At 44.5% G+C, this 57,671-nt stretch carries 54 protein-coding genes, 1 tRNA gene and 1 pseudogene (2 of these 56 cut by a window edge); 34 read left to right on the top strand and 22 right to left on the bottom strand.

Going from position 1 to position 57,671, the window contains the following annotated elements; genetic code table 11:
• The 3 genes in view from MUK70_RS23445 to MUK70_RS23435 are tightly spaced (at most 8 nt apart) and all read right to left on the bottom strand, a layout consistent with a single transcriptional unit that may run on beyond the window.
• Positions 1-115 carry the 5' portion of a VWA domain-containing protein gene (locus MUK70_RS23445; RefSeq protein ID WP_234655347.1) on the bottom strand. Its footprint begins 905 nt before the window's first position, so 115 of the gene's 1,020 nt are visible here — the first part of the coding sequence; its start codon is at positions 113-115; its stop codon lies beyond the left edge, outside the window.
• An 8-nt stretch (positions 116-123) separates the two neighbouring features.
• Positions 124-1,038 (bottom strand): hypothetical protein, encoded by a 915-nt coding sequence (locus tag MUK70_RS23440; RefSeq protein ID WP_234655346.1) that lies wholly within the window; start codon positions 1,036-1,038, stop codon positions 124-126.
• Entirely contained in the window at positions 1,038-1,925 is an 888-nt protein-coding gene (locus tag MUK70_RS23435; RefSeq protein ID WP_234603569.1) for a DUF58 domain-containing protein, read from the bottom strand. Before MUK70_RS23435 ends, MUK70_RS23440 begins: the two co-directional genes overlap by 1 nt.
• A 69-nt stretch (positions 1,926-1,994) precedes the next feature.
• On the opposite strand from MUK70_RS23435, the gene MUK70_RS23430 reads away from it, so the two are divergent.
• Complete coding sequence (locus tag MUK70_RS23430; RefSeq protein WP_234603568.1) at positions 1,995-2,369, top strand: DUF4296 domain-containing protein; 375 nt, start codon at positions 1,995-1,997, stop codon at positions 2,367-2,369.
• Between the two features lie 34 nt (positions 2,370-2,403).
• Positions 2,404-3,153 carry a polyprenol monophosphomannose synthase gene (locus tag MUK70_RS23425; RefSeq protein ID WP_234603567.1) on the top strand — a complete coding sequence of 250 codons (750 nt, stop codon included), beginning with the start codon at positions 2,404-2,406 and terminating at the stop codon, positions 3,151-3,153.
• Here the strand turns inward: MUK70_RS23425 and MUK70_RS23420 are convergent.
• Complete coding sequence (locus MUK70_RS23420; protein WP_234655345.1) at positions 3,116-4,324, bottom strand: M20 metallopeptidase family protein; 1,209 nt, start codon at positions 4,322-4,324, stop codon at positions 3,116-3,118. The genes MUK70_RS23425 and MUK70_RS23420 overlap by 38 nt on opposite strands.
• Before the next feature lie 194 nt (positions 4,325-4,518).
• Here MUK70_RS23420 and MUK70_RS23415 point away from each other — a divergent pair, with 194 nt between their 5' ends.
• From MUK70_RS23415 to MUK70_RS23395, 5 genes are all read left to right on the top strand, one after another.
• The gene (locus MUK70_RS23415; RefSeq protein ID WP_234655344.1) at positions 4,519-5,400 is read left to right on the top strand and encodes a class I SAM-dependent methyltransferase; all 882 of its coding nucleotides are present in this window, start codon (positions 4,519-4,521) and stop codon (positions 5,398-5,400) included.
• Positions 5,401-5,419: 19 nt separating this feature from the next.
• The gene (locus tag MUK70_RS23410; protein WP_234603565.1) at positions 5,420-6,355 is read left to right on the top strand and encodes a glycoside hydrolase family protein; all 936 of its coding nucleotides are present in this window, start codon (positions 5,420-5,422) and stop codon (positions 6,353-6,355) included.
• Between the two features lie 137 nt (positions 6,356-6,492).
• Positions 6,493-7,311 carry a phytanoyl-CoA dioxygenase family protein gene (locus MUK70_RS23405; RefSeq protein ID WP_234616239.1) on the top strand — a complete coding sequence of 273 codons (819 nt, stop codon included), beginning with the start codon at positions 6,493-6,495 and terminating at the stop codon, positions 7,309-7,311.
• A gap of 2 nt (positions 7,312-7,313) precedes the next feature.
• Positions 7,314-8,138: a glycosyltransferase family 2 protein gene (locus MUK70_RS23400; RefSeq protein WP_234655343.1), complete on the top strand. Its 825-nt coding sequence runs from the start codon at positions 7,314-7,316 to the stop codon at positions 8,136-8,138.
• A 44-nt stretch (positions 8,139-8,182) separates the two neighbouring features.
• Positions 8,183-8,947, top strand: a complete 765-nt coding sequence (locus tag MUK70_RS23395; RefSeq protein ID WP_234603563.1) for a glycosyltransferase family 2 protein — start codon at positions 8,183-8,185, stop codon at positions 8,945-8,947.
• A gap of 84 nt (positions 8,948-9,031) precedes the next feature.
• Here the strand turns inward: MUK70_RS23395 and MUK70_RS23390 are convergent, their stop codons facing one another.
• From MUK70_RS23390 to MUK70_RS23380, 3 genes are read right to left on the bottom strand one after another with little or no spacing between them, the layout of a single operon-like run.
• A complete protein-coding gene (locus tag MUK70_RS23390) occupies positions 9,032-9,481 on the bottom strand; it encodes a hypothetical protein (protein WP_234603562.1) in 450 nt (149 codons plus the stop codon).
• Positions 9,481-10,641: a 1-deoxy-D-xylulose-5-phosphate reductoisomerase gene (locus MUK70_RS23385; protein WP_234655342.1), complete on the bottom strand. Its 1,161-nt coding sequence runs from the start codon at positions 10,639-10,641 to the stop codon at positions 9,481-9,483. Before MUK70_RS23385 ends, MUK70_RS23390 begins: the two co-directional genes overlap by 1 nt.
• Positions 10,642-10,659: 18 nt before the next feature.
• Positions 10,660-12,162 (bottom strand): GH3 auxin-responsive promoter family protein, encoded by a 1,503-nt coding sequence (locus MUK70_RS23380; protein WP_234655341.1) that lies wholly within the window; start codon positions 12,160-12,162, stop codon positions 10,660-10,662.
• Between the two features lie 175 nt (positions 12,163-12,337).
• Here MUK70_RS23380 and MUK70_RS23375 point away from each other — a divergent pair, with 175 nt between their 5' ends.
• From MUK70_RS23375 to nadD, 7 genes are all read left to right on the top strand, one after another.
• On the top strand, positions 12,338-13,363 hold the full coding sequence (locus MUK70_RS23375) for a rod shape-determining protein (protein WP_019946014.1): 1,026 nt from the start codon (positions 12,338-12,340) through the stop codon (positions 13,361-13,363).
• Positions 13,364-13,397: 34 nt separating this feature from the next.
• A complete protein-coding gene (gene mreC, locus MUK70_RS23370; RefSeq protein WP_234603559.1) occupies positions 13,398-14,237 on the top strand; it encodes a rod shape-determining protein MreC in 840 nt (279 codons plus the stop codon).
• A complete protein-coding gene (locus MUK70_RS23365) occupies positions 14,234-14,737 on the top strand; it encodes a hypothetical protein (protein WP_234603558.1) in 504 nt (167 codons plus the stop codon). Before mreC ends, MUK70_RS23365 begins: the two co-directional genes overlap by 4 nt.
• 222 nt (positions 14,738-14,959) lie before the next feature.
• Positions 14,960-15,559 (top strand): sigma-70 family RNA polymerase sigma factor, encoded by a 600-nt coding sequence (locus tag MUK70_RS23360; protein ID WP_234603557.1) that lies wholly within the window; start codon positions 14,960-14,962, stop codon positions 15,557-15,559.
• 138 nt (positions 15,560-15,697) lie between these two features.
• On the top strand, positions 15,698-15,934 hold the full coding sequence (locus tag MUK70_RS23355) for a phosphohydrolase (RefSeq protein ID WP_234655340.1): 237 nt from the start codon (positions 15,698-15,700) through the stop codon (positions 15,932-15,934).
• A gap of 10 nt (positions 15,935-15,944) precedes the next feature.
• On the top strand, positions 15,945-16,511 hold the full coding sequence (gmk, locus tag MUK70_RS23350) for a guanylate kinase (RefSeq protein WP_234655339.1): 567 nt from the start codon (positions 15,945-15,947) through the stop codon (positions 16,509-16,511).
• Complete coding sequence (gene nadD, locus MUK70_RS23345) at positions 16,508-17,080, top strand: nicotinate (nicotinamide) nucleotide adenylyltransferase (protein ID WP_234655338.1); 573 nt, start codon at positions 16,508-16,510, stop codon at positions 17,078-17,080. The genes gmk and nadD overlap by 4 nt, the downstream gene beginning before the upstream one ends.
• Here the strand turns inward: nadD and MUK70_RS23340 are convergent, their stop codons facing one another.
• The gene (locus tag MUK70_RS23340) at positions 17,081-17,473 is read right to left on the bottom strand and encodes a hypothetical protein (RefSeq protein ID WP_234655337.1); all 393 of its coding nucleotides are present in this window, start codon (positions 17,471-17,473) and stop codon (positions 17,081-17,083) included.
• Between the two features lie 107 nt (positions 17,474-17,580).
• Between MUK70_RS23340 and MUK70_RS23335 the strand changes: the two genes are divergently transcribed.
• Positions 17,581-18,015 carry a nuclear transport factor 2 family protein gene (locus MUK70_RS23335; RefSeq protein WP_234655336.1) on the top strand — a complete coding sequence of 145 codons (435 nt, stop codon included), beginning with the start codon at positions 17,581-17,583 and terminating at the stop codon, positions 18,013-18,015.
• Positions 18,016-18,081: 66 nt separating this feature from the next.
• Here the strand turns inward: MUK70_RS23335 and MUK70_RS23330 are convergent, their stop codons facing one another.
• Positions 18,082-19,011 (bottom strand): helix-turn-helix domain-containing protein, encoded by a 930-nt coding sequence (locus MUK70_RS23330; RefSeq protein WP_082217453.1) that lies wholly within the window; start codon positions 19,009-19,011, stop codon positions 18,082-18,084.
• Between the two features lie 172 nt (positions 19,012-19,183).
• The gene (locus MUK70_RS23325; protein ID WP_234655390.1) at positions 19,184-20,323 is read right to left on the bottom strand and encodes an acyl-CoA dehydrogenase; all 1,140 of its coding nucleotides are present in this window, start codon (positions 20,321-20,323) and stop codon (positions 19,184-19,186) included.
• A 182-nt stretch (positions 20,324-20,505) separates the two neighbouring features.
• Here MUK70_RS23325 and MUK70_RS23320 point away from each other — a divergent pair, with 182 nt between their 5' ends.
• Positions 20,506-21,774 carry a hypothetical protein gene (locus tag MUK70_RS23320; protein WP_234655335.1) on the top strand — a complete coding sequence of 423 codons (1,269 nt, stop codon included), beginning with the start codon at positions 20,506-20,508 and terminating at the stop codon, positions 21,772-21,774.
• A complete protein-coding gene (locus tag MUK70_RS23315; protein WP_234655334.1) occupies positions 21,771-23,030 on the top strand; it encodes a hypothetical protein in 1,260 nt (419 codons plus the stop codon). The genes MUK70_RS23320 and MUK70_RS23315 overlap by 4 nt, the downstream gene beginning before the upstream one ends.
• Before the next feature lie 91 nt (positions 23,031-23,121).
• Here the strand turns inward: MUK70_RS23315 and serS are convergent, their stop codons facing one another.
• The 5 genes from serS to glyA form a co-directional block, all read right to left on the bottom strand.
• Positions 23,122-24,414, bottom strand: a complete 1,293-nt coding sequence (gene serS, locus MUK70_RS23310; protein ID WP_234655333.1) for a serine--tRNA ligase — start codon at positions 24,412-24,414, stop codon at positions 23,122-23,124.
• 1 nt (position 24,415) lies between these two features.
• Positions 24,416-25,774, bottom strand: a complete 1,359-nt coding sequence (locus MUK70_RS23305; RefSeq protein WP_234655332.1) for an aspartate kinase — start codon at positions 25,772-25,774, stop codon at positions 24,416-24,418.
• A 127-nt stretch (positions 25,775-25,901) separates the two neighbouring features.
• On the bottom strand, positions 25,902-26,405 hold the full coding sequence (gene ribH, locus MUK70_RS23300; protein WP_234603544.1) for a 6,7-dimethyl-8-ribityllumazine synthase: 504 nt from the start codon (positions 26,403-26,405) through the stop codon (positions 25,902-25,904).
• A 101-nt stretch (positions 26,406-26,506) separates the two neighbouring features.
• The gene (locus MUK70_RS23295; protein WP_234603542.1) at positions 26,507-27,208 is read right to left on the bottom strand and encodes a tetratricopeptide repeat protein; all 702 of its coding nucleotides are present in this window, start codon (positions 27,206-27,208) and stop codon (positions 26,507-26,509) included.
• A 132-nt stretch (positions 27,209-27,340) separates the two neighbouring features.
• A complete protein-coding gene (gene glyA / locus MUK70_RS23290) occupies positions 27,341-28,645 on the bottom strand; it encodes a serine hydroxymethyltransferase (protein ID WP_234655331.1) in 1,305 nt (434 codons plus the stop codon).
• Between the two features lie 317 nt (positions 28,646-28,962).
• Between glyA and nagB the strand changes: the two are divergent.
• Positions 28,963-30,903, top strand: a pseudogene (gene nagB, locus MUK70_RS23285) (glucosamine-6-phosphate deaminase).
• 68 nt (positions 30,904-30,971) lie between these two features.
• On the opposite strand, the gene MUK70_RS23280 reads toward nagB, so the two are convergent.
• Positions 30,972-31,136, bottom strand: coding sequence for a hypothetical protein (locus tag MUK70_RS23280; protein WP_234603539.1), 165 nt, complete (start codon positions 31,134-31,136; stop codon positions 30,972-30,974).
• Between the two features lie 240 nt (positions 31,137-31,376).
• Between MUK70_RS23280 and mutL the strand changes: the two genes are divergently transcribed.
• The 4 genes from mutL to dxs all read left to right on the top strand — a co-directional run bounded on the left by mutL (position 31,377) and on the right by dxs (position 37,049).
• Complete coding sequence (gene mutL / locus MUK70_RS23275; protein WP_234603538.1) at positions 31,377-33,263, top strand: DNA mismatch repair endonuclease MutL; 1,887 nt, start codon at positions 31,377-31,379, stop codon at positions 33,261-33,263.
• Between the two features lie 55 nt (positions 33,264-33,318).
• Positions 33,319-34,104 carry a rhomboid family intramembrane serine protease gene (locus tag MUK70_RS23270; protein WP_234603537.1) on the top strand — a complete coding sequence of 262 codons (786 nt, stop codon included), beginning with the start codon at positions 33,319-33,321 and terminating at the stop codon, positions 34,102-34,104.
• 3 nt (positions 34,105-34,107) lie between these two features.
• Positions 34,108-35,025 (top strand): rhomboid family intramembrane serine protease, encoded by a 918-nt coding sequence (locus MUK70_RS23265; RefSeq protein ID WP_234603536.1) that lies wholly within the window; start codon positions 34,108-34,110, stop codon positions 35,023-35,025.
• Positions 35,026-35,102: 77 nt separating this feature from the next.
• Positions 35,103-37,049: a 1-deoxy-D-xylulose-5-phosphate synthase gene (dxs, locus tag MUK70_RS23260; RefSeq protein WP_234655330.1), complete on the top strand. Its 1,947-nt coding sequence runs from the start codon at positions 35,103-35,105 to the stop codon at positions 37,047-37,049.
• Between the two features lie 729 nt (positions 37,050-37,778).
• On the opposite strand, the gene MUK70_RS23255 is transcribed toward dxs, so the two are convergent.
• Positions 37,779-37,851 (bottom strand) — tRNA-Met (locus tag MUK70_RS23255).
• A gap of 161 nt (positions 37,852-38,012) precedes the next feature.
• Between MUK70_RS23255 and era the strand changes: the two genes are divergently transcribed.
• The 3 genes from era (at position 38,013) to MUK70_RS23240 (ending at position 41,026) form a co-directional block, all read left to right on the top strand.
• Positions 38,013-38,936, top strand: a complete 924-nt coding sequence (era, locus tag MUK70_RS23250) for a GTPase Era (protein WP_234603533.1) — start codon at positions 38,013-38,015, stop codon at positions 38,934-38,936.
• A gap of 65 nt (positions 38,937-39,001) precedes the next feature.
• On the top strand, positions 39,002-40,312 hold the full coding sequence (der, locus tag MUK70_RS23245) for a ribosome biogenesis GTPase Der (RefSeq protein WP_234603532.1): 1,311 nt from the start codon (positions 39,002-39,004) through the stop codon (positions 40,310-40,312).
• A 330-nt stretch (positions 40,313-40,642) separates the two neighbouring features.
• A complete protein-coding gene (locus tag MUK70_RS23240; protein WP_234655329.1) occupies positions 40,643-41,026 on the top strand; it encodes a hypothetical protein in 384 nt (127 codons plus the stop codon).
• A gap of 60 nt (positions 41,027-41,086) precedes the next feature.
• Here the strand turns inward: MUK70_RS23240 and MUK70_RS23235 are convergent, their stop codons facing one another.
• The 4 genes from MUK70_RS23235 to MUK70_RS23220 form a co-directional block, all read right to left on the bottom strand.
• Positions 41,087-41,923: a fumarylacetoacetate hydrolase family protein gene (locus MUK70_RS23235; RefSeq protein WP_234655328.1), complete on the bottom strand. Its 837-nt coding sequence runs from the start codon at positions 41,921-41,923 to the stop codon at positions 41,087-41,089.
• Positions 41,924-42,014: 91 nt separating this feature from the next.
• Positions 42,015-44,879 (bottom strand): excinuclease ABC subunit UvrA, encoded by a 2,865-nt coding sequence (gene uvrA, locus MUK70_RS23230; protein ID WP_234655327.1) that lies wholly within the window; start codon positions 44,877-44,879, stop codon positions 42,015-42,017.
• A gap of 112 nt (positions 44,880-44,991) precedes the next feature.
• Positions 44,992-45,783, bottom strand: a complete 792-nt coding sequence (locus tag MUK70_RS23225) for a cysteine hydrolase family protein (RefSeq protein ID WP_234655326.1) — start codon at positions 45,781-45,783, stop codon at positions 44,992-44,994.
• Positions 45,784-45,804: 21 nt separating this feature from the next.
• The gene (locus MUK70_RS23220; RefSeq protein ID WP_234603522.1) at positions 45,805-46,356 is read right to left on the bottom strand and encodes a hypothetical protein; all 552 of its coding nucleotides are present in this window, start codon (positions 46,354-46,356) and stop codon (positions 45,805-45,807) included.
• Positions 46,357-46,454: 98 nt separating this feature from the next.
• Here MUK70_RS23220 and MUK70_RS23215 point away from each other — a divergent pair, with 98 nt between their 5' ends.
• The 4 genes from MUK70_RS23215 (at position 46,455) to MUK70_RS23200 (ending at position 50,695) form a co-directional block, all read left to right on the top strand.
• Positions 46,455-47,753 carry a hypothetical protein gene (locus MUK70_RS23215; protein ID WP_234655325.1) on the top strand — a complete coding sequence of 433 codons (1,299 nt, stop codon included), beginning with the start codon at positions 46,455-46,457 and terminating at the stop codon, positions 47,751-47,753.
• A 69-nt stretch (positions 47,754-47,822) separates the two neighbouring features.
• Complete coding sequence (locus tag MUK70_RS23210) at positions 47,823-48,800, top strand: glycosyltransferase family 2 protein (RefSeq protein WP_255716552.1); 978 nt, start codon at positions 47,823-47,825, stop codon at positions 48,798-48,800.
• Between the two features lie 14 nt (positions 48,801-48,814).
• Complete coding sequence (locus MUK70_RS23205; protein ID WP_234655323.1) at positions 48,815-49,573, top strand: DUF5672 family protein; 759 nt, start codon at positions 48,815-48,817, stop codon at positions 49,571-49,573.
• Between the two features lie 87 nt (positions 49,574-49,660).
• Positions 49,661-50,695 (top strand): OmpA family protein, encoded by a 1,035-nt coding sequence (locus tag MUK70_RS23200; protein ID WP_234655322.1) that lies wholly within the window; start codon positions 49,661-49,663, stop codon positions 50,693-50,695.
• 5 nt (positions 50,696-50,700) lie between these two features.
• On the opposite strand, the gene tpiA is transcribed toward MUK70_RS23200, so the two are convergent.
• A complete protein-coding gene (gene tpiA, locus MUK70_RS23195) occupies positions 50,701-51,462 on the bottom strand; it encodes a triose-phosphate isomerase (RefSeq protein ID WP_234603513.1) in 762 nt (253 codons plus the stop codon).
• A gap of 299 nt (positions 51,463-51,761) precedes the next feature.
• Here tpiA and MUK70_RS23190 point away from each other — a divergent pair, with 299 nt between their 5' ends.
• From MUK70_RS23190 to MUK70_RS23170, 5 genes are all read left to right on the top strand, one after another.
• The gene (locus MUK70_RS23190; protein WP_234603511.1) at positions 51,762-53,030 is read left to right on the top strand and encodes a pepsin/retropepsin-like aspartic protease family protein; all 1,269 of its coding nucleotides are present in this window, start codon (positions 51,762-51,764) and stop codon (positions 53,028-53,030) included.
• A 38-nt stretch (positions 53,031-53,068) separates the two neighbouring features.
• Entirely contained in the window at positions 53,069-53,725 is a 657-nt protein-coding gene (gene mnmC2 / locus MUK70_RS23185) for a tRNA (5-methylaminomethyl-2-thiouridine)(34)-methyltransferase MnmC2 (RefSeq protein ID WP_234655321.1), read from the top strand.
• Between the two features lie 13 nt (positions 53,726-53,738).
• The gene (gene lpcA, locus MUK70_RS23180; RefSeq protein ID WP_234603506.1) at positions 53,739-54,323 is read left to right on the top strand and encodes a D-sedoheptulose 7-phosphate isomerase; all 585 of its coding nucleotides are present in this window, start codon (positions 53,739-53,741) and stop codon (positions 54,321-54,323) included.
• A gap of 39 nt (positions 54,324-54,362) precedes the next feature.
• Entirely contained in the window at positions 54,363-54,803 is a 441-nt protein-coding gene (locus tag MUK70_RS23175; RefSeq protein WP_234603503.1) for an NUDIX domain-containing protein, read from the top strand.
• Positions 54,804-54,892: 89 nt separating this feature from the next.
• Positions 54,893-57,671 carry the 5' portion of a DEAD/DEAH box helicase gene (locus MUK70_RS23170; RefSeq protein WP_234655320.1) on the top strand. The gene runs 1,004 nt beyond the window's last position, so 2,779 of the gene's 3,783 nt are visible here — the first part of the coding sequence; its start codon is at positions 54,893-54,895; its stop codon lies beyond the right edge, outside the window.

Here is a 57,671-nt window from a genome sequence, read left to right as displayed (position 1 = left end):
GAAGCAAGAAAAGGATGGGAATGAAGGGTAACAAATACAAAAAATACGGATACACCCATTCGTAAGACCGAAAGACCTCATAACCAAACCATTTCAATGAAAACCATTTTTCCATAAATCAGATTAAGCGACCGGCCTGTCGAGGATGAATTTTCTTTTATTGCGGTAAATCCGCGTTGCACCGCTTTTCAGGACTTCGAGCGATTGGGCCATATTTTTGGAAATCGCTTGACCGTAAATAATGCTGTCCATATTTTTCAATGCTTCGGCAAGGGCTTCGTCGGGCATGTTATCCACGATTTCCCGCGTTGTGTAAGTTGCAAAAGGCTTGTTTTCAAGTCTTTCCAAATAATTTTTCCAAACAATAATCGCCTTTTCCGCGTCCTTAATGTTATTCCTGTCCCGCGCATTCCGCATGAGGCGGTTGAAGGAGCGAATGTATTCCAAATGTCTGCGCTGCAATTTGATCAACTGCCATTGTTTGTAAATATCCTGTCCGAAAACCCAGTAAATGCTGCCGACAACACCGATAATCAGCGCAATGCTGCCCAGCAAAATAGAAAAATTGAATTCGCTGCTCAGCGGTAAAAGTGAAGTTTCGGGTTTTAAACGGGCATTTTTCACTTTTTCGACCACATTGCTTTTGATCAAAAAAACAGAATCCGGTTGTGTGAAAACAGCTGTGCAATCTTTTTTGTGAAAAACATAAACCGGCAAGCGGAGCGTCTGGACGTGCTCGACGTCGAATGACATGAGCTGATAAACTGCACTGTCCAAACTTCCCCGATCATCCGTGCTGGACGCAAATGCCAGTTTTGAAATGATTTCAAAAGGCGAAAAATCGTATAATGTGTCTGGGAAAAAAATTTCTGTATTGGGATTGTGCCGAACGCTGAGCGAGAAATAAACAGGTTTGCCGACTTCAATGCTGTCTGTCAGGAAAAGGCCCAATGGTTTTATTTTTTGTCCAAAACCTTTTGTTTGAAAAAGAATGATGGACAAAAACACAGCAAAAAACGCGGTTAATGATCTGGCCATTACGACGATGAATTGCTTTTCGTGTAACGTCTCACTTTAAACAAATGGATCAGCGCGGGCACATAATCTTCCTGCGTGTTAATTGAAATGTAGTCTGCGCGGTTTTGGTGACAAAGCCTTTCCAATTCTGAGCTTCGTTTGCTGAACCGGCTCGCCATTTCCTCTTTATATTGCTTGGAAGAAGTGTTAACCCAAACAGTGCTTTGCTTTTCGGCATCGTAAAGCGGAATAATGCCCAAGCCGGGCAAATTCACTTCTCTTGAATCATACAGATGAATGACGATCAGGTCGTGCTTGCGGGCTAATGCTTTGAGGTTATGCTGGTAATTATTGTCTATAAAATCGGAGATCAGAAAGATGAGACTTCTTCTTTTAACAACATTTAACGTTACCAAAATCGCCTCGGCAATGTTGGTTTTACTTGATTCGGGAATGAGTTTATAAAGTTCGGAAATGACGCCATAACCGTGTTTCATGCCGTCCGACGGGCGGATATAGCGTTCATTTTTATCCGAAAAACAAAGCAGACCAACTCTGGAAGCTTCCTGGATTGCAGATAGTGTGAGAACACCGCAAATCTCCTTTGCAATGTCAATTTTGAGCCTTTTTAGCTCTCCTACCTGCTGTGACGCGCTTACATCGAGCATGAAAAAGGCTGTTTGCTCTTTATCCTCTTTGAAAATTTTGACAAAAGTCCCGTGGCCTTTCGCAGAAGTGTTCCAGTCAATGGCGCGCACATCGTCGCCATATTGATAAAGCCGCAGGTCGTCGAATTCCAGACCTGAACCTTTGAAAACGGAGTGAAAATTGCCGTAACGCTCGCTGGTCACCGCTTTCCGCATGCGGATTTCATACTTTCTTAGCTTTCCAAGAAACTGTTCAAACATTAGTTTTGCGAAAAAATTATCACCTTTGTCATCCGGCGTATCTAAACAAAGATAGACATTTTGCGTTTTATGAGGTGTCCGACACTCAATTTCCCGAACGGAATAATCCGTTTTTTGCTCCTGACATTGCTGGTAACAAGCTGTGTAGAGGACGAAAAACCGCCCAAAGACACCATGAGCGAAGAGAAAATGGCAACGATCCTCACAGACATTCATTTGGCTGAGTCGCGGGTGAACCGTTTGCAACTACGGTCGCTTGATTCATCGCTGATGATCTTTAACAAGCTCAAAAGCGACATTTGGAAAAAATACAAAGTGGATACCGTGGCTTATCGCAAAAGCTACGATTATTACATGACCCGTCCGGAAACCATGACGCGGATCTATGAAAAAGTGAACAAGAATGTGGAGATCCGGGAGAAAACCAATAATATTAAGCTCTGAAAATCACACATTTAATTTAACCCTATCACCAGTTGTGAATAATAGTATTGTAGTAATTCCCACCTACAACGAGATCGAGAATGTCGAGGCCATCATACGAAAAGTATTTAGCTTAACTCAACCATTTCACGTGCTTATCATCGACGACGGTTCCCCCGACGGCACGGCGGCCATTGTCAAAGGTCTGATGAAAGAATACGAAGGCTCGTTGCATTTGGTTGAAAGAAAGGGGAAGTTGGGTCTCGGAACGGCATACATTCATGGCTTCAAATGGGCGATGGAGCGCGGTTATGAATATATTTTTGAAATGGATGCGGACTTTTCGCACCCGCCGGAAGATCTGATTCGCCTGCATCATGCCTGCGCCGTGGAAGGTCACGACGTGGCGATCGGCTCGCGTTACATTACGGGGGTGAATGTTGTTAACTGGCCCATTAACAGGGTTTTGATGTCCTATTTTGCAGGATATTATGTGCGAATGATAACAGGAATGCAGATCATGGACCCGACTGCCGGATTTATCTGCTACACGAGCAAAGTGCTTAAGACGATCAATCTGGACAACATTCGTTTTATCGGTTATGCGTTTCAGATTGAAATGAAATTCAACTCCTGGAAATACGGCTTCGACATTGTGGAAGTGCCCATCATTTTCACAGATAGAACCAAAGGCGCTTCCAAAATGTCAAAAGGAATTTTCAAAGAAGCGATCCTTGGTGTGATCACATTGAAAGTCAACAGCTTTTTTAAGCGTTATATCCCGCATGGGTCAGCTCAGAAATAGCCAGCCAGGACATTAATCCGGTCGAAATTTCCAATGCACTTTCATCAATGTCAAATGTGGGCGTGTGCACCCCTGAAATGATTCCGCGCTCCTCGTTACGCGTTCCTAATCGGTAAAAACACGAATCCACAACCTGCGAATAGAATGCGAAGTCTTCACCTGCCATCCAAAGATCAAGGTCAATGACGTTTTCGGCGCCAATGTAATTTGTGGCTGCGCTTCTGACACGTCTGGTAAGTTCAGGATGATTTTTGAGGAAAGGGTAACCTTTTACAATCTCAAATTCGCAGCTTCCACCCATGGCTTCGGCAATGTTCTCAGCCATTTTTTTCATTCTGCGTAAGCCATCTTCCCGCCATTCTTCATCCATGCAACGCCATGTTCCTTGAATGGTCACTTCGTTTGGAATAACATTGGTTACGCCATCCGCAATAAATCTTCCAAAAGAAAGCACGGCAGGATTTGCAGGATTGCGGTTGCGGCTGATGATCTGCTGCAATGCAACAATGATATGCGAAGCCATTAAAACGGGATCAACCAACTGATGCGGAGCCGCTGCGTGACCGCCTTTTCCTTTTACAGTTAAGTAAAGTTCGTCGGTGCTGGCCATGTACATCCCTTCACGGAAGCCGATTTTACCAACGGGAATGTTTGGCGCAACGTGCTGGCCGACCATACTCGCCGGTCTTGGGTTTTCCAAAACACCTTCCTTAATCATTAATGAAGCCCCGCCCGGTGCTTTCTCCTCGGCAGGCTGAAAAACCAGCTTAATAGTCCCTTCAAATTCTTCTTTCAATTGATTCAAAATCCTTGCAGTTCCCAGCAGCGAAGATGTGTGCACATCGTGTCCGCAAGCATGCATCACGCCCGGAACGGTTGATTTGTAAGGAACATCATTGGCTTCCAGAATCGGAAGTGCGTCCATATCTGCACGCAAGCCGACCACGCGTTTCGCAGGATTTCTGCCTTCAATGATCGCTACAACACCGGTTCCTGCAACGCCTTCTTCAGGCTGTAAACCAATGGCCGTAAGTTCGGCGGCTACATATTTGGCTGTTTTATATTCTTCAAAAGATAATTCAGGGTTGCTGTGTAAATGGCGGCGGTGCGCTATAATATCGGCTGATTGATCTTTGGCGAGGGCTTTTATTTTTTCTTGCAGCTGAGACATAATTCAATGAAAATCTATTCTGAGAGACTGTTAGCATTCAAATCTTTCAAAGGTAAGAATAATTAGATTGGCGTGCGGCAGTCCGGAAACAAGACAAATGTGCCGCCCTTTTGGTAATAAGCGGGTTGATATTGAATGTTGTTCAAAAGAAAAAAGTAATTTTGACCAGATATATATCAATCAGCCAAGCACAAATGAATCAAAAGGAGTTTTTAGAATCGTTGGTTTGTCCGCTTACAGGAACCGCACTAACAATAGCAGAAGACGGAAAATCACTGAAAAGTGAAGACGGAACAATATATGAAATTGGCGACACGGGCATTGTCAATATGCTCTATCCCAAAGAGTTGTTGCCAGAAGATGCGCGTGAGCAATATTTGTATGACCAAGCATTTCTTCGCTATGACAAAGGTGTTTCCTGGGTTTTTGAAACATTGAATCATTCGGATGAAGCTTCTACGAGGCAGTTTTTCATTGACCTGATGGAATTGAAGCCGGGCATGAAAGCGTTGGAAGTTGGTGCCGGAACGGGTAAAGACTCATCATTGATTTTAGACCGCGTAAGACCAGGCGGAACAGCAGTTCTGTCCGATCTTTCTCCAAATATGTTGAAACTAGCGCAGGAAAAACTTTCAACGGAAGATGTTAATGTGCATTATTTCCTTGGAAACGGTTCTTACCTGCCATTCCCTGACGATACTTTTGATGCTGTTTTTCATTTTGGAGGCATTAATACATTCTCTGAAAGAAAACGCGCATTCGATGAGCTTACCCGCGTTGTTCGCCCAGGCGGAAAAGTGGTTGTAGGCGACGAAAGCATTGCGCCTTGGTTACGCAACACGCCTACTTACGCTACATTATTAAAAGCCAATCCGCTTTTCCGTGCCGAAGTGCCTCTGGAAGACGTTCCTGCCAACATTGAGAATTTCAAATTGCATTATGTGTTTGGAAATGCTTTTTATGTGATGGAATACAGGGTTACAGCAAATGCTCCGGAAGTGGACATCGACTTGCCGATTCCAGGCAAGGATTTCGTAGACAACTGGCGTTTACGCGCTGAAAAGGCGGTTGATTAATCAATAACATTATCATTACATGTGGGTTAAAAAAGGAGTTATATATAAGCCGGACGGAACATTGCCGCACAGTTTGTCACACGCGCAAGTTCCGTTTGCATATAAGCACGAAGATTTTTTACGCATATATTTTTCGTCAAGAGACAAAGACGGCCAGTCGCGCCCGACATTCATTGATGTAGATTACGACGATCCCAAAAAGATCCTTTACATCCACGACAAGCCTATTTTGGAACTGGGCGGGCCGGGAGAATATGATGAGACCGGCGCGATGCCTTCCTGGTTTGTGAACCGTCCAAATGGCGACATTTGGCTTTATTATACCGGCTGGAACCGCACCTGGAATTCGTACAGACTTTCAATGGGACTGGCTGTCAGCACGGATGGTGGCATATCGTTCAAAAAAATGTTTGTAGGCCCAATTATGGACCGCAGCATTCAAAACCCGCTTTGGGCTGCACAACCTTCTGTTTTGATCGACGACGACGGCACCTGGCGGATGTGGTATATTTCAGGACACAAATGCGAATACATTCACGATTATCCTGAGCCTTATTACAGAGGCCAATCCGCAACGAGCAAGGATGGGATTCGTTGGGAAATCAGTGACATTCCTGCGCTTGACTTTGACGATTTTCTGCATGCAGTAGGCCGTCCGAGCGTTTTCAAGGAGGATGGGATTTACAAAATGTACTATTCTTACCGCCACACGCGTGATTATCGCACGGATCGCAATCAGAGTTATAGACTTGGATATGCGGAATCAGTGGATGGTACAAATTGGGAGCGTAAGGATAACTTGGTAGGAATTGCAAAATCTGATAATCCCGAGGATTTTGATTATCAAATGATCGATTATGCGAACTTTTACCAGCATAACGGCAAGAAATATCTGCTTTACAATGGCAATGGCTTTGGTGCTGCCGGATTTGCTTACGCGGTCTGGGAGGACTAAGATCTGCTTAAAAGGCAACAAAAGTCATTTATTTGATTTCAACAGAAACATAAATTTGAGAACTTATTCAGAGCCGGTTACATTATCTGACTGATTAGGTTCTCAATTTTTTTCAAACCACATAAAGTGTCATACAAATGAGCACACTGCAGGAACAATTCAACAATGACGGCTATGTCCTTTTAAGAGATTTTTTGGACAAAGACGTTGTCAATAACATCTATACGGACGCAAGAAAAATATTCGCAACCCAAATCAAGCATGTCACCGGTAAAACGCCGGATATCGACAACCGCGACGAGTTTGAGAATGCAATGTTTGAGTTTTTTGAAAAAGACTTCAATGCGTTTGTGAACACAGGAAAAACGGTTCAGCATACATTTTCGCTGCACAAACTGGGACTTGATCCAAAAATTGAAGACATCCTAAAACAAGTAGGTCTTTCCAGCCCGATCATCGGCGCGAGAGCCGCAATGCAGTTTAACAGCCGTTTCTTGTCAAAAGACGGCAGCAAACACTGGAAACTGGACGCGCACCAGGACTGGCGCACAGGCCAGGGCTCGCTGGACAGCACCGTAATCTGGTTCCCAATGGTTGACGCCGGCGCGGATATCGGCGCTTTGCAAGTAATTCCAGGCAGCCACAAAATCGGTTTACAGGAATCAACCACATCAGGTTACCAGGGCGGAATAACGTCATCATTAAAAGAAGAGGATTTTGTTCAAACCGAATTCAAAGTCGGCGACATTCTCGTCTTCTCTGCGTTCCTGATCCATCAATCCGGCAACAACATTACCAACAACATCCGCTGGTCTGTACAACTCCGCTACAACAACCTGGACGAGCCCACATTCATAGAAAGAGGCTATCCAATGGCATACATTTACAAGCCGGAAACTGAGCTTGTAACGCCAAATTTCCCAAGTGTGGAGCAATTGAAAGAGGTTTTTAGCTGAAAATGAAACTTTCCGTTTGCGTTCCTGCATTTAATCATGAAAACTACATTAAGCAGATGCTTGATGGGGCTTTGATGCAGGTTACGAATTTTGATTTTGAGATTGTGATTGGGGATGATGCTTCTACGGATGCGACACCTGCTATTATCCGGGAATATCAAGAGAAAAACCCGGGAACGATTCGGGCATTTTTGCATTCTGAAAATCAGGGGCCTAAGGAGCCGCGGGAGTTTGCGGGGCGGAATAATGTGCTGCAACTGTTGAAAGCTTGTAAAGGCGAATATGTGGCCATGTGTGAGGGTGATGACTATTGGACTGATCCGTTGAAACTGCAAAAACAAGTTGACTTTCTTGATGCGAATCCGGAATTTGCTATATCCCATCATAATGTTCTGGTGACCTACGAAGATGGGTCGCCAGAACATTTTTTTAATGCTCCGGATCAAAAATTAGTCTCGACTATTGAAGATATTTTGGAAGACAAGTGGTTTATGGCGACTGCAAGTTGGGTTTATAGGAATCATTTTCTCCAAAACGACTTTGCAGACTGGCATGCAAAAGCGGCAGCGGGCGACTGGGCGGTGATTATTCAGCTGGCGGCGCAAGGCAAAATTGGTTATTTCCCTGAGCCTATGGGTGTGTATCGCAAGCATAGCGCGGGGCTTAGCAATGTTCACTCGAATACAAATCAGAAATTTTGGCAGAACAGGCGGGATATGTTTGAGAATGTCAATAGATGGCTGGACCATAAATATGATCCAATCGTCTCAAAGACATTGGCGCGCTACGACGAGCAGCTATCCTTATTTGAAAAAATTGGCAGTTAGAATTAATAATCTTTAATTTGTACTGTTCTCAACAACTGCAATCCATGAAGCTAAGCGTCGTAATACCAGCATATAATGAGGAGGAATCGATTACACACACTCTGACATCGCTGCACCAAACATTAAATAAATACAATATTCCGCACGAAATCTGCGTCACAAACGATAATTCCAAAGACGGAACACTTCGTGTGCTGGACGAACTATCCCTTCAAATCCCAACATTGGTTTACTACACAAATCCTGGCCCTAACGGCTTCGGTTATGCCGTAAGATATGGATTAGAGCGCTTCAAAGGTGATTGTGTCGCTGTTTTCATGGCTGATATGTCCGATGATCCGGAGGATTTGGTAAAATATTATTACAAAATGCTGGACGGTGATTATGATTGTGTTTTTGGATCCAGATGGGAAAAAGGCGGAAAAGTGGTCGATTATCCGGCGTTGAAAAAAGTAATCAACCGGGTTGCGAATTTTATTGTAAAGATGGTGATGGGCATCAAATACAATGACACAACCAACGCTTTTAAACTCTATAAAAGAGAAACTATCGATGGAATAAAGCCGTTTCTGGCGCCTCACTTCAATCTGACTATTGAACTTCCCCTGAAAGCAATGGTGCGCGGCTACAATTATGCTGTTGTGCCGAATAGCTGGACAAATCGCAAATACGGCGAATCTAAGTTGAAAATTAAAGAAATGGGAAGCCGCTACTTCTTCATTTTAATGTATTGCCTTATTGAAAAATACTTCTCACAAGGCGATTTCATGAAGAAATCCACTGCTCCGAAGAAGGAAGTCAGCCGCTGAGGATCAGCCGCTGAGGATCAGCCGCTGATCCTCAGGCGCTAAACGTTAGCCGCTATTCGTTAGCCGGTGGCCGTCACACGCAATTTATTTGATCCATTCCTGGATAAAAGTCATTTTATGCGCAATGTAAGAAATGGCTAACCCCCAAATGATAGCGCTTGTGGACATCCACAAGAAAATCGACGCGCGCGGCACTTTGAAAGCGACTGCTAAGATTGGCCCGAAAAGTGGCGTAAACAATGGTGGCGTAAGAAACGCAATGCCTATGATGCCAAAACGCTTCCAGATATTTACTGCAATGCGATTAGTCCGACTGAATTTCTTCGGCGGTGTTTTTCTCCTCTTTTTGATAAAATCCTGAATTGCGCCGCCTACATAAGTGAGAATTAGCACGCTGAACATCATGCCTATTGCTGAGCATATGGCTGTTTCAATCCAGGTTAATTTCAATACAACGCCTGCAATGGGGCCGCCGAAAAATTTTAGCGTGCTGGCAAGCGCTACTGATAAGTATTTTAGAAAGGTGGTTTTCATTAAACTTTTACCTGAATCAGTTCGGAAGCAAAACGCCTTGTCGCCTCATTTGTTTGAACGTAATCGGAATACGTCGGGGTGGAAATGTAGGATATTTTGGCAAGGCTTTCAATGATAAGATCAGAAATTTCAAGAAATCCGATCTTACCCCGAAGAAACGCTTCTACCGCAATTTCATTGGCCGCATTGATAATGCAGGCTGCATTTCCTCCTTTTTCCAACACTTCATAAGCAATGGCAAGGTTCCTGAAAGTGTCAAGATCCGGCTTTTCGAAGGTTAAGGAGGGATAATCGGTAAAATTAAACCTGGGGAAGGCCGATTTCAGACGGGCCGGATAACGCAAGGCGTATTGGATCGGGAGTTTCATATCAGGCAGCCCCATTTGCGCTTTGATGCTGCCGTCTTCGAATTGCACAAGCGAGTGGATAATGCTTTGCGGGTGAACGATGACGTCTATCTGTGACGCTTCTAGATCAAATAACCATTTGGCCTCGATCACTTCCAGGCCTTTGTTCATCAGCGTAGCCGAATCAATGGTAATTTTTGCGCCCATGCTCCAATTCGGATGCTTTAATGCTTGCTCCTTGGTAACATTGGCCAGATATGCACGGTCTTTGCCACGAAACGGCCCGCCAGAGGCGGTTAATATGATCTTTTCGATCTTATTCGCCTCTTCCCCAACCAGGCATTGGAAAATGGCAGAATGCTCAGAGTCGACCGGATAAATGTTGACGCCGTATTGTTTTGCAAGTCCTGTTATGAGTTCTCCCGCCACAACCAGCGTTTCTTTATTAGCCAGTGCAATGTCCTTTCCTGCTTTAATGGCGTGAATGGTTGGCAAAAGGCCTGCATAACCGACCATTGCCGTAAGCACCGTGTCAATATCATCCGTTTCCACAACGGAAACCAATGCTTCAATGCCACTATAAACCTTAATGTGATAGGCTGAGAGTGCAGATTTTACCTTTTCAAGAAGCTTTTTATTGCCGATAACCACTTCTTTTGGCAGAAACTTCACTGCCTGTTCGATCAGCAGATCTGCATTATCCTGCGCAGTAAGAACGGTAACCGAAAAAATCTCAGGATTCGCTTCAATCACTTCCAATGCCTGCGTCCCGATCGAACCCGTTGATCCTAGAATCGCTATATTTTTTTTCATCCTGATGCTTAGGTTAAATTACTGCCGGTTAATGTTGATCAGCTCGTCCGCAATTTTTCGGTCGTTCGCCAGTCTCGGCACTTTGTTCTGGCCGCCTAGTTTGCCATTGGCGCGCATAAAGTCTATAAACGAGTTTTTACGCAAGGGCACCAATTCCAATGTTTTCAAAATGCTGCCTTTGATCAAATCCTTATAATAGATGTTGAGTTCGGTAAGCCTTCTATCAATGTCGGCCACGAATTGTTCCTTGTTATTAGGCTCAACAGCGAATTCCACTAACCATTCATGATAAGGAAGCCCTCCATTTTCCGAATTTACCATAGGCGCAACCGTAAACTCGATCACCTCGACCTCCGGATGCCGTTCCATCGCATAACGCAAGGCTTTTTCAATCTCTTCACCAATCACGTGCTCGCCAAATGCAGATATGAAATGCTTGATCCTTCCCGTAACCAGAATTTTATAAGGATTTAACGAGACAAACCTGACTGTGTCGCCCAGCGAATAACCCCATAAACCAGCATTGTTATTAACGATCACCGCATAGTTCTGGCCAATTTCAACCTCACCGATGGATAACCGCTTTGGTTTTTCGTCAAAAAAGTTTTCAACAGGAATAAATTCGTAGAAAATCCCGGTGTCCAAGAGCAGAAGCAAGCCGTCGTCTTGCTGGGAATTTTGGTAGGCAAAAAATCCTTCGGAAGCAGGGTAGAGCTCAATCGAGTCAATTCGTTTGCCGATGGATTCGAACAATTTGGCCCTGTAAGGCTCAAAATTGACGCCCCCGTAAATGAAAAGTGAAAAATCAGGAAAAACGTCTTTGATTTTTTTGCCTGTTCTTTCGGTAATCTTGTCGAAATACATCTGCACCCAGGGCGGAATGCCTGAGATCAATGACATGGGCTGATCGAGCGTTTCGTCGATGATTTTGTCCAATTTCGTCTCCCAATCTTCAATGCAGTTGGTTTCGTAACTCGGCATCTGGTTTGATTTCAGGTAACCCGGCACGTGGTGATTGGAAATACCTGACAACCGCCCTGTCAGTACGCCGCCGGTCTCTGTCAGCACCGGGCTTCCTGATAGAAAAATGAGCTTTTTATCAAGAAACTGCGCTTTTTTTGTCTCCGCTATATACGTCAAAATGGCATTACGGGCGGAGTCAATATGGTTTGAAATCGAGTCCCTGGAAATGGGAATATATTTTGTCCCGGATGTTGTGCCTGACGTTTTGGCAAAATATAGTGGTTTTCCTGGCCAGAGAATGTCTTCTTCACCGTTTTTGACCTTATCAATATAAATATGAAGGTCTTCATAATCATGAACCGGCACCGCTTCCCGGAAGTCGGAATAGGAGTTAATGTCTTTGAAAAAATGGTCTTTCCCGAACTGCGTATGCAAGGCTTTTTTTACCAAATCCTTCCTCCATTTTTCCTGCACTTCGACGCTTCGTGAGATCCAATCTTGTTGTTGCTGTACGATGTATCGAGCCAGCGGCTCACTCAATAGTGCTCTGATTCCCATAGTAAAAACAAAGGTACACAGGTTTTGTAAATTCTATTCTACAACGCGTCGTAACAGCCGTTTTCAGGGCTAAAACGGCCATATGCCGAAATTTTTTAAATGCCTTTGTTTGTGGTTAATAATCTGTAATTTTGCCATCCTGAAATCAAAGTGAGCGAAAATTTTAAAAAAATATATGGGATTGTTTGATTTTTTGACGAGCGATATAGCGATCGATTTGGGTACTGCCAATACCCTCATCATCCATAAAGATACAGTAGTTGTTGACGAGCCTTCGATCATTGCCATGGACAAAACCACAGGCAAAGTTTTGGCTATCGGACACACAGCTATGCAAATGCATGAGAAGACCAACGAGAATATCAAAACAATCCGCCCACTTAAAGACGGTGTAATTGCCGACTTTACTGCTGCTGAAATGATGATTCGTGGTATGATCAAAATGATCGATACCGGCAGCCGTTTTTTTACGCCTTCACACCGCATGGTAGTTTGCATTCCTTCGGGGATTACAGAGGTTGAAAAACGTGCGGTTAAGGACTCATGCGAGCATGCCGGCGCAAAGGAAGTATACATGGTTCACGAGCCGATCGCAGCTGCTATCGGGATCGGGATTGACATTACACAGCCTAATGGTGTCATGATCGTCGATATCGGCGGCGGAACGACTGAAATCGCTGTTATAGCATTATCCGGGATTGTTTGTGAGCAGTCAGTGCGCATTGCAGGTGATGTATTTACGAGAGATATTGTGGATTATATGCGTCGTGAGCACAATTTGCTGATCGGCGAGCGCTCTGCTGAGTTAATTAAAATGGCCATTGGTTCTGCTTCTCCTGAACTGGAAATTCCATTGGACGATTACCAGATCCGTGGACGTGACTTAATGACCGGAATTCCGAAAGAAATACGCGTTACTTATAGCGAAATCGCGTATTCTCTTGATAAGTCTATCTCAAAAATCGAGGAAGGTGTCATGAAGGCACTTGAAATTTCTCCACCTGAACTTTCAGCGGATATTTTCAAAAATGGTATTTATCTAACTGGCGGAGGGGCACTTATTCACGGCCTTGACCGACGTATTGCACAAAAAACCAAACTTCCTGTACACATTGCAGATGATCCGTTAAAGGCTGTTGTAAAAGGCACAGGAGAAGTCCTCAAAAATCTTGAATTATACAAGCCTGTACTGATTTCGTAGTATTGGATCGTTCACAATGTGAACATGTAAGCCCATGCTCCAACTCGTTGATTTCGTTGTCCGGAATCGTTTCTTTTTGGTTTTTATCTTGCTGGAAGTGCTCAGTGTCTGGTTGATTGTGCGCAGTAACACTTACTGGGGTGCCACTTATTTCAACACTTCCAACTATTACGTTGCCAAAACATTAGCATTTTCCAACTCTGCAAGACAATACACTAAACTGGATGAGGTGAACTCAGCTCTGGCCAATGAAAACGCACGGCTCAGGGCAACGGTAACCGCATTAACCCAGACGAAACCCATCGATTCACCGGCAGGTTATGTTCCGGACTCCTCGTTCGCATCACGCTTTACATTCACTGTGGCGAAGGTTGTTGATAATGAGACGAATAAAACCAATAATGTGCTGACGATCGATAAGGGAACTTCGGATGGGATCAAGCCTGGAATGGGCGTCATTTCTGCAACAGGGGTGGTTGGTAAGGTGCGTTTCTGTTCTGATAATTACTCGGTTGTGACCTCTATTCTGCATTCACAGTTTATGGTTTCGTCCAAGCTGGTGCGCAGCAAGGAAATTGGTTATGCCAAATGGCCTGGAAAGGACCCGAATATCATTGATATGATAGACGTTTCGAAGTATACCAAGATCTTCAAAGGAGATTCTGCGGTTACCTCCGACCAGAACTCCGTGTTCCCTCCGGGCATCATGGTGGGTCGTGTCGAAACGGTTACGGTGCATCCTAACCAGACATTTTACAACATTACACTAAGGCTGGCTACCGATTTTCGAAATCTCTCTTACGTTTATGTGGTACAAAATCAACAACTTGGGGAACAGGATAGTCTTAAATTACGTACGATAAATACCAAATGAGTTTACGAGAGGCGATACAATATTCCCTGATGATCCTGCTGTACCTGTTCCTGCAGATCTTCTTCATGCGGAATGTCGTATTGTTTAATTACGCCTTCTGTTTTATCTACATTGCGGGTGTGCTTTTGCTTCCTGCTGACATTGACAGAATGTATCTGTTACTCATCGCATTCGGCATTGGGTTCACCGTGGACGTATTTTCCAACACTTTCGGGATGCATGCTGCCGCCACTGTTTTGATCGCTTACCTGAGACCTTTCCTTATTCATTACCAAATGAAATCCAGAGGCGCAGAAAGAGCCGAGGTTGGGATCCGGGCGCAGGGACTTGGCGCATTCCTTGGTTATGTGTTACCGCTGATACTGCTACACCATTCTCTACTCTTTCTGATCGAGATCAATCATTTTGGAATGATCATTTATACCCTCATCCGCATTGGCGCAAGCGCGCTGTTCACTACGCTTCTTATTATCCTCCTGGAACTTTTTTCCAAACGTTGAATATGACATTTTGACACGAAAGCCCGGTGGCTCGAAATTTGATGTTGATACATTAAATACGGCAGGAGGCAATTCAATTTGGAATATTTTAGGAAGCGGTTCCATGTTGATTTAATTTTTATCGTGAAAATATGGCTGTTAAGTAGCTTCAATAAGCCATTCATCAAATTTTAATTTGTACGATTTGGAGCTGTTGTTAATCTTTGTAAATTCAGCATTCCTATGTTAGTTGCCATGTCAGAAACGCTCACGACTAATGAATACACGGATGATCTTCGTTATGAAGTTTTTAACCGTGAGTTCATGCCACACATTGACTCCATGTACAATTTCGCCTTTCGCCTTACCATGGACGAAGACGATGCAAATGACCTCGTTCAGGATACGTACTTAAAAGCTTTTCGCTTTATCTCTTCTTTCGAACAGGGAACCAATGCAAAAGCATGGCTTTTTCGAATTCTTAAGAATAGTTTTATAAATGATTACCGCAAGAAAAGTAAAGAGCCGTCCAAAGTAGATTATCAGGAAGTTGAGACTACATATAATTCTGAAGAAGCTTCTGATACAACTTATACGGTCGATCTCCGGGCTGATGCAGTTCAGGAATTAATTGGCGACGAGGTTGCAAATGCATTAAATGCGTTGCCGGTGGACTTCCGGACGGTGATTATTCTATGTGATATAGAAGGCTTCACTTATGAGGAAATGGCCAAGATTCTTGACATCCCGATCGGAACAGTAAGGTCCCGGTTACACCGTGCGCGTAACTTATTGAAAGAAAAATTAAAGAGTTACGCAAGTTCAATGGGATATGAATCATAGGTTGTGAAACTTTTTTTGCAACCTCTTCGGTTATAGGGTACAACTGTACATATATTCCATTATTCTTTATTTTTCATTTTAATAATGAATGCATCCCCCACAACGCCTTCAATAACTGAAGAAGCGCAAAAACAACCCATGAAGCAGAAATGCGAGCATCACGCTGAATGCATGAAGGTAATTCAGGCCATTCTCGATGATGAGGCAACCGACGCCGAAAAGGATCATTTTCGTGAAAACATGGACAAATGTCTGCCCTGCATTGAGTCGTACAGACTGGAAAAATGCATCAAGGATTCCCTCAATTTCAAAATTGAAAAAAAGCCTTGCCCAGAGAGCATTCTCAAGACAATCATATCAAAAATAAACAGTTAATGCTGTTCGTGTGAAAGGTAAGCTTATCATATTTTCGGCACCGTCCGGTTCTGGAAAAACTACAATAGTAAGGCATCTTCTAAATAAATATCCCAACCTTCTGGCTTTCTCTGTTTCCGCATCTACAAGAGAACGGCGTGACCATGAAGTGGACGGAAAGGATTATTACTTTATTCCTAAAAAAGAATTCCGGGACCGCATTGCCAAAAACGAGTTTGCAGAGTGGGAAGAGGTTTATGCGGGAAATTATTACGGAACCTTTAAAACAGAAATCGAACGCCTTTGGAATGAAGGCAAACAGGTTCTTTTTGATGTGGACGTAAAAGGCGGTCTCAAATTGAAGGAAATCTACCGCGAAAGCGCGCTGGCCGTTTTCGTGAAAGTTTCATCCGAAGCCGAAATTATCCGGCGCCTCAGCGAACGAGGAACAGAGACAGAAAAATCACTGGAAACCCGTCTTGGCAAAGTCCGTTACGAGCTTAGCTTTGAAGATAAATTTGACGTTGTCCTCGTTAATGATGATCTTAACGAGACGCTTAAAAAAGCGGAAGCGTTGGTTCTGGATTTTATTCAATGAAAATCGGACTCTTTTTCGGATCATTCAACCCTATTCACGTCGGCCACCTGATCATCGCCAATACTATGGCTACATCCACGGATCTGGAACAGGTTTGGTTCGTAGTAAGCCCGCAGAATCCATTCAAGAAAAATAACAGCTTATTGCATGAATTTGACCGTTTTGACCTGGTTCAGCGCGCCATCTCCGACAATACTGTTTTCAGGGCCTCTGACGTTGAATTTCATATGCCTAAGCCCAGCTTCACCATTGATACACTGATCCGGATCCAGGAGAAATTTCCGCAGCACGAGTTCCGGCTGATCATGGGAGAAGACAATCTGGCACAATTTCCGAATTGGAAAAACCACGATAGAATATTGGAATATACCGGTCTTTACGTATATCCACGCCCGAATTCAAAATCGCATTCTTTTGCCAATCATCCTGCGGTAAAATTTGTTGAGGCCCCTTTGCTGGACATTTCTGCAACTTACATCAGATCTTGCCTGCAAAAAGGTAAATCTATCCGCTATCTCGTGCCTGAGCCTGTTGAGCAGCTTATTAAGATCAAAAAGTTTTACCTCTGATCACAAGGGCCTCGACTGGTAAGTTATCTCGCTAAGCAATCCCACAGCGTTAAATTTCAAAATAACTTTTGGCGCAGTTGACTTTGACTGAATATCAGCGCACTGTTCTCCTTCTGAAAGAAAGTAAACATAGAATTTCTGATTTCTTTCGCCCAGCTGGTGAATGTCCGGCCGACCAAGCAAGTCACCTATATCATCTGCAAATTTGCCCTTTAATTGCCCTTCCACGGTTTTAAAATCCTTTTCCAAGCCCACACGCACATTGTTGCAACCGCCTCTGTCTCCGCGCCATTTCACAAGGTCCAGACTTCCTAGCTTGTCAGGTGGTGAGGAGCAGGCGGAAAGGGCCACAAGCAGTGCTAAAACCAAACTCTTGGTAATCAACTTATTCATTTAACTATCCGTATTTTAATTCCAAAACAAAGACGAATCTAATCATATAATTTCAGGAGGTGAATTTGTTTTGATACTTTTAGCGATAACGCCATACACTTCGCTGCATGAAAAAATTAGCATTAATAATCCTGGGATTGGCTTTTTCATTTGTTACCAGAGGCCAAACTACAAATGTGCAGCCAATGGATGGATTGGACTGCTCCAATCTATTTTTCAAAGCGCTGCTCGAAGAAGATGCCAAAGCGTTGGAAAGCCTCATTTCGAACGATTTCAGCGTGGTTGGCTTGCAAGGACAACCTGTTGAGGCTGGCGCATTGATACAAGCGGTTTCGCAAGGTGTCATCGTTGTAGATTCAGGAATGCTTTCTGCGGCACGCACACGAACATATGGGGATGTTGTGCTTGTCAATGGCATGTGGGACGTGCGGGCCAGAATCGAGAATAATGGCTTCCAGGGAGCGCTTTCCTATATGTCGGTATGTGTGAAGGCGGGAGGGCGCTGGAAGGTTGCTGCTGTGCAATTTACGCCTATTCAATAAGGCTGGGTATAAACGAAAAAAAGAGAACCGGTCCGGCTCTCTTTTTTCTATCAAAATCCCTGAATACTATACGTTCATCAATGATTCACGACGACGCATTTTGCCAGCAGGAATTCCGAACATCATTTTAAAACGACGGCAGAAGTAAGCGGTGTCTTTGTAACCCACATCAGAACCGATCGCGCGGATGCTTTTCTTGGATGTACGAAGCAAATCAACCGCCTTTTCCATGCGCTGATATTCGATATAATCCTGTGGATTGATTCCGGTAAGCATTTTGAAATATTGTCCAACGTAATCTTCGGATACGTTCGCAACATTGGCCAAAACCTTATTCGAAAGATCACCGCCCAGATTATCCTTAATGTAAGCGAAAATGTCGATCAGGCGAGGATCTTTGAAATACGTGCTGTTCGTTACAAGCTGCTCTACAAATAATTTGTTTTTAAGAATGTAGCGAATGATCTCGATAACAACCTCTTCCGTCTTGATTTTAATGATACGACCTTTTCCGGGTGTATCCAGCATATCTTCTGTCAGAATCTGATTGATGGTGATTGCGATCTGATCATCTCTTTTAATCAGGAACGGAGGGACGTCCAGAGAAGTGAAAAAGTTAACGGTATCGAAAACTTTTGCTTCAAAAGAAATCAAACCGAACGAGTTAGGCAATTTCCCGATCAATGCCGGATCATGGCCTGCTTCAATGTAATTATCGCGGTTGGTCATGAACTCCTCATTCGAAACGGTCTTGGCAGTTTGTCCGTTTCCGTAGGTTACGGTTGCGTGCTTGCCACCAGGAATGAACAGCATATCACCTTCTTCAACCTTCTGAGATTCTTCTGAACCAAAAGAAACTTCACCGTCGTATAAAATTGTAAGTGAATTCTGAACGTCGTAAAAGTTTTTGATGGTAATTGGTTGCAAAATTCTGATGTGACGCGCTTTCACAAACTTTACCCCCAGCGACTCAATAATCTTATTATAGTCTTCCATACTTGATATATTTAAGGGCCCTTTTGACCGTTGTTTCAAATTTTGTACAAATCTAATAAATTGTACAAAACTAATACAAGTATATACAGACAAAAAAGTGAAAAAAAGTGATATTTCTGTATCATTTTAATCCAAGATTTCGAATAAATCGACTGTGATGCCCGAAATCCGATTATTTAAGTAACTCTCGGGCAATTATAAGTTTTTGGATTTCGGAGGTACCCTCGTAAATCTGGGTGATTTTTGCATCCCGCATAAAGCGCTCGACATGATATTCTTTCACGTAACCATAACCCCCATGAACCTGGACCGCTTCCGTTGTCACCCACATGGCCGTTTCGGACGCATATAGTTTCGCCATCGCCGATGCCTGAATGTAATCTTTCCCCTCATCTTTCAGTCGCGCCGCCTTATATACGAGCAGCCGTGCCGCCTCGACTTTCGTGGCCATTTCGGATAATTTGAACTGAATTGCCTGATGTTCGCTGATCGGCTTGCCAAAAGTCTTCCTCTCCTTTGAATATTTCAGGGATATTTCAAATGCGCCAGCCGCAATGCCTAGTGCCTGGGCGGCTATGCCGATCCGGCCGCCATTCAATGTGCTCATCGCAAATTTAAAGCCGAAACCATCGTCACCAAGCCGGTTCTCCTTGGGAACCTTCACATCCGTAAACATAAGCGTATGCGTGTCCGACGCCCTTATTCCCATTTTATCTTCCTTTTTACCAACTACAAAACCCTCCGATCCTTTTTCAACAATGAATGCATTAATCCCTTTGTGTTGCTTTTCGGGATGGGTCTGCGCCATGACCAGGCAAATGCTCGACGTTCCGCCGCTGGTAATCCAGTTTTTGGTGCCATTTAATACATAATGGTCCCCCATATCAATGGCCGTGGTATGCTGGGAAGTGGCGTCAGAACCTGCTTCGGGCTCGGAGAGGCAAAATGCGCCCACAACCTTTCCGGATGCAAGCTGAGTGAGATATTTTTCTTTCTGTGCTTCGGTTCCAAATCTTTCAAGCCCCCAGCAAACGAGGGAATTGTTGACCGACATAATCACTGCCGCTGATGCATCCACTTTCGAAATCTCTTCCATCGCAATCACATAGGAGAGCGTGTCCATGCCTCCGCCGCCGTAATCAGGCGAAACCATCATGCCCATAAAGCCCATCTCACTCATTTGGCGAAGGAGTTCCGGGCTGAACTTCTGTTCATTGTCTCTGTCAATAACACCGGGCAGCAAATGATTTTCAGCAAAATCCCTGGCAGCCTCGCGGACCGCCTGATGTTCTTCGCTGAGGTTAAAATCCATCCCAATTAATGGCGCGACGTGTGGCATGATGTGATTATTTACAAATGATGAAGATTCTCAAAAATATGTTTTTGACTTATCGTATGCAAGCATACGGTTTATAACGTATTAAAACTTTGGTATTTGCTGCGCACTTTCATAAAAACTTGTTTTAAGTTTGCGCTTTCACTTTGCTGCTAAAAATGCCCGTTCTTACTGTTTTTTATATAAAACTCCTTATCAACCTTTTGCTGACGTTTGGGATAATCTGGACGATCAGTAAATCAGGACTCTTCGCTAAATGGCAGAAAGAGAATGAAAAGCTGATTTTAGGGCTTGCTTTTGTGCTACTCAGGCTTATTCCGTGGATAGGCATTTTCCTGATCATCAATGAGGATCCACGAGGGGATATACCATTCTTCTTTTACAAGGCGGAAGCCGCGAAGCGTGGCGGCTTTGTGTATCGCGACTTTTGGTCTTACCATGCGCCGCTCTATGCCTATATTATCAGTCTCCCGGTTTGGATATGGCACAATTCCCGCGCCATCGTGCTATTTATGGTTTTAATGGAAAGCTTTATTCTCTGGCTTACTTACAGCACTTATAAAAGCCGGATAACCAACGCGCTACAACTTGCAGTGATTTATTATATGCTTCCTGCCGGGTTTATGTACATTCTTGTGGATGGACAGGAAGAAGTCTGGTTCTGGGGCGCCGCACTGATCATTTGGCGCTTTACGCTTAAAAAACCTGTTGATTACGAATTAGGGATCGGGCTGCTGTATGCGCTGGCGCTCCTGACCATCAAGGTAACCTTTATTTTCTTATTACCGGCACTTCTGGTCGTGGTAAAGAAACCGATCAAGATGCTTTTGGTAATGGCCGCCGTTGGATTGCCTGCGGTTGGCTTCCTGTACTGGCAGATCGGCGATCTGTTTTTAATGCCGATTCAGCATACCGAGCAACTAATGACGCCTAATCTGTTTTCGATTACCAGGCCGTTTGTAGAGCTTGTTTTTACGGTTAATGAAAAGAAATCTACATTAATCAATTGGATCGGACTACTTTTCACGGTTTTTGTTCCGGCGTTTATGGCGTACAAAGCGCGTCATAAGCACATTAATGAGGTGCTTCCGGGCATTTTCATTGCTTGTTTTGTTTGTATGATGATATTCCAAGCAAGTGCCATGGGCGCTTATCTGATTGCCTACTTAATGGCGGTTCTTTTTGAGATCATTGATGTCCGCAAGACATTCCACGTTGTAGTTTTGCTGGCTGTAAACTGGCTTACGGTCGTGCAGCCATTTGTTTGGGTTTATATCAAACAACCCGCTTATACTTCCCTGGGAATGTTCAGCAACCTTTCCTACTTGTTTGAATATTGCCTGCAAATCCTCAATGTGCTTTGCTTTTTCTGGATCTTGCGAGAAACTTACCGTAAAGTAGTTTCTGAAAAACTGATAACGGCATGAGCATAGTCCTGGCAAAACTGGGCATCAGCCTTATTTGTGTATTATTAGCTGGAATTGTTCTTTTCAAACGGAATGTGCTCACTTCCTGGCTGGAAAATAAGCCTGTTCGTGTAACGTTGGCCATCGGCTGGGCCCTTTTCCGACTAGCTCCATTTATTCTGATTTATCTCATAGCCGGACTCGAACCCACTTCCGACGTAAACGGTTTCTGGGATGAAGGCAGTAAAGCTTCATTAGGACAGGTTGTTTACCGTGATTTCTGGTCGCCTTACTCTCCGCTTTATCCCTATTTTTTAGGGGCATTCCTGAAATTCTGGTATCACCCCAAAATGATTGTTTTGGTAATGGCGATCATGGACGGTACGGCGCTTTGGGCGTCTTATCATTTCTTCCGGCCTTTCCAATCGCGGGGAATTTTCCTGTTCAAGTCGCTGCTGTATCTTCTTTTACCGGGCGGATTGGTTCTCTGCATCGTTGGCGCGCAGGAAGATGTCTGGATGTGGCTTTTTGTGATCCTGGCTTATCTCGTCCGCGAGCGCACACTGCGTGTGGAATGGTATGCCTTGATTTTGGCGCTGGGATTGCTCATGACCAAAGCGATTTTCGTGCTCATTCTGGTGCCTTTGTTTCTTCTTGAAAAACACAAGTTAAAGTTAGTCATTCCCATGGCCATTGTAGGCGTGATCTCCCTTGCTATCCTTTATCCACTGGTAGGTTGGGAGTTTACACAACCATTGGACGAAGCCAAAACCTTGCGTGCTCCTAACATTCCTTCCATCATTAACCCATGGTTTTTCAATCACATCGGTGTTGGCGAAAAATTCTGGAACTGGATAGGGCTTGTGATTTCTGTTGGGTTGGCTTGTCTGGCAGCATTAAGGCTCCAAAAAGCCGATTTCAGGGTGATGTTATCCCGTGTCTGGATTGTGCTCTACGCCACGATGATGATCGTTCAGCAAAGCGCTTACAGCAATTACATTTTTCTGTTTCTGATCCCTCTGGTGTTTTATGTTATTGACTGGAAAAACAATCTTCAGGTTGCATTGCTATTGATTTTTAATGTGCTGTGTGTTGTTCACCCATCGTTATGGTGGCGGCTTGGAATGCCTTGCTATATGACCCCGTTTGACACGTTTGCCTCTTTGGAATTGTTTGTAGATTACTCCATGCAGGTTACTATCGTTTTGCTAACGGCCTATTTCGTCTGGCTGGCATTTCCAAAAAAGGATGCTGCCTTGTTTCCTTCCAGGTCATAAGATTCTTTTTCAAGCGCATAATTCTCGTTCTTAAAAACAAAAAATGCCCTCGCTATCAACGAGGGCATTGCATTGGTGAGGTCTGAAACCTTTATTCTATAATATCAAAACCACAGTAGGGAATCAATATCGCAGGAACTTTAACCGTTCCATCCGCCTGCTGATTGTTTTCCAGCAATGCAGCCACAATACGCGGCAATGCAAGCGCAGAGCCATTCAATGTATGCAGCAACTGCGTTTTCTTATCGGCTGTTTTATATCTCAATTTTAATCTGTTTGCCTGGTAAGTTTCAAAATTGGAAACCGAGCTGCATTCCAGCCAGCGCTCCTGCCCTGCAGACCAGACTTCGAAATCGTAAGTAAGAGCCGATGTAAAGCCCATATCGCCTCCGCAAAGGCGTAGTATTCGGTAGGGGAGTTCCAGTTTTCCAAGAAGACTTTTTACATGCTCCACCATTTCATCCAAGGCCTTGTAAGAATCCTCAGCCTTATTGATCTGTACAATTTCCACTTTATCAAACTGGTGCAAACGGTTCAATCCCCGGACGTGTGCGCCCCAGCTTCCTGCCTCGCGCCGAAAGCAGGGCGTGTAAGCTACATTTTTAACAGGCAAGTCGCTTTCGGCAACAATTACGTCCCGATACAAATTGGTAACCGGAACCTCCGCAGTAGGAATCAGATAAAGGTCATCCTGTGCGTCATGATACATTTGGCCTTCTTTGTCAGGCAATTGTCCCGTAGCAAAGCCTGAATCCGCATTGACTACGATCGGTGGCTGCACTTCTGTGTAACCCGCTTTTCCGGCTTCATCCAGGAAAAATGCGATCATTGCCCTTTGAAGCCTGGCCGCTTTCCCCTTGTAAACCGGAAATCCAGCACCTGAAATTTTGTTTCCTAATTTGAAATCAATAATAGGCGCCTGATTTTTGCCAAGCTTTTCAATCAATTCCCAATGAGGCAAAGCACCTTTTGGTAAAACGGGTTTGTCGCCCGCTTCCAGCACGGTCACATTATCCTCGGCTGTTCTTCCTTCCGGAACGCTTTCGTGCGGCAAATTAGGCAGCTTTACGAGCTCTTGATGCAGCCTTGCTTCCATGTCCTTGTGTGCTTCATCGAGTGCCCTGGAACGCTCCTTTAACACCGCCGTTTCCACTTTCGCCGCCTCAGCTTCCGCCGTCTGGCCAGCTTTCATCAATCCACCGATTTCTTTGGCTTTTGCATTAGATTGGGCCAGAACATCGTCCAGATCCTGCTGCAACTCCCTGCGCTTCTTATCGAGCTCAATGACCTGGTCTACGACTTCCGCTGCGCCTTTGAAATGCTTTTTTGTCAATCCGGCGATGGTAAAGTCTCTGTTATCGCGGATAAAATTCGTTTGTAACATATTATGGAGCTGTAAAAATGTCTTTCATTGCATCTTCGTAATAAAACAGGCGCTCATTCAGCACATTCAATGCTTCGGCCTTATATTTTGAATGAATGAGCAACGATAAGTTATGTTCGGATGCGCCATACGAAATCATTCGTATAGGAATGTTTTTCATTGCGTCCAGCACTTTCAGCGCGATTCCTTCTTTATCTGCACTGAAATTTCCAACTATGCAGATAATGTTCTGATCGCGGTCATGCTCTTCTAAATCAGCGAACTCGCGAAGCTCAGCGCTGATCTGTTCTAGGTTTTCCGAATTGTCGATCGTCACAGAAACCGATACTTCGGAAGTTGTAATCATATCAACCGGCGTTTTGTATTTTTCAAAAATTTCAAACACCCTACGAAGGAAGCCGTAAGCATTCAGCATACGGGTCGAATGTATGTAAATGGCGGTAATGTTGTCTTTTGCGGCAATCGCCTTAATGTCGCGATCGGAAGTTTGGTTAGCGATCAATGTACCCGGAGCTTCCGGCTGCATTGTGTTTTTCAACCTTACCGGAACACCGCGAAGTTTGGCTGGCGTGATTGTGCTCGGGTGCAAAATTTTGGCACCGAAATAAGCCAGTTCTGCTGCCTCTTCAAAAGTCAGCTCGCGAATTGGAAATGTTCTTTTTACAATGCGCGGATCATTATTATGCATTCCGTCAATGTCTGTCCAAATCTGGATTTCATCTGCACGGATAGCGCCGCCGATCAGAGAAGCTGTATAATCAGACCCTCCTCTTTTCAGGTTATCAACCTCTTCACGCGGGTTTCTGCAAATGAAACCTTGCGTAATGATCGTCTGTTTATCTGTATATTGATTTAAAATTGTCACCAATTTATCTTCAATTGTAGCAAGTTCCGGTTCGCCGTCTGCATCAATACGCATGAAATCCAAGGCTGGAAGCAACACGGAGTTTTCCCCTTTTTCTTCCAGATACGCCTGGAACATTTTGGTGCTCAGGATTTCCCCTTCTGCAACGAGTTCTTTTTCCTGCTTAATGGTGAAAGGTTTGATGCCGATCAGTGATTTGATAAAGCCGAATTCTGTCTCAACAATGTTCTTTCCTTCTTCAAGCCCTTCTTCTGTTGCATACAACTCCTTTATAAAAAGCAGATAATGTGCCTTCAAATCTTCTGTAAGCGAATTCGCCTTTGCATCGTCATAAGTTTTCGCAGCTTCGCCAATCGCGATGAGCGCATTGGTTGAACCAGATAGCGCAGACAAAACAACGATTTTGCGATTGGGATCGCCGTTGAGAAGTTCCCGGATTGAATGCATGCGTTCCGGTCTTCCTACCGAAGTCCCGCCAAATTTCCAGACTTGCATAATTAGTGGATTGTTAATTTTGAATGAGTGAATGAGTGAATGACTGAATGAGTGAATGACTGAATTTGGAATCAGGTTCGTTCTAGGTATTCCGGTCGCCCGGTATAACGATTGTTAATGTTTCTGGTTAGGATTGTGCTATGGCTATTTGGTGCCAAAGACCGAGCATTTTGATGGCGGTCATGGCAGCTTCGTCGCCTTTGTTTCCGTGTATACCACCTGCACGGTCCATTGCTTGTTCCATCGTATTGGGGGTTAGGACACCGAAGATTATGGGTTTTCCCGTTTTCAGACTAACATTGGTAATGCCTTGTGCGACAGCGTGATTGATATAATCATTGTGCTTGGTTTCGCCCTGGATCACCACACCTAATGCGATTACTGCATCAATGTCGCGGCGTTCGGCAAACCATTGTGCGCCGAGGGTGAGCTCGAAACTTCCCGGCACATTTCCTCTTTCAATGTTTTCCGGTGAAGATCCGTAGTTGAGTAAAGTTTGGTATGCGCCTTCAAAGAGTTTTTCCGTGACCTCGGTATTCCATTCGGCCACCACGATTGCGAATTTTTTTGAGCTAATGTCCGGCAACCCGTCCGTTTTGAAAACACTTAAATTTTTATCAGCACTTGACATAATTGAAATCAGAGGATAATGTGAAATGATTAATTGGGCAAATAAAAAAGGATAAAACCTTTGTCGGCTTTATCCTTTTCAGAAACAGTAATGGTTAACCATTATTTGCCGACCTGTCCCTCTAAAACACCCATGTATTTCTTCGCGTTAACCACTTCCGAGGAAAGAGGAAACTCGTCGATAACACGTTTATATGTGGACACAGCGTCAGCGGGCTGGTTTGCTTTTTCTTGTGCGATGGCTAATTTCATCAAATAAACCGGTGTGAAATACTCGTTTTTCTCGTAGTCCGCAGCCTTTTTATAATGCGAGATTGCCTCAGCAGGTTGATTTTTTTCAAGATATGCGTCGCCAATCAATGATTGTGCACGCGCGTGGATCAAAAGATCGGATGAGCTGAATGATTGCAGATGACTGATTGCGTCATCATATTTTCCTTGCTTCAATAATGCAACTCCGGCGTAAAAATTAGCAAGATTACTTGCATCAGTGCCTTTATAAGAATCTGCGATAGATAAAAGTCCTTCGTTACCGCCGCTTCCGTTTAATGCTTTCTGTAATGAATCGGCTTCAAAATCGTAAACAACACTTGCAAGCGCGTCCTGAGCTGTTCCTTCTTGTCCGTCAATGTAAAAGCGATATCCGGCAAAAGCAGCAACAGCTAATACAATCGCTCCTACGACACCTAAAACTATCTTGCGATTCTTAATAAAAAAAACCTCCGCTTTATTGATCTGGCCAGCTAATGCTTCCGGAGTTTCAATAATTTCAAGCCCGGATTCGTCCGTGTTTTTCTTGCTCATATCAATTAATTCGATTTTGGAGTGCAAAGTTATGAAAAGTAAACGAAATTTTATTGCTAAAAAATACCGGAATAAACAAAAAAACAGCGCACCGGAGAATCGATGCGCTGTCGCTATTTAAAATACTGAATATCAGATATACAAAGGAAACTGTTTCATCCAGTTGTTGATCTCACTTTTCACTCCCGCAATCTTCGCATCCTGATCATGGTTAACCAGCACAGTATCAATAAATTCGACGATGCGCTCCATATCCGACTCAACCATTCCCCGCGTAGTAACAGCTGCGGTTCCAACCCGGATACCGGAAGTGATCATTGGTGATTTGTCATCGAAAGGCACCATATTCTTATTGATCGTAATGTCTGCCTTGATCAATGTATTTTCAGCCAGTTTACCCGTCAAACCTGGATTTTGGCCATTCTTCGTACGAAGGTCGATGAGCATTAGGTGGTTATCTGTTCCTCCGGAAATAATGCCGTAACCTTTGTCTACAAATGCTTTGGCCATTGCCTGCGCATTCTTTTTTACCTGAACTGCGTAGTTATAGTAACCTTCCGTCAGTGCTTCACCAAATGCGATTGCCTTGGCAGCAATAATGTGCTCCAATGGTCCGCCTTGTGTTCCCGGGAAAACGCCGGAATCCAAAAGCGATGACATGGTGCGCAGCTGGCCTTTGGGTGTTTTAATGCCAAAAGGATTTTCAAAATCATTACGCATCATGATCACACCCCCGCGAGGCCCGCGAAGGGTCTTGTGCGTTGTGGTTGTTACAATGTGGCAATGATCGAACGGATCGTTCAGCAAACCTTTGGCAATTAAGCCAGCGGGGTGAGCGATATCAGCCATTAATAATGCTCCTACCTGATCAGCAATGGCACGCAGGCGCTCATAATCCCAGTCACGGCTGTAAGCGGAAGCGCCGCAGATCAAAAGTTTTGGACGCTCTCTCACAGCGGTTTCCTCCACTTTGTCCCAATCTATTAATCCTGTTTCTGCCTCTACTCCGTAAAATATAGGCTGAAAATATTTTCCTGAAATGTTAACTGGCGAGCCGTGCGTCAGGTGACCACCGTGCGCCAGATTGAAACCCATTATTTTATCGCCTGGGTTCAGGCAAGCAAGGAACACTGCCGTGTTGGCCTGTGCACCCGAATGTGGCTGAACGTTTGCCCATGTCGCTCCGAAAAGCTCTTTCAAACGGTCAATTGCAATTTGCTCGATCTCATCTACAACTTCACATCCTCCGTAATAACGCTTGCCTGGCAATCCTTCTGCATATTTGTTGGTCAAAACGCTCCCAGCCGCTTCCATAACCTGCCTGGACGTAAAGTTTTCTGACGCGATCAGCTCGATGCCAGATTCCTGACGGTGTTTTTCTTTGTTAATAAGATCAAAAATGGTGGTGTCACGTTCAACGCTTGTGAGTGTAGACATGGGTAGTATAGGGGAAATGGTGTGATGTTTCGTAGATTGAAGTACAAAAATACAATCAATTATTTTGGAATGAAAAGATCATCTGTACTTTCTCCCTGCTGACGTTGCTTGCATGCGGATGAATTGCGCGGACTAGCCCAAATCTGATTTAATAGCGTATATTTTCTGAAAAAGTTATTTTTAAATTTTTTTAATAATATTCGTTTTGAGTTGTATTTTTGCCGATAATATCCTACCCTTGAACTATCCATAAACTCTTATAAAACAATTCCAGTAGCAATATGAGCCAGCAAACGGTGAATCCACAAACAATTTTGATGCAAGCTTCCAGCAACGGGAAAGGTACGCCCGGGACGATTGGCCAGCCAATCACTTACGAAAAAATACCAACTCAAATATTCGCCGACTCCAAAGAGGCTTCCAATGCAGTGGCAAAGGAAATCGCTGATTTGATCCGCCAGAAGCAAAAAGAGGGAAAGAAATGTGTATTGGGCTTAGCACAGGATCTTCACCAAAAACGGTTTATGCAATCCTCGTGCGCATGCACAAGGAAGAAGGTTTGAGTTTTAAAAATGTGATTTCATTCAACCTGGATGAATATTACCAAATGGAACCGGAGTCGATTTACAGCTATCACCGGTTCATGAAAGAGCAGCTGTTCGATCATGTAGACATTGCGAAAGAGAATTATTTCGTCCCGGATGGCACTGTTCCTCCCGCACTGCTGCGTGATTACTGCACTTCTTACGAAAACAAAATAAATGCCGTTGGCGGCCTGGATTTCCAACTTTTGGGAATCGGGGGGAAATGGACACATTGGGTTTAATGAACCGGGATCACTGATCAATTCCCGCACAAGATTAATCACGCTCGATCATTCCACGCGCGTTGCGGCGGGGATGGAGTTTGGCGGCTTGCATAATGTGCCCCGTAAAGCGATCACATTGGGTGTTGCGCCGATTTTGAATGCACGCCGCATTGTGCTCCTGGCTTGGGGCGAGAGAAAAGCTTCGGTGATCCGCGGCGCAGTAGAAGGGCCTGTTACAGAGCTAAACCCTGCATCGTATTTACAGGCGCATCCCGACGTTTCCTTCGTTGTGGACGAGAGCGCTGCTTCTGAATTGACCCGCATTAAAACGCCTTGGGCGGTTGATTCAGTGGTTTGGGATAATAAAATGATCAAAAAGGCGATCACACATTTGTCGAGTTCGCTGAACAAGCCTATTCTTAAATTGACTGATAAGGATTACAATGACAATGGTATGAGCGATTTGCTGGCCCAATATGGTTCCGGCTATGAGATCAATATCAATGTATTTAATCAACTACAACATACCATTACAGGATGGCCCGGCGGAAAACCGAATGCAGACGATACGCACCGTCCCGAAAGAGCGCAGCCTTCTAAGAAACGCGTGTTGATTTTCAGCCCGCACCCGGATGATGACATTATTTCAATGGGTGGAACCTTCCAGCGCCTGGTGGATCAGGGACATGAAGTGCATGTGGCTTACCAGACTTCCGGCAACATTGCCGTTGCGGATGATGAAGCATTGCGTTTTATCGACTTCGTTGTTGACTTTAATAAAGGATTTGGTATACAAAGCCCGGAAGCAAACCAGCTGTTCTTGGATGCGAAAGAGTTTTTGAAACATACCAAAGACAGTGAGATTGATACACCTGAGATCAGGAAAGTGAAAGGATTGCTTCGTCAGGGTGAGGCGAAAGCGACTTGCCGTTTCGTAGGCATTCCTACCAGCCAGGCGCATTTCCTCAACATGCCTTTCTATGAAACAGGAACTGTTCAGAAAAAGCCTATCGGGGAAGAAGACATTAAGATCATTGAAAATCTGATTGAAGAAATTAAACCGCACCAAATCTATGCAGCAGGCGACTTCGCTGATCCGCACGGAACGCATAAGGTTTGCTGGGATGCCATTGAGGCAGCATTACAGCGCTCGAAGCACAAGAATTTCATGAAGGATTGCTGGGTATGGTTATACCGCGGAGCATGGGCTGAATGGGATATTTATGAAATTGAAATGGCCGTTCCGATGAGCCCTGATCAGGTTTTGAAGAAGCGTCAGGGAATTTTCAAGCATCAGTCGCAAAAAGACGGTGTTGTGTTCCAGGGAGAAGATTCGCGGGAATTCTGGCAGCGGGCCGAAGAGCGCAACCGCGCAACGGCTCATTTGTACGACGAACTCGGTTTGGCCGAATACGAAGCGATGGAAGCTTTTGTGAGATGGAAATTCTAAGGTTTTAAGATAAAAAGTAAAAGCCCGGTGTATCACATCGGGCTTTTACTTTTATATGTCTTTTGGTTTTACAATTCCATATCTATCCACATGCGCTGAGCCATTTTCTCAACCATTTTGACAACGCCTTCAATGGCGCCGAAGATTATGCAGAGCGGCAGAATTATTGGCAAAAATATAAGCCACTGCAATGCCATCGTAAAATTAAATCGTTTTGAAATTGGCGTTTTCATATCAGGTTCAGGTTATTAACATAGGAGTTTGATATCCGAAGATAAAGATTTTATTTATTCCCAACAAAGTAATTCGCAAAAAACGTTCTCCTAATGTAGAAAATTTTTATATAGAATGTAATTATTCTATTGGGATTATAAGTAAAAGCAAGCGCAGGAAGGTTGCTACCCGTCGAAATTGACCCCGCTCTGAAAAAATTTTTGTTTATTTGTTATAGTTAAATAAATCAAAAATCCGATATGCCGTCTTCCGACATCATACAATTATTACCAGATTCCATAGCCAATCAAATTGCTGCCGGCGAGGTTGTTCAGCGACCCGCATCGGTGGTGAAAGAGCTTATGGAAAATGCCATTGATGCGAAGGCGAACCATGTTCAGGTTATTTTGAAAGAGGCAGGGAGGACGCTCATTCAGATTATAGATGACGGCTCGGGAATGTCTGAAACAGATGCCCGAATGAGCTTTGAAAGACATGCAACTTCCAAAATTCGGCAGTCGGAAGATCTTTTTCGCATCCGCACAATGGGTTTCCGCGGCGAGGCGCTAGCTTCCATTGCGGCTATCGCGCAGGTGGAGTTGCGGACACGTCAGGAGTTTGACGAGCTGGGCACCATGATCCGCATCGATGGTTCTGAGATAAAAGCACAGGAACCTGTGGCTTGTTTAAAAGGAACGAATTTGTCGGTTAAAAACCTGTTTTTCAATGTTCCTGCGAGAAGAAATTTTTTAAAATCCAATTCCGTTGAAATGCGTCATGTTCTGGACGAGTTTCAAAGGGTTGCGCTGGCGCATCCGCAGGTCGGCTTTACATTACATCATAATGATACGGAGGTTTTTAATCTGCAACCCGGCAAACTGGTGCGGCGGATTGTTGACATTTACGGCAAGAGTTACCGGGAGCAACTTGCTTTTTGCCAGGAAGATACATCCTACATCAGTGTAAGGGGTTATATCGGGAAACCCGAATTCGCCAGGAAGACGAGAGGGGAGCAGTTTTTCTTTGTGAATGATCGCTATATCAAGCATAGCTATATGCACCATGCCGTGATCAGCGCATTTGATGGCACAATCCCCGAAGGAAGCCATCCGTTCTATGTGCTTTTTATTGAGATTGATCCTTCGCATATTGATATAAATATTCATCCAACAAAAACGGAAATCAAGTTTGATGATGAAAGGTCTGTATATGCGATTGTAATGGCGGCAGTAAAAAAGGCTGTGGGCGTATATAACCTTTCGCAGTCCATTGATTTTGATGACAACATTAATTTTCTGAATCCAACAGCCTCAGATCAAAATCATAACCTGATCCCACGAACTGTGATGCCTGACTGGGCAGCACAATCTAAAAAAGGTGACGGCGGACAGTCGAGGTCGAATCTGACCAACTGGAATAAACTATTCGAAGGATTACAAAATACAGAAGACCGGAATCGGGAATTGGCTGCATTTGAAATTAATGCGACCACAGTGTCCAGGCCTTCATTTCAGGAGCAGCCCAAAACTATTGCAAGCAAAGTCAACAGAATGGCTTCCGAAGTGATCTCGGCGCCGGAAAGCGACGCGGTCCTTTTTCAACTCCATAACCGATACATTCTGTCGCAGGTAAAGGATGGAATTATGCTGATTGACCAGAAGGCGGCCTATGAAAGGATTCTCTACGAACGATATCGTAAGATGCTTACGAACCGGAACGGGGCGTGTCAGCAGTTGCTTTTTCCCAAAACAATCCGGTTGACACATTCGGATATGCAATTGGTCAATGAGACTAAAAAGGAGATCAGAAGCCTGGGATTTGAATTTGACGAGTTTGGATCGAACGAGCTGATCATTCGCGGAATCCCGGCCGACTTGCCGGAGGAAAGCGAGCAGGATCTTTTTGAAGAGCTCATTGAGCAACTTAAGCAAAGCTATTCCGACCTTAAACTGAATAAGCCCGAAAGCCTTTCCCGCTCACTGGCGAGGCGCTTTTCTGTCCGTTATGCGGTAAAGCTGTCTTATGTTGAAATCCACACATTAATCGATCAGCTTTTCGCTTCTACGGACCCCAACAGAACGCCAAGTGGTGAGGCGATCATTGTTTTGTTGACGATGGATAAACTTACCAGCATATTTAAAGCTTAACGAACAAAAATACGGGGTGAACAGTTATTGAATAAATCTTGATTAAACACAAAATATGTTATCCATTACGCCTACTGTCAGGAACTTACTGATTCTTAATATACTCTTTTTTATAGTTGACTTATACGTTTTCAATCTAACGAGCGTCTTTGCTTTACGGTCTGTATTTTCACCTGCATTTTTGCCATTTCAGTTTATCACCTACATGTTTTTGCATGGGAGTTTTGGGCATTTGTTTAGCAATATGTTTGGTTTGTTCATGTTTGGGCCGTTGCTGGAGCGTGTTTGGGGGCCTAAGAAATTTTTATTTTTCTACTTTTTTACCGGCATAGGAGCGGGGATCCTTTTTTCGGGAATTGATTATTTTGAAAATAGTCAGGTCAGACAGGCTGTTGAAATATTTACTCAAAATCCAACTCCCGACGGGCTTGTGGATTTCATGAGCAAACATGCTGAAAGAATTTACGAAGCCAACCTTGATTTTTTAAACAAGTTTGAAGGCAATCCGACAAATTCTGGCTACATTCAGCAAAGTGTAGAGTTCGTAAATACCTACTATCAAAGTTTGATTAATACGCCGCTGGTGGGTGCTTCCGGAGCAATTTTCGGCATCCTAATGGCGTTTGGTTTATTGTTTCCGAATACTGAGCTTTTTCTCCTTTTTGTTCCGTTTCCGATTAAGGCCAAATATTTCGTTGCTTTTTACGGTTTGTACGAATTATATGCAGGAATTCAGAATGCTCAGTCAGATAATGTAGCGCATTTCGCGCACATTGGAGGAATGCTATTTGCATATATATTGTTGCGTTACTGGAACACGCGAAAAACAAATTTCTATTAAGAGATGAGCAATATTGTTGATGACGTAAAGAGGGAGTTCGCCAAATCAGAGAATGCACTTGTAAAGATAATCCTTGTTAATACCGCAGTGTTCCTGACGCTACTGCTGTTAAAGATTATTCTGACCCTTTCCCAAGCGTCAAATGTTTACAGCGCGGTGATCAATACATTGCAGCTTCCCGCTGCAACCAATGAGTTTTTATACAAACCATGGACGCTGATCACATACTTTTTTACACATGATGACATTTTCCATATCCTTTTCAATATGCTTTTCCTTTATTGGTTTGGAAAGCTTATTGATGAATATCTGGGTGCCAAGCGTGTTATAGCGCTTTATTTCCTGGGTGGGATAGCAGGCGGACTAATTTACATCGTTCTTTACAATGCATTGCCCTATTTCCAGGCCCACGTGGAAGGTTCCAGAATGCTCGGGGCTTCGGCAGCAGCTTTTTCTGTTGCTGTAGGGGCGTCTACCTTACTTCCTAACTATACATTCAACCTGATTTTTCTTGGACCGATACGAATCAAATTTATCGCTCTTTTTTACATAATCCTTTCCCTTGCTCAGACTGTCGGCCCCAATGCGGGAGGTAACCTTGCGCATTTGGGAGGCGCATTTATTGGGTATGTATTTATCAAATTGTTGCAAAGTGGGACAGACCTCGGAAAGCCGCTTTATGCAGTCATGAATGGTTGGTCGAGATTGTTCCGCAAACGGCCTTCTATGCAGGTCACTTACCGCGAGAGACAGGTTTACAGAAGCACAAGCGTGTATTCGTCCACATCGTCTTCGGGAACGATCGAAATGCCTGATCAAACGGAAATTGATTCTATTTTAGACAAAATTTCCAAATCCGGTTACGAGAGTCTGACGAGAGAAGAAAAGCAAAAGCTGTTCAAAGCAAGCCAGCAAAAATAAAGTCAGACTTAATGTGCTTATTTGCGTAATTTTGTCTGCCTAATTACCTCAAAATTTTTGATTTCAAAAGCTTGAATATGCTTATAAAACCTGGGAAATTATTAGCTAAAATTGACTCTCCTGAGGACTTACGCAAGTTAGACAGTTCCCAGCTTCCACAAGTTTGTAACGAATTACGTCAGTTTATCATTGATAATGTCTCCGTCTATGGCGGGCACTTTGGAGCGAGTCTGGGCGTAGTTGAATTAAGCGTTGCCCTTCATTACGTTTTCAATACACCCGATGATCAGTTGGTTTGGGACGTAGGTCATCAGGCTTACGGTCATAAAATTCTGACTGGCAGAAGGGATAATTTTCACTCCAACCGCACTTATGGCGGCCTCTCAGGCTTTCCCAGGCGCAGTGAAAGCATTTATGATGCTTTTGGCGTAGGACATTCGTCTACCTCCATATCATCGGCACTGGGGATGGCCGTTGCATCGGCATTGGAAAAGAATTTTGAAAGACAACACATAGCCATTATCGGAGACGGCGCTATGACCGCAGGGATGGCATTCGAAGGAATGAACCACGCTGGCGCAACCGATTCCAATCTGCTTATCATTTTGAATGATAACTGTATGGCTATTGATCCGAATGTGGGCGCACTTAAAGAATATCTCACAGACATTACCACTTCGCGGACATATAATAAGTTTAGAGACGAAGTTTGGAATATGCTTGGCAAGATGAGCAATTTCGGAAAGAGCGCTCAAGAGATCGTTTCAAAAGTCGAAACGGTTATGAAAACAGCCATTCTTCGGCAAAGCAATCTTTTTGAATCATTAGGCCTAAGATATTTCGGACCTATTGACGGCAATGATATCAGCCACCTTACTGAGGTTCTGAAAGACCTTAAAAGCATTCCGGGACCAAAGTTATTGCATTGCCTTACTGTTAAAGGAAAAGGTTATGGTCCAGCTGAAAAAGATCAAACTAAATGGCATTCTCCCGGTGTTTTTGATAAGATTACTGGTGAGATTAAGATCAAGGTCTACGATCAGCCACAAGCGCCGAAATACCAGGATGTGTTTGGTAATACGATTGTAGAACTGGCGAAGCAGAATCCAAGGATTGTCGGTGTAACGCCAGCAATGCCGTCTGGTTCGTCATTGAACATCATGATGGATGTGATGCCTGATCGTGCGTTTGATGTCGGTATCGCTGAACAGCATGCAGTAACATTCTCGGCAGGCATGGCTACGAGAGGTGAGGTTGTTTATTGCAACATTTACTCGACGTTTATGCAACGTGCGTATGATCAGGTTGTACATGATGTGTGCATTCAGGAGCTTCCGGTAATCTTTTGCCTGGATAGGGCAGGCTTAGTAGGAGCAGATGGACCAACCCACCACGGGCTGTATGATATCGCCTTTATGCGCTGTATCCCGAACATGGTTGTGGCCTCGCCAATGAACGAGCAAGAGCTCCGTAATTTAATGTACACTGCTCAACTGGAATCCTTTCAGTCGGGAAAGCAAGCGTTTACTATAAGATATCCGAGAGGAGCAGGCGTAATGCCGAATTGGAAAACGCAATTTGAAGAAATCCAGATTGGCAAGGGCAGAAAATTGAAGAGTGGGGAAGACATTGCTATTCTATCATTTGGTCCTCTTGGAAATTACGCACTAAAAGCCTGCGAGCAATTGGAACATCAAGGCATTTCGGCTGCATTGTATGACATGCGTTTTGCGAAACCCCTGGATGAGGCCTTGCTACATGAGGTCTTTCGAAGCCATAATAAAGTCATTACACTTGAAGATGGTTGTTTACAAGGTGGATTTGGCAGTGCTGTCATTGAATTTATGGCGGATAACGGCTATTCTTCAACGGTTAAGAGACTGGGCGTGCCCGACAGCATTATAGAACACGGTGAACCGAATGAACTCTACCGTGAATGCGGAGTAGATGCAGAAGGGATTATCAAATCAGTTCACGAGTTTTTAGATAAAAAACCCACTGCGAAGGCGATTATACTGAACTGATAAATTTATAATGGATAAAGACGAGTCACGTTTTGAGGAACTAGCAGCCGTGTTTTAAAACGGTTTCATTGGTTCCAAGCCTTAAACCCACTCTGAAAATCACAATCGCCTCGGCGATCCGAATTGGCGCAGCAGATCCCTGCCGTTAATACCGTAAAATCTCCCAATCGTCCAGGCACTACTCGGTCCAGTCGACTAGTATCCGCGGACCTTAGTTTTTAAAAAGCCGCGGAGTCTCTCCATGTAAGATCAAGCCTTTCAGGTCATCCAGAGGTGTCCGAGACATTCCTTTCTTTTTATTTCGGCTGACTAAGCTAATGGCTAAATTTGGAGTCGCGATCGACCCCAACGGGCTAGGATTAGCAGTACTCAAAAACGCAAAAAGGCCGCGAATTTTCGTTTGCGACCTTTTTCTTGTAGCGGGAGCTGGCCGGGATCGCCCGCCGCTCGAACCAGCGACCTTTGGGTTATGATGGCGAGTAGTATTCCATAGTCGCGATCGACCCCCAATGGGCTAGCAACTGCCCGGAAACGCAAAAAGGCCGCGAACTTTCGTTTGCGACCTTTTTCTTGTAGCGGGAGCTGGCCGGGATCGCCCGCCGCTCGAACCAGCGACCTTTGGGTTATGATGGCGAGTAGTATTCCATAGTCGCGATCGACCCCCAATGGGCTAGCAACTGCCCGGAAACGCAAAAAGGCCGCGAACTTTCGTTTGCGACCTTTTTCTTGTAGCGGGAGCTGGACTCGAACCAGCGACCTTTGGGTTATGAGCCCAACGAGCTACCAACTGCTCCATCCCGCGGTGTTGTTGAATTGGAGTGCAAACATACCACTATTTTTGAATATAACGCAACTTTTTAGAGAAAAATAAATGCTGTTTTTTTGTAATCATGCTCCTTCACAATCATTTATAGCAATTTCATGGGCGGAAAACCGTACTTTTGTGTGATTTTTAAGTAACACATGGAAGACAAGACAGAAATAGCAATCCCTTTCCGCAACCACCGCGCGGGTTTCGTCAGCATTATTGGTAAGCCAAATGTTGGTAAATCCACTCTGATGAACGTCCTGGTGGGCGAGAGGATGTCAATCATTACCTCGAAAGCCCAGACCACACGGCACCGCATTATGGGAATTCTGAATGGTAAGCATGAAGATATCCCGTTTCAGCTGGTTTATTCGGATACGCCCGGCGTGATCAAGCCGGCTTACAAGCTGCACGATTCAATGATGACTTTTGTAAAAGGCTCATTGGAAGACGCGGACGTGGTTTTGTTCGTGGCGGAAATAGGAGAGAAAGTGGCGGATCATGAAGTGCTGCCGTTGCTGAAACGCGCTGATGCACCGGTTGTGCTGGTTTTGAATAAAATTGATTTATCAGACCAGGAGCACGTTGATCTTAAAATGGCGGAGTGGGAAGCTGCGATCCAGCCGGACGCCATTGTGCCGATTTCTGCATTGCACCAGGCGAACATTGCAACGCTTTTTGATGCCGTAATTACCAGATTACCATTTCACCCGCCGTATTTTGGCGAAGATGAACTAACCGATAAGCCGGAGCGTTTCTTTGCTTCTGAAATGATCCGCGAAAAGATCTTCCTTAATTATCGCCAGGAAATTCCATACAGCTCCGAAGTCGTAATTACAGAATTCAAAGAACGGGACGACATGATCGTCATCCGCGCGGAAATCCTTGTGGAACGCAAAAGCCAGAAAGGCATCATTATTGGAGAAAAAGGCGAAATGCTGAAAAAAATCGGGACGCAGGCCAGACATGATATGGAAGCGTTTTTTGGGAAAAAAGTGTTTTTGGAACAACATGTGCGGGTTGAGCCGGATTGGAGAAGCAAAGAAAACAAACTGAGACAGTTTGGCTACGACGAATAATTTATAATAAAAGAAAGAAGGACGGCAGGTTTTCGAGTCGTTTGGACCACATTAATTAATACAAAATGGCAAATATTATTTCAATTGTTGGGCGTCCGAATGTGGGCAAATCCACATTATTTAACCGCCTTACGGAGAGCCGTAAAGCGATCATGGACAACCAGAGCGGCGTTACCCGTGACCGCCATTATGGTTATGGGGAATGGACCGATCAATATTTTACAGTAATCGACACCGGCGGTTATGTCGTTGGTTCAGAAGATATTTTTGAAGGAGCAATTCGTGAGCAGGTTGAGCTTGCATTGGAAGAATCCACGGTGGTTTTGTTCATGGTGGATACAATGACGGGTTTGACGGATCTGGATAAGGATTTCGCAAATGTGCTCAGACGTATTAATAAGCCCGTTTATCTGGTGGCCAACAAAGCGGAAACACAGGAACGTTATCAGTCTGCTGCTGAATTTTACGAATTGGGATTAGGCGATCAGATTTTCGCTATTTCCGCACAAACCGGTTTTGGAACAGGGGAGTTGCTGGATCAGGTAATCACGCATTTTGAAACCGCCGGCATTGAAGATCCCGAAGCTGGAATCCCGCGTATTGCGATCATGGGACGACCGAATGTAGGTAAATCCTCTTTCCTGAATGTGCTTACAGGCACGGACAGGAGCATTGTGACGGACATTGCCGGCACCACGCGCGACGCCATCCACACGCATTACAATGCATTCGGGATGGAATTTATCCTGACAGACACAGCCGGACTTCGCCGCAAATCACGCGTTAACGAAGACATTGAGTATTATTCCACGTTGCGTTCGGTGAAGGCGATGGAGGAATCAGATGTTTGTATCATTCTTTTGGATGCAACATTGGGCCTCGAAGGTCAGGATATGAACATTATCGGTCAGGCTGATAAGGCGAAGAAGGGAATTGTGATTATGGTGAATAAGTGGGATTTGGTTGAAAAGGATTCCAAAACCGCTGACACTTTCAAGAAAGCATTGCTGGAAAGACTTGCTCCGATGAACTATATGCCTATCATTTTTGCTTCCGTTGTTGAAAAGCAGCGCATTCACCAGGTGATGGAAAAGGCAATGGAGGTTTATAAAAACAAAACCAAGAAAATCACGACTTCGAAACTGAACGAAGTTATGCAGGCTGAAATTGAAAAATATCCGCCACCGGCAGACAGAGGAAAATATATCAACATTAAATATATGATCCAGCTGCCAACGCCTTCACCGACATTCGTGTTTTTCAGCAGTAATCCGAAGCACGTGAAAGAACCTTACTTGCGCTATCTGGAAAACAGGATGCGCGAAAACTTCGATTTTTCGGGTGTGCCGATCACTATTTTCTTCCGGGAAAAATAAATTACAGCAAGTTAAACCAAGGCAAAACGCCGGAACGAGCTTGTTCCGGCGTTTTTGTTTTATCGGTCATCTACTACATTTCAGCAGTCAAATTACGCGTTTCGTCTTTTTTTATTCCTGAGCTGCAACCTTTTAAATTATATTTACATCTATTAATACAAATGTGTTACCGTTCAACATTTTTAGGGGTTTAAAAAAATTTTCCTAAAAATTGTTAAAAACAAGGTACTATGTATTGCAAGATACCTAATAAAACATATATATTTGTAGAGTCAATTAGTTACAACAGAATCGCATCCTGATTTTTCTCTGAACGACCGAAACATAGCCATGAAAACAATTAAAATACTTACACTCCTAGTCCTTTTCAGCCTTCAAGCTGGGGCAACGGGATACTCTCACAACATGTTTGTAGCCCACAAAAAGTTACAGGCAGGCAAAGAGTGTACGCAGCCAAGCGAACGCATTGTTGCAAAAAAAGCGAGACCATCGAAAGTGGTTAAGCATCATGCAAGTGTCAAACGCGTTACAGCATTTACCGCACAATTCAGCAGCAATACTGAACCGATGACATTAAATGAAAGAATTCTGGAAGCAGGGCCGTCTTCTTTCTTTACCAATGAGGAAGACAACGGCAGCGATGATTCAATCGTTACTAAGTTGATCGCCTTCGTTCGCTGCACGATTTATGCATTCATCGGATTGCCGAGCTGATCCGCCAAACATTCATCATGAATTAAGCTGCAACTATTAAAGTTGCAGCTTTTTGTTTTTTCAGCCTACCACGTTTGTCAACGTTCCAATGGGTTCGATGGAAATATGAACGATATCGCCCTGTTGTAATGTAAAATCGGATGGGGGAATGATGCCGGTGCCGGTCATGAGGTAAGCGCCGTGCGGGAAGGACATTTCACGGAACAGATATTGAAGCAGTTCTTCCGGCTTGCGTTTCATCTGGGATAATGTCACCTCGCCGCTGAAAACTTCTTCACCTGAACGGACAATGGCAATATCAATCACTGTATCATCGCCTAACGGAAATTCGGGAACAAGTAAGCACGGCCCGAGCGCGGCACTTCCTGTATAAGACTTAGCCTGAGGCAAGTACAAAGGGTTTTCGCCTTCAATGCTCCGCGAACTCATGTCATTTCCAATGGTATAACCCACTAATGCTCCTGACGAAGATGCAAACAATGTGAGCTCTGGTTCGGGCACATCCCAGGTAGAATCACGGCGAATGCGAACGGTTCCGTGGTTGCCCACAACCCGCCAGGCCGTTGATTTAAAGAAAAGCTCAGGTCTTTCGGCTTCATAAACGCGGTCGTAGAAGCTTCCGCCACCTGCTTTTTCAGATTCTTCCATGCGGGCCGTGCGGCTTCTGAAATAGGTTACGCCTGATGCCCAAACCTCCTGAGAACCAATAGGCGCCAGGATTTCCGGCATAGGAACATCGTCCGTGAAAGTAATCGGAATGAGGCTTTCAATTTGTATTTCCAGCCACTCGTACAGATCGTCCCTGTTTACTGCCAGATCCCAGTCGGTCTCATGCAAACGATAAAAAAGATCGTCTCTTTCCAGCAGGATGCCGTTTTCTGCTTTATATAACTTCATAAAAATCGCTTTTGGTTTCAGTTCAATAAGGCTTTTTCTTATTGTCTTTACTGCCTAATCTACGATTCTTCGATGTAATCGGGCTATTTGGTCAGATTTTGTCTTTTAGAAATGCCGCGGTATAATTGTCTTCGATCTTCGCCATTTCTTCGGGCGTTCCGGCAAATGTGAGATAACCTCCGCCGTCGCCGCCTTCCGGGCCAAGGTCCAGAATCCAGTCAGCGCTTTTGATGATTTCCATATTATGCTCGATAATGATCACGCTATCGCCCTGGTCCACCAATGCATTAATGGCTTTCAAGAGTTTTTTAATGTCGTGGAAATGCAACCCGGTTGTTGGTTCGTCAAAGATAAAAAGCGTTTTGCCTTTATTAGAGGAGCCTTTTCCTAAGAAAGAGGCCAGCTTCACACGCTGCGCTTCTCCGCCTGACAACGTATTGGAAGATTGTCCCAAACCCACATAACCCAATCCCACTTCCTGCAAAGGCATCAGCTTTTCAACCAGCTTTGGTTCAGTTGGTTTAAAGAATTCAATGGCTTCATCCACAGTCATATCCAGGATTTCAGCCACATCTTTCTCATGGTAACGCACTTCCTGGATTTCCTGCTTGAACCTTTTCCCGTTACAACCTTCACATTTGAGATAAATGTCGGCCATAAACTGCATCTCAATCTTCACCTGGCCTTCGCCCTGACAAATCTCACATCTCCCGCCGTCCACATTGAATGAAAAATGCGAAGGTTTATAGCTCCGAGCTTTTGACAATGGCAGATCGGCCATCATCTGGCGGATATAGTCGTATGCTTTAATGTAAGTAACCGGATTAGAACGCGAAGATTTTCCGATCGGATTCTGGTCGATCATTTCTACGGCCTCGATCCTGTCAATGCTTCCTGTGAGCTCGTCAAACTTCCCTACTTCTTCGCTAAACTCGCCTTTCATACGCATCAGCGCAGGATAAAGGATTTTTCGGATCAATGTTGATTTCCCAGAACCGCTCACGCCCGTAACAACGGTTAATGTGTTCAATGGAATGGTTACGTCGAGTTCTTTGAGGTTATTTTCTCTTGCTCCCTTGATTTTCAAATGGTGCAGCGATTTCCTTCTGACTTTCGGAACGGGGATCGAATCGTTTTCAAGCAAGAAATCCAAGGTGTGTGATTTGATGCCGGTCTCATTGTTTTCGATATAACCATTGTTTTTCAGATCAGAAATATCTTCCCAATTTCCCTGAAAAACAACATGTCCGCCGCCGGTTCCGGCTTCCGGGCCAATGTCGATGATCTGGTCCGCAGCGTGCATCACTTCCTCTTCGTGCTCCACAACGATCACCGTATTTCCCAGATCGCGTAAAGATTCCAGCACGCCTACAAGTCGCTGCGTGTCTCTCGGATGCAATCCAATGCTAGGCTCATCCAAAATATACATGGAACCCACCAATGCGCTTCCCAGTGAAGTCGCCAGTTTGATCCGCTGAAATTCTCCGCCGGATAATGTGCTGGTAAGGCGGTTTAATGTCAGATAACCCAAACCCACACGGTTCATATAATCCAGACGCGTTTCAATTTCGGTTAAAACCCGCCTCGCGATCTGCCGGTCATGTTCGCTGATTTCGAGATTTTGAAAAAATACAGTTACATTCTTAATGGGCATCAAAACGAGATCAGTAATAGAAGCGCCGCCCAATTTTACAAATGAAGCATCTTTTCTCAACCGCGATCCGCGGCAATCAGGGCAGGTTGTGCGGCCGCGAAAACGCGAAAGCATTACCCGATATTGAATTTTATAAGTCTGGGTTTCAAGTTCAGCGACGAAGTCATTCAGCCCCTGAAAATGTTTGTTACCCGTCCAGAGCAGGTCTTTTTGTTCCTGTGTAAGGTCTTTATATGGTCTGTGGATTGGGAAATCAAACTTTACAGCATTGCGAACGAGCGGCGTTAGCCATTCGCCCATTTTTTCTGTCCGCCAGGGAGCAATGGCGCCTTCGTACACAGACAACCCTTTGTCCGGAATCACCAGATCCGGATCAATGCCTAATATTTTACCAAAACCCTCACACCTTTTACAGGCACCATAAGGGTTGTTAAAACTAAAAAGATTGACGGTCGGCTCTTCAAACGACATGCCGTCCAACTCGAATTTGTCAGAAAAAACCTTGCGCTCGCCATTAACGACTTGCACAATGCAAATGCCTTCTCCTTCAAAAAAAGCAGTCTGCACCGAATCGGAGAGGCGATATTGCGTGTCTTCGTCATCGTGCTTAACTCCTGCGCGGTCAATTAGTATGAAAACCTGGTTGCCAGCCTGCGAATAATTGTCCGGGTTTTCTAGAATGTCTTCAATAGCGACGACCTCATCATTGAGATAAATCCTATTATAACCTTTTGATAATAAAATTGTTAGCTCTTCCTCCTGCGTGCGTCCTTCGCGAATGTGCAATGGTGCCAGGATCATTACGCGCGTGCCCTCCTCATGCGCAAGCATAAAATTGACAACGTCCGTAACCGTATCTTTCCTAACCAATTCCCCCGAAATAGGCGAATAAGTGTGTCCTATGCGCGCAAAAAGCAATTTGAGATAATCATAAATTTCCGTAGAAGTGCCAACCGTGGAGCGTGGATTCCGCGTGTTCACCTTTTGTTCAATGGCAATCGCGGGCGAAATGCCTTTGATATATTCCACCTCAGGCTTTTCCATCCGGCCCAAAAACTGCCGCGCATAACTGCTCAGACTTTCCACATACATGCGCTGCCCTTCGGCGAACAACGTATCGAAAGCCAATGAAGATTTTCCCGAACCGGATAATCCCGTGATTACCACCAGCTTGTTCCGTGGAATCGCAACATCAACATTTTTAAGATTATTCACTCGGGCACCTTTGATCAGAATGTATTGTCTCGGATCCAGATCATCGAATTGAGCAGCCTCAATCCGCGGCACAGGTAATTGCATCATAGAGAAATTAATGGGATAGTCGGCATATGTTTGGTCATGCACCGATCTTTATACTAACCAAAAGTACATTTATTTAGTTTGGCATTTCGGGAGGGAATGTTCCAATGCAGCCTTATGACAGCTGGACCGCATTTGCCTTCAAAAAAGTCATTCCCTTTTGCGCCGCCTCCTCATAAATTGGGTCCGCAACTTCCTCAAAGTTTGTAACATCAGACATACAATCCGACAAAATGGTCACCTTAGGAACCAGTTCCGGCGCATATTTCAGGATCTGGTTAATGCTCGTCGCCACGCAATGCGAACGCGCCTCTCCCGCAACCAGAATTTGATCAAATGCTGCAAGATCATTCAAAAACCCCTGATCCAGTTCGGTTTCCGGCGCATTGGCCACCGGAACTTGCGCCCGAAAAACGCCAAAATGCTCGGTTAGGTGGTTTGTTCCTTTAACAATTGCCTTATAATCCCGGCCTGTGCGGTGCGTCCAGGCGAGTAATGCTTCCATAATTGTATCGTCCAGCGCGGCGCCTTTTGACCCGATGAGGCAGTGTTCAGGCCAGATGAAATGTTTGAATTCACCTTCGGCTTCCAATGTTTCCAGATATTGGAACACATAATCGCGTTCATAGCGCGGCGTCCATTTTCCTGATTTAACATTCGCAGCCGTAATGAGGGTAAAAGGCGCCACCGTGTTCCCATTGGCATCCTCCCAAAAAAGCGGATGCGCAATGTCCAGCACCTTATGCGTGTCCAGCGTGACAAAAATGGCGTCGATTTTTTCACCTTCCAGCGCAATTAGCCTGGCAATGCGTTCCACGTCCGTTTCCGCGCCCGGCACGAAAAGTGCGCCTTTTGGATTACAAAAATCAAACTGTGCATCAATGAGCAACAATGCTGTGTTTTTCATTTGGAAGAATTTTTTAGGCCATCAGCTTTCCAGTTCAGTGGGAATTTCCATCTGGCGCGCGTACATTTTGGAACAAAGCGTGTGAAGCGAGGTTAACATGCGGTTTGTGTCATTAATATAATCCACGCGATAATCCTCGTCCAGCTTGTTGAATGCATTCAAAATAACCTGCGCTTTTTTGGCAAGATACAGCGCACAGGTGTCCGCACGGGAAGAATAGGTTTTTAAAATAGGGGCATATTCCTCCATGAATGTGTTCATTAAGAACAAGTTGAGCTCAATGCTGCCGATTTTATCCTTGGTAACTTTCACATGATAAGCAATGTCGCCGCTCAGGTTGCGCATGTCCATCAGCACCCAGCCCGGCGTGTTCTGGTTGGATTTAGAAGTCCGCGTAATGCGACCAATGATTTCTTCGCGGCGTTCCGGAATGGTGGCGCTGTCCTCGATCAGCTCGAAATGCAGCCGGTCTGCAAGCGTTTGGTCCTTTGTGATCAGTCTCAGCAGCAGCTTATCCTTTTCTTTGGCCGGCATCTGGATAATCGCCTTTTTAAGTTGATCGGGTAATGCCATAAAGTAGGTTTAACATACTTAAATTTACAATCTTGGAATACAGAATTAACTTTATACAGCTCAATATTCCTTTCCGCTTTTTGACAAAAATATCAGATATGCCTAAATATCTTCCTATCGGTTTAAGCATTGCTATTTTTTTGATCTTCTGCGTGACCCTTTTCTCCAGCACGGTCAACATTCCTTCATTCGACGATTACGACACGACACTAGGCTTTATCAAACGCATCTTTTTTGACGATTATACCGCCAAAGGGAAGTTCGAAATACTTTTTGGCCGCCACAATGAGCACCGGATCGTTTTTTCCCGACTCGCCGCTGCCGCCTATTTCAGCATTTTCCATCGGGTCGATTTTGCAAATCTTGTGTTTTTTCAAAATCTGCTGCTGATCTGTTTCTTTATATTAATGTTAAAGATTATGGACCAAAACCGCTTGCTATCGGGCGAAAGCCTGCTTTTTGTGACGGTTTTTCTTTTCAGTCTGGGTTTCTGGCAGGTTACATTCTTTTATTGGGGAGGAATTCAGCATTATACGGTTTTTTTCTTCTGTTTTCTCAGCCTGTATTTGCTGGATAAGTCAGACCGCATCATCAGCGCGTCTTATTTTATGGCTATTCTGGCCGTTGTCATCGCTGTTTTTTCTTTTGGAAATGGATTTTTGGGATTGCTGTTAGGCGCTTTTTTATTGTTTGTTCAGAAAAAATGGCCTCAACTGATTGCATGGAGCATTATTACGGCGGTTTTGCTCTGGATCACCTTCGCGGTGCGCTCGCAAGCGCTTGCTAAACAGCATGTTCAGTTCAATTTTGATTGGGCCAAAAGTCTGCTTCTGACCTTTCTCGGCAGTTTCGTTTATATCAATCCTGCATCCAACCATTATATCAACATTTACTTCTGCATGATCGTGGGGACAACCGTCCTGTTTGTCTGGGTCTGGCTGTTTTTTATGGGTTATGCGCGGCAAAACCCGCTTTTATACTGCCTGCTTTCCATGCCTGTTCTCACGGGCATTATCATTTCCATTTCCAGATTTGAGTCCAGGGCTGCCGGCGGCATTGCACCGCGTTACATGTTTTTTACGGCGACTATTCCTGTCATTCTCATGCTTATTTTTCTGGATATGAAAATATTGCGCACGCGCCATTTACGGATCCTGTCGTATGCTGGCGTTGTCCTTTGGGGAACAGTTTTTTTTAACAATCGAAAGGCTTTGCAGGATATGAACAAGGATCTGACAGCAAGAGTGGTTTCGTGGCAGAATGACCCTGAAACGCGGCTGGTCTATTATCACGAAGCCAAACCCTATTCCGAAGCAATGCAATGGGCGGTTGATCATCGTGTGGTCAGAATTCCGGATTTGCACGAATTCCGGGAGACGGAATCCGAGCAAAAGTAATGCTGCGGTTGTGGATAGTGTAAATTGACTGCTAACTTGCAGCCGTTTTAATTCATTTATTAAGCTTTTATGATTTCAGTGGCTTTGTGCACCTACAACGGGGCAAAATTTTTGTCCGAACAGTTGAAGAGCATTGCTGACCAGACACTTCCGGTTGATGAGTTGGTTGTTTGCGATGACAGGTCGAAAGATAATACCATTGAAATTATTCAATCATTTGCCGAAAACTGCGCTTTCCCGGTTCACATTCATGTCAACGAAACGAACCTCGGCTCCACAAAAAATTTCGAGAAATGCCTTTCCCTGTGCACAGGTGACATTATTTTCCTCTGTGACCAGGATGATAAATGGCGACCCGACCGCGTCCAGAAGCAGGCAGATTACCTGAATGCACATCCGGATAAGGATGCTGTTTTTTGTGATGCCATGAAAATGGGTGATGATTCAAAACCAGTCGGTAGTACAATATGGGAGGAAATTGAATTTGATGCGAAGAAGCAAAATACGTGGAAAAGTGGCAAAGCGCATGAAATCCTGTTTACTGGTTTTATCGTAACCGGCGCAACATTGGCCATCAGGAAATCGTGTCTGGCCCGGCTGATGCCATTTCCCACGCATGTTCCGGACCTTATCCACGACGCCTGGATGGCTATGGTGCTGAGCCTGGAAGGCAAAATCGACTTCATTCCCGAAACGCTCATTTACTATCGCATCCATGCCAGCCAGCAGGTCGGTTTTGGTAATAAAGTGGATAAAGTCCAGCTCAAAGACCGGCTGAACCGCGATCGCAACAAGAAGTTGATCCCGTTAAAGGAAAAAGGTGAAAAACTGCTGGGCATGTATAAGCTGTTGAAGGCACTTCCATTTGTGCCACAGGAAAAGCTGATGAAGCTGGACCTCGCGCAAGCGCATTTTTTCAAACGCTCAGCATTGCCCGATAACCGCCTTTTACGGTTTCCCTTCGTCGTTAATAATGTGATTCAGGGGCATTATCGTTTCAGCAGCAAAGATTGGTGGTTGCCTGCAATGGGTGACTTATTCGAATAAATGATCAGGTTATAGTGAAATCAAGCAAAGCAAAACCACAGGTCGCAGTTGTCATTCCGGTTTATAAATCGGTGATGAATGACAATGAAAAATTGTCATTAAAGCAATGCATGAAGGTTTTAGGCAAATATCCCGTCAAAATTGTCAAACCTGCAAGCCTGGATCTGAATGCTATAACAGCGTCTTATCCGAACATTGAGCTCATCAGTTTCGATGACGCTTTCTTCACGGACATTGCCGCTTATAACCGGCTCATGATTTCCATTGATTTTTACAAAAAATTCCTCGCTTACGAATACATACTGATCTATCAGTTAGACGCTTACGTTTTTCAGGATTTACTTTTGGAATGGTGTGCAAAAGGGTTTGACTACATAGGAGCGCCTTCATTGCATATGCCTGCGCTGGACGCATTGGGAGCAGCATCTTATCAGCAATTTGCGGATGCCCTTTCGACTCACCGCGTTGTGTTCAATGGCGGACTATCATTAAGGCGCGTTCCCGCCATCATCCGTTATTTGAAGATCTATAATGCAGTTTATCCGGCTTGGCTAGGGAATGAGGATATGCTTTTTTCGCAGGAAGCAACGCGGTTGATTCCTATGAAGCTATTTTTAAAACTTCCTTCCTGGCACGAGGCATTGGGTTTTGCTTTTGAGAAAAGTCCTGCCGCCACTTATGAAATCACCCAGCACAAACTGCCCTTTGGCTGTCATGCCTGGGAGCGCTATGATCCGCAATTTTGGTCTGCATTTATTTTTGAAAATCAGTAACTTACATTGTTTAACAAATTTTAACAAACTATCAGGAATGTTCAGGCGTTCTTGCAGTTTAGTTTTAAAAAGTTAACATTGAAAGACATGAATATCAAAGTGCTTTTGGCAGGAACAATTGCCATTGTATTTTCATTCAGTCCAGGTTTTGGACAAATTACAAATAACCCCAAGGTTGAAGAACAGTCTGTGCCCTATGTGAAAATCAGGCGTGTGGAGCTCACAGACCAGCAGACAATCATTCATTTTCAATTTGTTGAGAAAAAAGCGGTTCAGGTTCAGCCCCGTAATCTTCCATTTCCTATTAATCCAAGGCAAAAAAAACAGCAATTTCAACAGCCTAACGCAGGCGCCATCTGGCTTGATCCCGAAACAAGGTTGTATAAGCCCGGCGAAATAGACGTAAAGTTTAAATTCATCAAAGCCGACAACATTCCAACCTCCGGAACGAAAGAAATAATGCCGGGTGATACGGTGAATTTTGTGGCTTATTTCGAGCGCCTGGATCCGGGTATCGAGGTTTTTGACTTTTACGAAGGGCGCAGCTCGGGTGGAAACCAGTCGTGGAATTTTTATGGCATTCACATCAAAAACCCGCTAAAAAAGAAAGCGAAAGTGCCGCAAGCGGCAGCAAAAGTGGAGAAGCCGGTGAAAAAGCCTGTCCAGCCTGCGCCTAAGCCAAAAGTTGAAGAGAAACAGGAACCAGCAGAAGAACCGCTTGCAGCTGAGCAGCCTAAAAGCGGTTTGGAAAAAATGAAGACTGGTAAAATGGCGGTTGGCGAGACGATCAGCCTGCCTAATGTCTACTTCGAAACCTCAAAAGTGGATCTTTTGCCGGAGTCATATGAAGAGCTTAACACGCTCGTAGACCTGATGAAGGAAAGTGAAACGATCAGGATCCGGATAGAAGGGCACACCGATAATGTGGGTGATTTTGATAAAAACCTTGATTTGTCCAGAAAACGCGCAGAATCGGTGCGGAGTTACTTGATTGAAAAGGGCATTGCCGCAGACCGGATCGAGGCGAAAGGCTACGGAGGCACCCGCCCACTGGCAAAAAGCACCTCCGAAGTTGAACGCAGCAAAAACAGAAGGGTAGAATTTGTGGTTACCCAAATGTAATGTGCTTATCTCGCCTTGATAATGTTTGTGAACTCCCTGGATTTCAAGGATGCGCCGCCTACCAGGCCGCCGTCGATGTCCGGGGAGCTGAATAATTCAGGAGCGCTTGCTGCTGTAACGCTGCCGCCGTAAAGGATAGAAATCTCCTCCGCAACCGCTGCACCGTATTTGGAAGCAAGGTGCTGACGCAAAGCTGCATGCATTTCCTGCGCTTGCTCAGCAGAAGCCGTCAATCCCGTTCCGATCGCCCAGATCGGCTCATAAGCGATGATTACGGAAAGCAATTGCTCTTCCGAAAGATGGAAAAGACTTTCTGTGATCTGGTTTTTTACAAATCCAATGTAATCTTCATTCTGACGCTGGTCCAGCGATTCGCCGCAGCAGAAAATTGGTGAAACGCCGTTAGCCAAAGCCGTGTTCACTTTTTCGGCCAGAACTGCATTGCTTTCATTAAAATATTGACGGCGCTCGCTATGCCCGATCAGCACATATTCCACGCCGATCGACTGCAGCATTTGCGCGGAAATTTCTCCAGTATAGGCACCAGAGACCTTGTCTGAACAATTTTGTGCAGCCAGGGCAAAATTCGGTGCGCTTTCCAGATATTTTTTGATCGTAGTTAGATAAATGGAAGGAGGGCAAAGGATCACTTTTACATCACTTTGAACCTCATCATTCGCCATATTTACGAGCTCGGAAGTAAGCGCAACTGCTTCATCCAGAACTTTGTTCATCTTCCAGTTACCTGCAACAATTTTTTTTCGCATGAGAAAATTTTTATTGTGAAAAAACGCCTTTTAACGCAACAAAATTACCATAATTTCATCATTTACATGATTATAAGGAAATGTTCTATAAAAACACAAAAACTTTGCACATATAAAGAATTTTTTGTGTTTAATTGAGATAAAATGCAGTAATTTTACTTAGATAACCGATAGTGTCACTTATGACACTTGCTGAACACCGAGGATGATAAAGACAGAGTTAAGCCGTTTATAATCAACGTGTTATTTTATGTTTATACCGGAGTTTAGAATTTAGCATTTAAAGAAAGGAGGCCACGATGAAAACGTCTAAGTGGTTAGTTGTAGCGATCATACTTTTTACGAGCAGCATATCATTTGCGAAAACAGAAGATGTACCCCCCGTTTCAGAGGAGAAGTATGGCTACTTTCTAGATAAAAATCACAAATCTACCCGCATCCCTTTTGAACTGCATTCAAACCTGATCCTTTTGTATGCAAAGATCAACGACACTGACTCCCTCCGCTTCATTCTGGACACGGGGGTAAGCTCCATTATTATCACTGACCCCTACATCCTTAAACCGGACAAGCTCAGGCTTACCAGAAAAGTAAACCTGACCGGTGCCGGTGAAGGAAAGAGCATTTCTGCGCACGTCGCCATCGACAATAGATTTTCAATGGGTCGGCTTAAAGCGAATCACCAGAATATTGTGGTGCTAGAAGAGGATTTTTTAAGGCTATCGGAATATGTAGGTGTGCCTGTTCATGGCATTTTTGGATATGAAATTTTCAACAATTTCGTAGTAACGATCGACTTTTCTAAAAAGGAACTGATACTAATGCGCCCCGATAAATATCGCTACAAGCCAAGTAAAGGCGATAAACATCCGCTGATCATTGAGGATACCAAGCCATTTACGGACGCTGTTACACTTTTTGCAGATGGACGCGAGCACCCGATCCGCGTTTTGATCGACACGGGTGCCGGACATGCATTACTGCTGAATAACACGCCAAAAGAATCATTCAGACTTCCTGAAAAGGTCATCCGCGCGCAACTGGGACGTGGATTAAATGGCGTGATCAACGGAAATCTGGGACGGATCGACCGGTTGCGGCTGGGCCGTTACACGATGAACAACATTGTGGCGTCCTTTCCCGATAGCATTGCATTTGGTTCCAAACTTCGCGCCGGGCAGTCGCGGCAAGGAAATATTGGTTGTGAATTATTGCGCCGTTTCAAAGTAACGATGAACTATTCGCAGAGTTATATGGTGCTCAAACCGGTTAAAAGCCGTTTGCGCGAGAAATTTGAACACGATATGAGCGGAATGGAGATCCGTGCGGAAGGCATTGACCTGCGTTCTTACATTGTTAACCACATTGCCGACGATTCCCCAGCTCTGAAAGCAGGGCTTTTGGAAGGCGATCAGTTGCTGTTCATTGACGACCATTCCGCTTCGGATCTGAATGTGAGTGAGATTTACAAATTGTTACAACGCGGCGACGGCAGAAACATTGACTTGCTGGTAAAACGGAAAGGGGATATTTTCTTTACCCAGATTACCCTGAAAAGAATGATTTAGTTACTTTTAAGCCAAATCAAATTAATACAAGGCTTAACTTGGAACGCCTCATCGTAACCGAAGACGGTTCTCATTCGCTGTACAGTCCGCAGTACAATCAGCAATATCATTCATTACAAGGCGCGCTCATCGAAGCGGAGCACATTTATATCAATCTCGGCCTGCGTCCCGTGCTTTCAGAGGCAGCATCTACGGTTCGTGTTTTTGAAATGGGCTTTGGAACAGGGTTAAATGCTTTCCTGACCTGGAAACTGGCCGATTTGCTTAAAAAAAGTATTGACTACGTCGCAGTTGAAGCCTTTCCCGTGTCACGGGATGAGGCTTTTTCTTTAAATTATGCTGCATTAACCGGCCAATCCGGGTTTATGGAGCTGCATGACTGCCACTGGTCCGTGGATTGTGACATTTCAGAAAATTTCAAACTGCGTAAAGAGCATTTAAAGCTTCAAGATTTCAAATCAACCGAAAATTTTGATGTAATTTACTATGACGCCTTCGATCCAAGAGCCCAGCCGGAATTGTGGACAGCAGAAATGTTTTCACAAATAGCAGCCCAAACGCGCCCAGGCGGCGTATTGACAACGTATTCTTCCAAGGGAATTGTAAAACGTGCATTACGTGCAGCAGGTTTTGAAGTCCAACGGCACAAAGGACCGGGACGGAAAACGCATGTTTTGAAAGCGATCAAAATTTAAAAATCTTATATAAATGGATTACGCGAACATTATCAGTCAGGAATTGAAGGAAGCGCAAAGCGTGTTAGACCAATTTTTGAACGATCCGATTCAAATTGAAAAAATAGAAAAAGCGGCACGATTAATGGCGGACGCGATTTTAGCAAACGGAAAAATCATCTCCTGCGGAAATGGGGGCTCACATTGCGACGCCATGCATTTCGCCGAAGAGCTAACGGGCCGCTATCGCGATAATCGTCGTTCATTGCCTGCCATTGCCATTTCCGACGTGAGCCATTTGAGCTGCGTGAGCAATGATTATGGTTACGAATTTGTATTTTCACGTTTTATCGAAGGCTTGGGACAACCCGGCGACGTCCTGTTCGGGCTCAGCACAAGTGGGAACTCAGGAAATATTATCAGGGCGACAGAAGCGGCAAGAGCAAAGGGCATGAAAGTGATCATTATGTCGGGAAAAGATGGCGGGAAACTCGCCGGAGCAGCAGACATTGAGATCCGCGTGCCGCACTTTGGCTATGCCGACCGCATCCAGGAAATACACATTAAGGTGATCCATATTTTCATGCTTTTGATTGAAAAAATGGTTTTGCAGGAATAATTGGGCTATATTATCCTTTGCACACCAACTTCAAATCAAATGAATGTCCGTCCTTCTGCCATTATTTTTCAAGATGAGCGCGTGCTCACTTTACGCTATTGTTATGGGGATCAGGAGGTTTATGCGTTGCCCGGGGGCAACCCTGATCCGGGAGAATGTCTTTCACAAGCACTTTCAAGAGAGCTTCATGAAGAGCTGGGAGTTCAGACGGAGGTCAACCATATGGCCTTATGCGGGGAAGTGATCTGGCCGGAGGTTAAAAAAGAAACGCTTCATATCGTTTTTCTGGCATCGATTACGGAAGGTATTCCGGCATTGAACCCGGTCCATACTTCCGCTTTGGAAATGGTCTGGTTGCCGCTCGCGGAACTGGACAGTAAACTTCTTTATCCCAATGTTGGCAAACAAATTATCGGCATCTGCCATAATGCGGCTAATCCGGGCCACATTGGCGTAATTGAGCAACCTTATATCAAATAGCGGAAATTCGGATTTTCCATATATTTTCTCTTCGTTTCCTTAAAAGGGAAACATAGCGTACTTTTGCATTTTAAATGGCAGCAGGGTAAATGGAAAACGAAAAGAAGGAGAAATTATCCAACTTCTTATTAAGACGGACGGAGAAGGATGTATTGTCAAGAGGGCGTTCCATTTATAGCAGCGGGGGATTAAAAGTTTCCAAGCTCGACTATAACGGTCCGGGTAATGCCGAATTTAAGGTCAAGAGCGACTATTCTATTCAATTTTACCAAATATATATCCGGGATTTTCTTACGCCCCAGATCACTACTGAGTGTTCTTGCCCGGATAAGAATGGCCTTTGCAAGCACCGCGTGGCAGGAATCCTTTACATTCTGGATAAAATGCCGACCATTAAGCAGGTTGTTCATGAAATGAGCAGCACGGTGATTGATCTGGCCGAGATCAAAGAACAGCAACTGCGAAATCTCGTTTTGGAAGACACCTGGAAAAACAGGGAGTTTATCCGGAATGTAAGCATACTTTCAGCCAAAGAGGGTGAGGCACAATGCCTTGTCCAGGAAAATGACGAGGATTTTACCGTCGATTTTCAGCGGATCAAAAGCACAAAGCAAGTTCACACATCCTGCACGTGTAATCAGCAACTTTGGGTTCCGCTATGTCAGCACAAACTGGCTGCATTGCTCAAACTGCGGGAAGAATTGGGCGAACGCGCATTTGAAGTCATGCGCGATCTGACGGTTGAAAAAAACAACCTGCTAGCCGAATACGGCTATTCCCTGGAAGATGATATGAAAGGGAGGTTTGAGTTCAAGCTGGACGAAGACGGCGGCCTTTATCTGATCAAGGCTGACCCTGCATTGCAGAAAGTAGGCCCATATCAGGATTGGAACACATTAAGAGAACGCATATTGCCCGCTCAGAATGTGTCTTTCAGCGTTTCTGCGGATAGCCAGCAGGAAGAGGAAGACCGGATCTCTATTTTTGTTTTCTGGTCAAAAGGGAAAAATCACTTGCTGGACATTGGGTTCGGCGTTTTTTCTGTCAAATACAGCACAAAATCAGAGAAGATTACCAACATCCGGAATATCGCCGGAGGTTCCAGCCATTATTATTCTGCGGACGAAATTCCCGTCTTAACGGACGCCGACGCCCGGCTTGTGCGAATAGCGAAGCATTGGGAAGAAGGGTTACAGAAATTCATTCGCAAGCAAGGTTGGGCTTATAATGCCTATCTGCATTTTGACGACGTAAGCTCGGAACAGCGTTACGAAGCCAGAAATTACGTCGGGAAGCAGTTGAACAGGATTTTCAATGACCTGGATGCCGAGCGCGTTTATCTGGCAGACGGCGACTATGTGACAAGCAATAACCAGCTCACCCAGCTGGAATTGCACCGCGAGCCTGTTAAGCTTTTCTTCGTTCTCACAGAGGATAAGGAGTTTATCACATTAAATCCTTATGTGGAGCTCATTGCAGGAAGTCCTTTGGAACTACAAAAAGTGATTTCCCTCGATAGTTTCTGGCTGGGCATTCATAATGATAAAACACTTTTCCGCTGGGCAGGAATCAGCGAGGCCGAAATGGTCGCTTACCTGGGCCAGACGGGATATAAAATTAGGGTTAAGAAAGAATTTTCAGAGGAGTTTTTGCGAGACTGGATCATTCCGGTCGCAGAGCAGTTCGACGTAATTTTCCAAACGCGGCATGAAGTGCTGTCCAGGCCATTGACTTTCAGTAAGCCAAGGATTTTCTTGAAAGAGGATGACGCTAACCTGCTGATCGTTCCCAATTTTGTTTATAAGGATGAAAAGGAGGAAGGCTCCGAAGTAACGTTCATGCACGACCAGCGACGGAGCAAAACGGGTTTTGAGGACAATAAAATCACCATGCTTGAACGCGACCTTCCTGCCGAAAACGCAGTTTGGGAGTGGTTGAAATCGCTGAACGCGGCTTTTGCAAATCAGACTGGCCAGCCTTTTTTCTATGTTCCTCTGGATCAGGTGATGAAAGGCGGATGGCTTTTCAGTTTCGTAGAGGCAGTTGGCAAGAAGAAATATGAGCTTTTGGGTTTCAAAGACCTGAAAAAAATGCGCTTCAACCCGAACCGCGGAACGGTGAAAGTGAATGCTTCCTCAGGAATCGACTGGTTTGATATGACAGTGGAGATCACTTTTGGAGACCAGCGGATTTCACTTGCAGACGCTAAAAAAGCATTGCTGAAAAAGCAGAATTACGTGCAGTTGCAGGACGGTTCGCTAGGCGTGTTGCCTGATGAATGGATCAGCAAGCTGGAACCATTATTGCAATTTGGTCGGGTAAATGGTGAGAAAATTCATTTATCCAAAATCCATTTCTCGTTAATCGATGAACTCGTTTCGGAAACGGATAACGAAGAAGTTTTCCGGGAGCTTTATGAAAAAAAGCAAAAACTGCTCAATTTCAAGCAAATTCCCAATGTGGCCCTGCCTGGAAATGTGAATGCGACATTAAGGCAATATCAGGAAGAGGGCTATAAATGGATACATTTTCTGGATGAATTCGGCTGGGGCGGCTGTTTGGCGGATGATATGGGTTTAGGAAAAACCCTGCAAATGCTGACATTTTTGCAACAACAAAAAAACCTGAATCCAAGCAATACGAATCTCGTCGTAGTTCCTACCACATTGATATTCAACTGGCAAGCGGAAGCTGCTAAGTTTACGCCCGAACTAAGCCTTTATGTCCATCGTGGAATGGCGCGACGGAAAGACATTGATTTTTTCCGCGAATATGACATTATCCTCACCACTTACGGCACCATGCGCAGTGATGTGGAGTTGCTCCGGAAATTTGATTTCAATTACATTGTGCTGGATGAGGCGCAAG

Origin of the sequence: Dyadobacter chenwenxiniae (assembly GCF_022869785.1) — a bacterium.
Lineage (GTDB): Bacteria > Bacteroidota > Bacteroidia > Cytophagales > Spirosomataceae > Dyadobacter > Dyadobacter chenwenxiniae.
This window is presented reverse-complemented; position numbering and strand designations above follow the sequence as displayed.

Excerpts from the sequence above, each read along its gene's own strand:
- MUK70_RS23435 (WP_234603569.1), bottom strand. The coding sequence starts at position 1,925 with ATGTTTGAACAGTTTCTTGGAAAGCTAAGAAAGTATGAAATCCGCATG.
- MUK70_RS23380 (WP_234655341.1), bottom strand. The coding sequence starts at position 12,162 with ATGGGAATCAGAGCACTATTGAGTGAGCCGCTGGCTCGATACATCGTA.
- era (WP_234603533.1), top strand. The coding sequence starts at position 38,013 with ATGGAAGACAAGACAGAAATAGCAATCCCTTTCCGCAACCACCGCGCG.
- MUK70_RS23340 (WP_234655337.1), bottom strand. The coding sequence starts at position 17,473 with ATGAATAAGTTGATTACCAAGAGTTTGGTTTTAGCACTGCTTGTGGCC.
- MUK70_RS23280 (WP_234603539.1), bottom strand. The coding sequence starts at position 31,136 with ATGAAAACGCCAATTTCAAAACGATTTAATTTTACGATGGCATTGCAG.
- uvrA (WP_234655327.1), bottom strand. The coding sequence starts at position 44,879 with ATGATGCAATTACCTGTGCCGCGGATTGAGGCTGCTCAATTCGATGAT.
- MUK70_RS23325 (WP_234655390.1), bottom strand. The coding sequence starts at position 20,323 with ATGGATTTTAACCTCAGCGAAGAACATCAGGCGGTCCGCGAGGCTGCC.
- serS (WP_234655333.1), bottom strand. The coding sequence starts at position 24,414 with ATGTTACAAACGAATTTTATCCGCGATAACAGAGACTTTACCATCGCC.
- mreC (WP_234603559.1), top strand. The coding sequence starts at position 13,398 with ATGCTCCAACTCGTTGATTTCGTTGTCCGGAATCGTTTCTTTTTGGTT.
- nadD (WP_234655338.1), top strand. The coding sequence starts at position 16,508 with ATGAAAATCGGACTCTTTTTCGGATCATTCAACCCTATTCACGTCGGC.
- MUK70_RS23295 (WP_234603542.1), bottom strand. The coding sequence starts at position 27,208 with ATGAGCAAGAAAAACACGGACGAATCCGGGCTTGAAATTATTGAAACT.
- MUK70_RS23305 (WP_234655332.1), bottom strand. The coding sequence starts at position 25,774 with ATGCAAGTCTGGAAATTTGGCGGGACTTCGGTAGGAAGACCGGAACGC.
- MUK70_RS23235 (WP_234655328.1), bottom strand. The coding sequence starts at position 41,923 with ATGAAGTTATATAAAGCAGAAAACGGCATCCTGCTGGAAAGAGACGAT.
- glyA (WP_234655331.1), bottom strand. The coding sequence starts at position 28,645 with ATGTCTACACTCACAAGCGTTGAACGTGACACCACCATTTTTGATCTT.
- MUK70_RS23415 (WP_234655344.1), top strand. The coding sequence starts at position 4,519 with ATGAATCAAAAGGAGTTTTTAGAATCGTTGGTTTGTCCGCTTACAGGA.
- MUK70_RS23190 (WP_234603511.1), top strand. The coding sequence starts at position 51,762 with ATGAAAACGTCTAAGTGGTTAGTTGTAGCGATCATACTTTTTACGAGC.
- tpiA (WP_234603513.1), bottom strand. The coding sequence starts at position 51,462 with ATGCGAAAAAAAATTGTTGCAGGTAACTGGAAGATGAACAAAGTTCTG.
- MUK70_RS23315 (WP_234655334.1), top strand. The coding sequence starts at position 21,771 with ATGAGCATAGTCCTGGCAAAACTGGGCATCAGCCTTATTTGTGTATTA.
- dxs (WP_234655330.1), top strand. The coding sequence starts at position 35,103 with ATGCTTATAAAACCTGGGAAATTATTAGCTAAAATTGACTCTCCTGAG.
- MUK70_RS23265 (WP_234603536.1), top strand. The coding sequence starts at position 34,108 with ATGAGCAATATTGTTGATGACGTAAAGAGGGAGTTCGCCAAATCAGAG.
- MUK70_RS23375 (WP_019946014.1), top strand. The coding sequence starts at position 12,338 with ATGGGATTGTTTGATTTTTTGACGAGCGATATAGCGATCGATTTGGGT.
- MUK70_RS23390 (WP_234603562.1), bottom strand. The coding sequence starts at position 9,481 with ATGAAAACCACCTTTCTAAAATACTTATCAGTAGCGCTTGCCAGCACG.
- MUK70_RS23420 (WP_234655345.1), bottom strand. The coding sequence starts at position 4,324 with ATGTCTCAGCTGCAAGAAAAAATAAAAGCCCTCGCCAAAGATCAATCA.
- MUK70_RS23355 (WP_234655340.1), top strand. The coding sequence starts at position 15,698 with ATGAAGCAGAAATGCGAGCATCACGCTGAATGCATGAAGGTAATTCAG.
- MUK70_RS23220 (WP_234603522.1), bottom strand. The coding sequence starts at position 46,356 with ATGGCATTACCCGATCAACTTAAAAAGGCGATTATCCAGATGCCGGCC.
- ribH (WP_234603544.1), bottom strand. The coding sequence starts at position 26,405 with ATGTCAAGTGCTGATAAAAATTTAAGTGTTTTCAAAACGGACGGGTTG.
- MUK70_RS23360 (WP_234603557.1), top strand. The coding sequence starts at position 14,960 with ATGTTAGTTGCCATGTCAGAAACGCTCACGACTAATGAATACACGGAT.
- MUK70_RS23215 (WP_234655325.1), top strand. The coding sequence starts at position 46,455 with ATGCCTAAATATCTTCCTATCGGTTTAAGCATTGCTATTTTTTTGATC.
- MUK70_RS23405 (WP_234616239.1), top strand. The coding sequence starts at position 6,493 with ATGAGCACACTGCAGGAACAATTCAACAATGACGGCTATGTCCTTTTA.
- MUK70_RS23335 (WP_234655336.1), top strand. The coding sequence starts at position 17,581 with ATGAAAAAATTAGCATTAATAATCCTGGGATTGGCTTTTTCATTTGTT.
- lpcA (WP_234603506.1), top strand. The coding sequence starts at position 53,739 with ATGGATTACGCGAACATTATCAGTCAGGAATTGAAGGAAGCGCAAAGC.
- MUK70_RS23440 (WP_234655346.1), bottom strand. The coding sequence starts at position 1,038 with ATGGCCAGATCATTAACCGCGTTTTTTGCTGTGTTTTTGTCCATCATT.
- MUK70_RS23240 (WP_234655329.1), top strand. The coding sequence starts at position 40,643 with ATGAAAACAATTAAAATACTTACACTCCTAGTCCTTTTCAGCCTTCAA.
- MUK70_RS23210 (WP_255716552.1), top strand. The coding sequence starts at position 47,823 with ATGATTTCAGTGGCTTTGTGCACCTACAACGGGGCAAAATTTTTGTCC.
- MUK70_RS23430 (WP_234603568.1), top strand. The coding sequence starts at position 1,995 with ATGAGGTGTCCGACACTCAATTTCCCGAACGGAATAATCCGTTTTTTG.
- der (WP_234603532.1), top strand. The coding sequence starts at position 39,002 with ATGGCAAATATTATTTCAATTGTTGGGCGTCCGAATGTGGGCAAATCC.
- MUK70_RS23395 (WP_234603563.1), top strand. The coding sequence starts at position 8,183 with ATGAAGCTAAGCGTCGTAATACCAGCATATAATGAGGAGGAATCGATT.
- MUK70_RS23175 (WP_234603503.1), top strand. The coding sequence starts at position 54,363 with ATGAATGTCCGTCCTTCTGCCATTATTTTTCAAGATGAGCGCGTGCTC.
- mutL (WP_234603538.1), top strand. The coding sequence starts at position 31,377 with ATGCCGTCTTCCGACATCATACAATTATTACCAGATTCCATAGCCAAT.
- MUK70_RS23225 (WP_234655326.1), bottom strand. The coding sequence starts at position 45,783 with ATGAAAAACACAGCATTGTTGCTCATTGATGCACAGTTTGATTTTTGT.
- MUK70_RS23410 (WP_234603565.1), top strand. The coding sequence starts at position 5,420 with ATGTGGGTTAAAAAAGGAGTTATATATAAGCCGGACGGAACATTGCCG.
- MUK70_RS23270 (WP_234603537.1), top strand. The coding sequence starts at position 33,319 with ATGTTATCCATTACGCCTACTGTCAGGAACTTACTGATTCTTAATATA.
- MUK70_RS23365 (WP_234603558.1), top strand. The coding sequence starts at position 14,234 with ATGAGTTTACGAGAGGCGATACAATATTCCCTGATGATCCTGCTGTAC.
- MUK70_RS23385 (WP_234655342.1), bottom strand. The coding sequence starts at position 10,641 with ATGAAAAAAAATATAGCGATTCTAGGATCAACGGGTTCGATCGGGACG.
- MUK70_RS23320 (WP_234655335.1), top strand. The coding sequence starts at position 20,506 with ATGCCCGTTCTTACTGTTTTTTATATAAAACTCCTTATCAACCTTTTG.
- MUK70_RS23330 (WP_082217453.1), bottom strand. The coding sequence starts at position 19,011 with ATGGAAGACTATAATAAGATTATTGAGTCGCTGGGGGTAAAGTTTGTG.
- MUK70_RS23400 (WP_234655343.1), top strand. The coding sequence starts at position 7,314 with ATGAAACTTTCCGTTTGCGTTCCTGCATTTAATCATGAAAACTACATT.
- MUK70_RS23200 (WP_234655322.1), top strand. The coding sequence starts at position 49,661 with ATGAATATCAAAGTGCTTTTGGCAGGAACAATTGCCATTGTATTTTCA.